General features: G+C 65.2%; 38 protein-coding genes. 15 read left to right on the top strand and 23 right to left on the bottom strand.

Going from position 1 to position 47348, the window contains the following annotated elements; all coding sequences use genetic code 11:
• Window positions 1–2599: ligand-binding sensor domain-containing protein (locus tag IE071_RS14210; RefSeq protein ID WP_229792919.1), on the bottom strand; the 2599-nt coding region annotated here is incomplete at its 3' end.
• Between the two features lie 140 nt (window positions 2600–2739).
• On the opposite strand from IE071_RS14210, the gene IE071_RS14205 reads away from it, so the two are divergent.
• Window positions 2740–4206 (top strand): GTPase, encoded by a 1467-nt coding sequence (locus IE071_RS14205; RefSeq protein ID WP_189442087.1) that lies wholly within the window; start codon window positions 2740–2742, stop codon window positions 4204–4206.
• Between the two features lie 196 nt (window positions 4207–4402).
• Here IE071_RS14205 and mgtA read toward each other — a convergent pair whose 3' ends face one another.
• From mgtA to IE071_RS14175, 6 genes are all read right to left on the bottom strand, one after another.
• Window positions 4403–7060, bottom strand: a complete 2658-nt coding sequence (mgtA, locus tag IE071_RS14200) for a magnesium-translocating P-type ATPase (RefSeq protein WP_229792918.1) — start codon at window positions 7058–7060, stop codon at window positions 4403–4405.
• A gap of 156 nt (window positions 7061–7216) precedes the next feature.
• Complete coding sequence (locus tag IE071_RS14195) at window positions 7217–7459, bottom strand: hypothetical protein (protein WP_189442084.1); 243 nt, start codon at window positions 7457–7459, stop codon at window positions 7217–7219.
• Window positions 7460–7796: 337 nt separating this feature from the next.
• Entirely contained in the window at window positions 7797–8711 is a 915-nt protein-coding gene (locus IE071_RS14190) for a heme o synthase (protein ID WP_189442082.1), read from the bottom strand.
• Between the two features lie 2 nt (window positions 8712–8713).
• On the bottom strand, window positions 8714–9889 hold the full coding sequence (locus tag IE071_RS14185; RefSeq protein ID WP_189442080.1) for a COX15/CtaA family protein: 1176 nt from the start codon (window positions 9887–9889) through the stop codon (window positions 8714–8716).
• A complete protein-coding gene (locus IE071_RS14180) occupies window positions 9889–10461 on the bottom strand; it encodes a hypothetical protein (RefSeq protein WP_189442078.1) in 573 nt (190 codons plus the stop codon). Before IE071_RS14180 ends, IE071_RS14185 begins: the two co-directional genes overlap by 1 nt.
• A 23-nt stretch (window positions 10462–10484) precedes the next feature.
• Window positions 10485–11216: an SURF1 family protein gene (locus IE071_RS14175; protein WP_189442076.1), complete on the bottom strand. Its 732-nt coding sequence runs from the start codon at window positions 11214–11216 to the stop codon at window positions 10485–10487.
• Window positions 11217–11275: 59 nt separating this feature from the next.
• Between IE071_RS14175 and IE071_RS14170 the strand changes: the two genes are divergently transcribed.
• Window positions 11276–11491 (top strand): twin transmembrane helix small protein, encoded by a 216-nt coding sequence (locus IE071_RS14170; RefSeq protein ID WP_189442074.1) that lies wholly within the window; start codon window positions 11276–11278, stop codon window positions 11489–11491.
• Window positions 11492–11665: 174 nt separating this feature from the next.
• On the opposite strand, the gene IE071_RS14165 is transcribed toward IE071_RS14170, so the two are convergent.
• The 5 genes from IE071_RS14165 to IE071_RS14150 all read right to left on the bottom strand — a co-directional run bounded on the left by IE071_RS14165 (window position 11666) and on the right by IE071_RS14150 (window position 15978).
• Window positions 11666–12553: a cytochrome c oxidase subunit 3 gene (locus IE071_RS14165; RefSeq protein ID WP_189442073.1), complete on the bottom strand. Its 888-nt coding sequence runs from the start codon at window positions 12551–12553 to the stop codon at window positions 11666–11668.
• Window positions 12554–12683: 130 nt separating this feature from the next.
• Window positions 12684–12815, bottom strand: coding sequence for a hypothetical protein (locus tag IE071_RS15950; RefSeq protein ID WP_268244967.1), 132 nt, complete (start codon window positions 12813–12815; stop codon window positions 12684–12686).
• 58 nt (window positions 12816–12873) lie between these two features.
• On the bottom strand, window positions 12874–14490 hold the full coding sequence (ctaD, locus tag IE071_RS14160; RefSeq protein WP_189442071.1) for a cytochrome c oxidase subunit I: 1617 nt from the start codon (window positions 14488–14490) through the stop codon (window positions 12874–12876).
• A 79-nt stretch (window positions 14491–14569) separates the two neighbouring features.
• On the bottom strand, window positions 14570–15517 hold the full coding sequence (coxB, locus tag IE071_RS14155; protein WP_189442069.1) for a cytochrome c oxidase subunit II: 948 nt from the start codon (window positions 15515–15517) through the stop codon (window positions 14570–14572).
• Between the two features lie 20 nt (window positions 15518–15537).
• On the bottom strand, window positions 15538–15978 hold the full coding sequence (locus tag IE071_RS14150) for a DUF2244 domain-containing protein (protein WP_189442100.1): 441 nt from the start codon (window positions 15976–15978) through the stop codon (window positions 15538–15540).
• A 291-nt stretch (window positions 15979–16269) separates the two neighbouring features.
• Here IE071_RS14150 and putA point away from each other — a divergent pair, with 291 nt between their 5' ends.
• The 3 genes from putA to IE071_RS14135 all read left to right on the top strand — a co-directional run bounded on the left by putA (window position 16270) and on the right by IE071_RS14135 (window position 21813).
• Entirely contained in the window at window positions 16270–19425 is a 3156-nt protein-coding gene (putA, locus tag IE071_RS14145) for a bifunctional proline dehydrogenase/L-glutamate gamma-semialdehyde dehydrogenase PutA (protein WP_189442067.1), read from the top strand.
• Between the two features lie 81 nt (window positions 19426–19506).
• Complete coding sequence (locus IE071_RS14140; protein ID WP_189442066.1) at window positions 19507–20385, top strand: restriction endonuclease; 879 nt, start codon at window positions 19507–19509, stop codon at window positions 20383–20385.
• A 12-nt stretch (window positions 20386–20397) separates the two neighbouring features.
• Window positions 20398–21813, top strand: coding sequence for a coniferyl aldehyde dehydrogenase (locus IE071_RS14135; RefSeq protein ID WP_189442064.1), 1416 nt, complete (start codon window positions 20398–20400; stop codon window positions 21811–21813).
• A gap of 96 nt (window positions 21814–21909) precedes the next feature.
• Here the strand turns inward: IE071_RS14135 and IE071_RS14130 are convergent, their stop codons facing one another.
• On the bottom strand, window positions 21910–23403 hold the full coding sequence (locus tag IE071_RS14130) for an OmpP1/FadL family transporter (protein ID WP_229792916.1): 1494 nt from the start codon (window positions 23401–23403) through the stop codon (window positions 21910–21912).
• A gap of 314 nt (window positions 23404–23717) precedes the next feature.
• Between IE071_RS14130 and IE071_RS14125 the strand changes: the two genes are divergently transcribed.
• On the top strand, window positions 23718–24011 hold the full coding sequence (locus tag IE071_RS14125) for a YcgL domain-containing protein (RefSeq protein WP_189442061.1): 294 nt from the start codon (window positions 23718–23720) through the stop codon (window positions 24009–24011).
• A 71-nt stretch (window positions 24012–24082) separates the two neighbouring features.
• Window positions 24083–27532, top strand: a complete 3450-nt coding sequence (locus tag IE071_RS14120; protein ID WP_189442060.1) for an ankyrin repeat domain-containing protein — start codon at window positions 24083–24085, stop codon at window positions 27530–27532.
• Here IE071_RS14120 and IE071_RS14115 read toward each other — a convergent pair.
• From IE071_RS14115 to IE071_RS14105, 3 genes are all read right to left on the bottom strand, one after another.
• Window positions 27508–28638, bottom strand: coding sequence for a glycosyltransferase family 9 protein (locus IE071_RS14115; RefSeq protein ID WP_189442059.1), 1131 nt, complete (start codon window positions 28636–28638; stop codon window positions 27508–27510). The two genes, IE071_RS14120 and IE071_RS14115, sit on opposite strands and share 25 nt — an antisense overlap.
• Before the next feature lie 99 nt (window positions 28639–28737).
• A complete protein-coding gene (locus tag IE071_RS14110; RefSeq protein WP_189442058.1) occupies window positions 28738–30567 on the bottom strand; it encodes a monovalent cation:proton antiporter-2 (CPA2) family protein in 1830 nt (609 codons plus the stop codon).
• A 151-nt stretch (window positions 30568–30718) separates the two neighbouring features.
• Window positions 30719–31594, bottom strand: a complete 876-nt coding sequence (locus tag IE071_RS14105) for a LysR substrate-binding domain-containing protein (RefSeq protein WP_189442057.1) — start codon at window positions 31592–31594, stop codon at window positions 30719–30721.
• Window positions 31595–31696: 102 nt separating this feature from the next.
• Between IE071_RS14105 and IE071_RS14100 the strand changes: the two genes are divergently transcribed.
• Complete coding sequence (locus IE071_RS14100) at window positions 31697–32671, top strand: alpha/beta fold hydrolase (RefSeq protein ID WP_189442056.1); 975 nt, start codon at window positions 31697–31699, stop codon at window positions 32669–32671.
• A gap of 68 nt (window positions 32672–32739) precedes the next feature.
• Here the strand turns inward: IE071_RS14100 and dcp are convergent, their stop codons facing one another.
• The 4 genes from dcp to IE071_RS14080 all read right to left on the bottom strand — a co-directional run bounded on the left by dcp (window position 32740) and on the right by IE071_RS14080 (window position 36837).
• Complete coding sequence (gene dcp, locus IE071_RS14095) at window positions 32740–34953, bottom strand: peptidyl-dipeptidase Dcp (RefSeq protein WP_189442055.1); 2214 nt, start codon at window positions 34951–34953, stop codon at window positions 32740–32742.
• A gap of 123 nt (window positions 34954–35076) precedes the next feature.
• Window positions 35077–35424 (bottom strand): hypothetical protein, encoded by a 348-nt coding sequence (locus IE071_RS14090; RefSeq protein WP_189442053.1) that lies wholly within the window; start codon window positions 35422–35424, stop codon window positions 35077–35079.
• Window positions 35425–35476: 52 nt separating this feature from the next.
• Window positions 35477–36154: a dethiobiotin synthase gene (gene bioD, locus IE071_RS14085; RefSeq protein ID WP_189442051.1), complete on the bottom strand. Its 678-nt coding sequence runs from the start codon at window positions 36152–36154 to the stop codon at window positions 35477–35479.
• Entirely contained in the window at window positions 36151–36837 is a 687-nt protein-coding gene (locus IE071_RS14080) for a TMEM175 family protein (RefSeq protein WP_189442049.1), read from the bottom strand. The genes bioD and IE071_RS14080 overlap by 4 nt, the downstream gene beginning before the upstream one ends.
• Window positions 36838–36897: 60 nt before the next feature.
• On the opposite strand from IE071_RS14080, the gene IE071_RS14075 reads away from it, so the two are divergent.
• A complete protein-coding gene (locus tag IE071_RS14075) occupies window positions 36898–37389 on the top strand; it encodes a GAF domain-containing protein (protein WP_189442048.1) in 492 nt (163 codons plus the stop codon).
• Between the two features lie 58 nt (window positions 37390–37447).
• Here the strand turns inward: IE071_RS14075 and yihA are convergent, their stop codons facing one another.
• Window positions 37448–38107 carry a ribosome biogenesis GTP-binding protein YihA/YsxC gene (yihA, locus tag IE071_RS14070; RefSeq protein WP_189442046.1) on the bottom strand — a complete coding sequence of 220 codons (660 nt, stop codon included), beginning with the start codon at window positions 38105–38107 and terminating at the stop codon, window positions 37448–37450.
• A gap of 116 nt (window positions 38108–38223) precedes the next feature.
• Here yihA and IE071_RS14065 point away from each other — a divergent pair, with 116 nt between their 5' ends.
• The 5 genes from IE071_RS14065 to IE071_RS14045 all read left to right on the top strand — a co-directional run bounded on the left by IE071_RS14065 (window position 38224) and on the right by IE071_RS14045 (window position 42034).
• Complete coding sequence (locus IE071_RS14065) at window positions 38224–38997, top strand: c-type cytochrome (RefSeq protein ID WP_189442045.1); 774 nt, start codon at window positions 38224–38226, stop codon at window positions 38995–38997.
• 92 nt (window positions 38998–39089) lie between these two features.
• Entirely contained in the window at window positions 39090–39971 is an 882-nt protein-coding gene (locus IE071_RS14060) for a thiol:disulfide interchange protein DsbA/DsbL (RefSeq protein ID WP_189442043.1), read from the top strand.
• A 61-nt stretch (window positions 39972–40032) separates the two neighbouring features.
• Window positions 40033–40683, top strand: a complete 651-nt coding sequence (locus IE071_RS14055) for a thiol:disulfide interchange protein DsbA/DsbL (RefSeq protein WP_189442041.1) — start codon at window positions 40033–40035, stop codon at window positions 40681–40683.
• Between the two features lie 131 nt (window positions 40684–40814).
• Entirely contained in the window at window positions 40815–41627 is an 813-nt protein-coding gene (locus IE071_RS14050) for an endonuclease/exonuclease/phosphatase family protein (protein ID WP_189442039.1), read from the top strand.
• A complete protein-coding gene (locus IE071_RS14045) occupies window positions 41624–42034 on the top strand; it encodes a hypothetical protein (RefSeq protein WP_229792915.1) in 411 nt (136 codons plus the stop codon). The genes IE071_RS14050 and IE071_RS14045 overlap by 4 nt, the downstream gene beginning before the upstream one ends.
• On the opposite strand, the gene IE071_RS14040 is transcribed toward IE071_RS14045, so the two are convergent.
• Window positions 41951–43543: a glycoside hydrolase family 17 protein gene (locus IE071_RS14040; protein ID WP_189442037.1), complete on the bottom strand. Its 1593-nt coding sequence runs from the start codon at window positions 43541–43543 to the stop codon at window positions 41951–41953. The two genes, IE071_RS14045 and IE071_RS14040, sit on opposite strands and share 84 nt — an antisense overlap.
• 132 nt (window positions 43544–43675) lie before the next feature.
• On the opposite strand from IE071_RS14040, the gene IE071_RS14035 reads away from it, so the two are divergent.
• The gene (locus IE071_RS14035; RefSeq protein ID WP_189442035.1) at window positions 43676–45721 is read left to right on the top strand and encodes a transglycosylase SLT domain-containing protein; all 2046 of its coding nucleotides are present in this window, start codon (window positions 43676–43678) and stop codon (window positions 45719–45721) included.
• Between the two features lie 73 nt (window positions 45722–45794).
• Here IE071_RS14035 and IE071_RS14030 read toward each other — a convergent pair whose 3' ends face one another.
• Complete coding sequence (locus IE071_RS14030) at window positions 45795–47336, bottom strand: tetratricopeptide repeat-containing sulfotransferase family protein (protein ID WP_189442033.1); 1542 nt, start codon at window positions 47334–47336, stop codon at window positions 45795–45797.
• Between the last annotated feature and the right edge of the window lie 12 nt (window positions 47337–47348).

Here is a 47348-nt window from a genome sequence, read left to right as displayed (position 1 = left end):
TGCTCAGCAACAGCTCGGCCATGCCCATCACGCCGGTCATCGGCGTGCGGATCTCGTGACTGAGCGTGGCCAGGAACTGGGTCTTCGCCGCGCTGGCCGCTTCGGCCATCTGGCGTTGCTGTTCGACCAATTGCATGTGGTGACGCTGGGCCAGGCGGCGGCGCCAGCCATGCAGGATCAGGCCGACCATGGCGGCAAACAGCAGCACATAGATGACCCATGCCCACCAGCGCAGCCATGGCGGTGCCTGCACATGAATCCTGATCGGCGCGGCCAGCGTGACCCACTGATGATCTGCAGCGGCGGCCTGTACGTCCAACGCATAGTCACCCGCCGCCAGCCCTGCAAAATCACGCTCGCCGCGATTGCCCGCATCGACCCAACCACTGTCAAACCCCTTCAAGCGGTAACGATAATGATTGGCGGCAGGGTTGATGAATGAGGCCAGTCGCACGCCCACGCGCAGGTCACGATCGCGCCAACCCAGTTGCACCACCTTGCTGTCGAGGGCGATGGCGCGCACTTCACCGGCGCGCTGCACGTTGAGATACGCCAACGTCAATGTCGGCGACGTGCCGATCTTTTCTGACTGAAGCAATCGCTCGGGCTGGAATGCCACGACACCGTCGTCGCTGATGGCAAACATCATTCCCCCGGGAGCCATGGCGGTCGCACTTCCGTCGAAATTGGCGTTCAACAGACCCTGTGCCGGACCAAACGATCTGAAACGGCGCGTTTGCCGATCGAACTGCCACAAACCCGGGTTGGCAAACACCCATAACCGGCCTTGCTTGTCCACCCGCAAGTCGCGCAGATCAGACTTGAGCCCCTCATGATTGAGATCGATGCTGTCATCGCGCACCGCATGCCCGTCGGCATACCGGTAATGTTCAAGCACCGACCCGGTGGCCAGCCAGAAGCCCGTCGCATCGAAGGCGAAAGCAACGATGCTCTGTCGCGGCACGCCAGGCACGAAAAGCAGCTTGCCGTCCTTGTCGTCCCGGCGCAGCAAGCCACCCTCACTGGCATACCAGAGGCTGCTGGCATGAAAGGTGAGTTGTTCGGGACGAAGAATATCGTCGCTGCCCTGCTCCATCGCCACCGGCGCAACAACCAGGCTGTCGGGGTCGACGACGAAGACGCCTTCATTCCACGAAGCGACATACATCCGTCCATCGTCACCGGCACAGAGCAGCACCGGCCGTGTCACCCGCGCATGATCGAGATCGATCGGAGTGAGCTTGCCGTGGTCGAGCAGGTTGAGCTGGGGTGAGTTGTCGATCCACAGGCGGCCACGCGTATCCTCTGCGAGTGATACGACCTGCCCCTGCATGCTTTGCACGACATGCTGCACCCGACCGGTGCTCGCATCCAGCTTGTCGATCCAGCCATTGTTGCCACCCAGCCACAACTGGCCATCGCGACTCATGCGGATCGTCGACGCCACAATGCCGGTCAGGCTGCCGGGATCGTCCGGAATGTGGGTGAAGCGGGCAAACCCGTTCCAGCCCGGCGGCAGGTAGGCAAGGCTGGACTGCTCGAAGGTGATCCACAGTCCACCTTCAGCGTCGAGCGTGGTCTGCCATGTCTTGTTGCTCGGAAGCCCGCCCGGCAACAGCGGTTGGCCGGTGATTCGCTGCAGATGCCCATCACCATGATCCAGCAGGACACCATTGGCTGTGCCGAGCCACAGCCGCCCCGATGAGTCACGGGTGCTGCTCATGATCCGCTGCGATGACAACTGCTGGCTCGCCAGCGGTCGCGCAACCCCATCGCTACCGATGATCAGCAGGCCGCCGGTCAGCGACACCCTGACTTCGCCATCGCCGCCGTCGATGCGCCAGGCCTTGCCGACATCGCCATGAAAGGATGAATCCACCGGCACCTGGCGCATCGTCCCATCGGGCTCGCGCAGATACAGGCCACTTTCCGCACCGATCCACAGACGGCCATTGGTGTCGGCAAGCAGCGCGCGTGTCTGGCCGAACGAGGCGACATGTTTCCCGCCGACATCCAGCGGCACATGCTCGAAGCCACTTCCATCCGCTCGCATGCGATCGAGGCCGTTTTCCGTGGCCACCCACAAACTGCCGTCGGCCGTCTGCGCGATGCTCCAGACTTCGTCGCCGGCGAGACTGGCGGGCTGCTGGTCGTCATGCGTCCAATGCCGGAAGCGCCCGCTGTTCTGGTCATAGGCAATCAGCCCGGTCGAAATGCCACCCGTCCAGACCCGATTGTCGCGATCGATCAGTAGCGAATAGGTCGAATTCGCGGGCAAGGAATTCGGATCATCCGCCTCATTCCGGAACACCTTGAAACTGACACCGTCGAAGCGCACTAGGCCACCGGCCGAGCCAAACCACATCAGGCCGTTGCGATCCTGTGCCACCGCGTAGATCGGCTCGCTCGGCAAACCATCCGTCGTCCCATAGCGCCGGAATTGCGGCGTCGGCAGCAGGTCCGTCGTCTGCGCGCTGGACGTCACCGGCGAAGCCCGGGTGACGGGCACGGGCATGACGACCAAGGCCATGCCCAGCAGCCACATCGACAACCTGAAACCGCTCCCCATCGCTTCCCCACGAACGCTATCGCGAAACATGCGCAGCTCCGATCAAAGCTGCGTCACCCCAATGCACGATAGTGCCAAAACCGCGGCACCGACGCGAGCGGAGCACGTTCGCCAGTCATGGCCGACCAAGCACACGGAGTCGGCTGGAAGAAGCTCGCTAGAATGCGTGCATGTCCCGACGCCTGCGACTGCTGTTCTCCGCGCTAGCCATGGCCGCGTTGTTGTGGCTGCTGTTCGCGGCCGCCGAGCGTGCGCTGGCCTTGGCGCAACGCTTCCTCGCCTTGCCGACGTGGCTGCAATGGACGCTTGGCGGCATCCTGCTGATTTTTGCGGCGGCCGGCTTGAGCCTGCTGTGGTGGCTGCTGCGTCCGCGGCGCAAACGTCGACCGCTGCCGGTACCCGACCGCGGCAGTCTGGAGCAGCGCATCGGCCAGCTGCGCGAACGCGGTGCCGATACCGGCACGTTGACGGCCGAACTCGGCGAACTCGATCGCCGCCGCGCCAGTGCGCGCGTCTACGTCGTGCTGTTCGGCGAAATCTCCACCGGCAAATCGAGCCTGATCCGTGCACTGGCACCGCATGCGCAAGTCGCCAGCGACGCGCGCGGCGGCACCACCCGCGACGTCGGCCATTACGACGGCCGGCTTGCCGATGGCCGCACGCTGGTGCTCGCTGACGTACCCGGCAGCCGCGAAGCCGGTGGCGAAGCACACGAAACCCTGGCGCGCGAAGAAGCGTTGCGGGCGCATGCCGTGATCTATCTGTGCGCCGGCGATCTCAATCGCAGCCAAGGTGATGAGCTGCACTGGCTCGCCGATTTCGGCAAGCCGCTGCTGCTGGTCTTGAACAAGGCCGATCAGTGGACCTCGGTGGAACGCGAACAATTGCTGACCCGCCTGCGCCAGCAGTCACGCGGCATCGCCAGTGCGGTACTCGCGATCAGCGCCGGCGGCAGCGAGCGTTATCAACGACAGCTCGCCGATGGCAGCACCGAATCGGTCGAACGCCAGCGCAAGCCCGCGATCGAACCGCTGCTGCAGGCACTCGACCGACTTACCGCGCCCGGCGCCGAGGGCCTGGAAAACCTGCGCGAGAACGCCGTGCTGGCCGGCCTGCATCAACGCACCGGCACGCTGGAAGCGCGGACCCGCGCCGAGGAGGCCGAACGCATCGTGCGCAAGTACGCACGCCGCGCGATCGTCGGCGCGCTCGCCGCGGTGGCGCCAGGCAGCGACCTGGTGATCCAGGGCGTGCTCGCCACCGGCCTCACCCGCGCACTGGCAGAACTCTACGGCGTGAAAGTCAGCGACGTGCAGATTGAGGACTTCGTGCAACAGGCCAGGCTGACCCTGCGCACCGGCACCTCGATCGTGCTGGCTGTCGCCGGCAATGCACTGAAGGCGTTTCCCGGCCTCGGCACGCTCGGCGGCGGCGTGCTGCACGCGTTCGCCTACGCGCTGATCTTCGACAGCATGGGACGCGCTCTCGCCGCTTCGCTGGCCGAACGCCACACGCTGGATCAGGACGACGCCAGTGCACGCTTGAAAGAGCTGCTTACCGACGCCGGCGGCACCCGGTTGCGCCAGCTGGCCACACTGACTATGGACGCGATGCGCGAGCGCAGCAGCACGGATTGAATTTATCGAACTTGCGGGTCGGCACCCGAACACCGTTGACGGCGAAGTGACCTCAACCGCGATGCTCCGAGTTTGATTTGCTGTTACGCATAAAGCATTCGTCTTTCATCAAATGGCGAGCCGTTCTTCACCGTGCCGTCCTCGTATTACCTCGCCAATTGAATGGCTGCTGCAAAGCACAGAGCACGTCAGAAAATCACAGCCAACGTCCGTAACGGCGGATGTAGATCACCTTGACCAGCTGGGTCAGCGCGCAATACGCCACCACGGTCAATGCCAGCCACGCGAAATACACCGGCGGCATTTCCATCATGCCGATCTTCGCGCCGATCGCGGTGTACGGCAGCAGCATGCCGATCACGATGATCGCCGTGGTCAGGCCGAGCACCGGTGCCGCGGCGCTGCTCTGCAGGAACGGGATCTTGCGCGTGCGGATCATGTGCACCACCAGCGTCTGCGTCAGCAGGCTCTCGATGAACCAGCCGGACTGGAACAGCGACTGGTGCGCCGGCGCATTCGCGCCAAACACGTACCACAGCAGCAGGAAGGTGGTGATGTCGAATACCGAGCTGGCCGGCCCCACCCACACCATGAAACGACCGATGTCGCCGGCATCCCATTTGCGCGGCTTGCGCAGGTAATCCTCGTCCATGCGGTCGAACGGGATCGACAGCTGCGAAATGTCGTACAGCAGGTTCAGCACCAGAATCTGCAGCGGCAGCATCGGCATGAACGGCAGGAACGCGCTGGCGATCAGGATGCTGAGCACGTTGCCGAAGTTCGAGCTGGCCGTCATCTTGATGTACTTCATGATATTGCCGAAGGTGACGCGCCCTTCCAACACGCCCTCCTCCAGCACCATCAGGTTTTTTTCAAGCAGGATGATGTCGGCCGATTCCTTCGCGATGTCGGTCGCGGTATCCACCGAGATGCCGACATCGGCGTCGTGCAACGCCGGCGCATCGTTGATGCCATCACCGAGGAAACCCACCGTATGACCCAGACGTTGCAGCGAACGCACCACGCGCGCCTTCTGCAGCGGCGACATCTTGGCGAACACCGTGACGCGCGCCACCAACGCATCCAGCGCGGCATCGTCGAGCGACTCGATTTCCTTGCCCTGTATTGAATGGGTGACATCCAGCCCGACTTCACGGCAAATCTTGCGGGTCACCGCCTCGTTGTCACCGGTGATCACCTTCACTTCGACACCGTGCTGGTGCAGCGCGCGGATCGCGGTAGCGGCCGAGTCCTTCGGCGGATCCAGGAAGGCCAGGCAGCCGACCGCGATCAGGTCGCTTTCGTCGGCCACGCTGTACGGCCGATCGTGGCTCGGCTCACGCTGCACCGCGACCACCAGCACGCGCAGGCCGTCCTCGTTGAGCTTGTGCGTCATCTCCTTGATGTCACGCCGGCGCTCGTCGGTCATCGGCTCGGTGACGTCGCCGACCTTGGCATAGGCGCAGATCGACAACATCTCTTCGACCGCGCCCTTGCAGATCAGCAGATGCTCGCCATCGTCCTTGGCCACCACCACCGACATGCGCCGGCGCTGGAAGTCGAACGGGATCTCGTCGATCACCCGGTAGCGCGTCGCCGCGGCCTCCAGATCGCGATGCTCCAGCACCGCCTTGTCCATCAGGTTTTTCAGGCCGGTCTGGAAGCGGCTGTTGAGGTAGCCGAATTCCAGCGCCTCATCGGACTCTTCGCCGTCCAGATCGAGATGGCGCTCCAGCACGATCTTGTCCAGCGTCAGCGTGCCGGTCTTGTCGGTGCACAACACATCCATCGCACCGAAGTTCTGGATCGCGTTGAGCCGCTTCACCACCACCTTGCGCCGCGACATCGCCAGCGCGCCCTTGGAAAGGTTGGCGGTGACGATCAGCGGCAGCATCTCCGGAGTCAGGCCGACTGCCACGGAGAGCGCGAACAGGAAAGCTTCGGTCCAATCATGCTTGTCGAAGCCGTTGATCAGGAAGACCACCGGCACCATCACCGCCATGAAGCGGATCAGCAGCCAGCTGACGCTTTTCACGCCGCGATCGAAACTGGTCTGCACGCGTTGACCGGACATGCTGTGCGCCAGCGAGCCGAGGTAGGTCCGCGCGCCCGTCGACACCACCACCGCCGTGGCGGTACCGCTGATCACGTTGGTGCCCATGTAGCAGACCGTGGGCAGGTCGAGCGGGCTGTCGTACTTCTGCGGGCTGCTGCCATCACTCACGCGCGCCGGCGCGGACTTCTCCACCGGCAGCGATTCGCCGGTGAGGATCGCCTGGCTGATGAACAGGTCCTTCGCGCTGAGCAGGCGCAGGTCGCCAGGCACCATGTCGCCGGCGCCCAGGTGCACGATGTCACCGGCGACCAGCTCGACCACCGGCACCTCGATCTGCTCGCTGTGGCCATCGGAGGCCTTGCGCGTCACCGTGGCCGTGTTGCGCACCATCGCCTTGAGGTTCTCGGCCGCGCGCGACGAACGGAATTCCTGGGTGAAGTTCAGCAACACGCTGATCGTCACCATCACCGCAATGATGATCGGCCCGGACATGTCGTCCGGCGTGGCAAACACCTGCACCACCGCCAGCACCAGCAAGACGATGATGAACGGGTTCTTGAACGCACGCAGCAATTGCCGCGACCAGTGCGGCGGCTTCTCGTGCGAGACCTCGTTGATGCCGTCGCGATGCAGCCGCGCCTCGATCTGTTCCTCGTCGAGGCCCGCCGGGGTGGTCTCCAGCGCTGCCAGCAGCTCGTCGTTCGCGCGGAAGGCCTCCTGCGCAACTGCCGCATGCACTGCTGCCGCAGCCTTGCCCGCCGTCTTGGCCGCGACGGCCTGATTGGATTGCTTGTTCATGACTCGCTTCCGTGAATTCGCTGATGCCTGCCGCCGGTGCGAGTCTGCGGAATCAATCCGCCAGCTGCGCCACGGTCGGTGCGCATGGCCGCGCATGCGGCCGGAACGGCGCCGCCGCTGGCGGGGGCCATCCCTTGCATGTCGTCTTCGCGACCATCAGCGACTGGATACCAGCGCGAGATGTACGGACGATGGCAGTACATCGGCCTGAGCAGGCGCGGATACGCGGCTGACCGCCGACGGGGTGCGGCGGTGCAGTTCTATCACATTGTTGCCGGCGGCCGCGCGTTCGAGCGGCGCGGGCACGGTGACGGTGTACGGACGGCGCACGGTATGACGACGGCCAGCCAGCAGCCGGCGCAGTGCGCGCAACAGAAGGGAATCGCGAAGGAGCTTCATGGGCCCATCTCCTCGTAACGACGCCTATGGCGTCGTCAGGGGTGGGCCGGACTTTCCCTAGTCGAGGAAAGCACCAGCCGACCGCAGGCGGTCGCCGCAGGCGTTCAACTTGTTGTTATGCGTCGCCGACATCCGATGCTCGCGGATGACGACGTTGCGACTAGGGTAAACGTCCATATGCCTTGGTTTGTCAGGACTGGGAGCCGACCGACGCGGTGCGCCGGGAGGCGCGCGCATTGTCGTGCTGCGCTGCGGAAGTGTCAACCCACCAGGGTCGAATGGATCAATGTCATTGCCTGAAATCAGCGATGCCCGGCGCGGGCAAGCCCGCTGGGGTTCAGCTCAGATGCTGCAGTACCAGTCCCTGCTGCACGATCGGCTCGACCAGCCAGTGGTCGGCCAGCAGAAACGCGAACAACGCCATCAGGTACACGATCGAGTACTTGAACACCTTCATCGGGAACAGCTCGTCCGGCGGGTTCAGCAAGCGCACGGCGTAATACAGGAAGCCCACATCCAGCACGACGGCGCCGCCGAGGTAGATCAGCCCACTCATTCCGGTCAGCGCCGGTAGCAAAGTCACCAGCACCAGCAGCACTGTGTAGAACAGCACATGCCAGCGGGTGTAGGCCACGCCGTGAGTGACCGGCAGCATCGGCACCTGCGCGCGCGCGTAATCGTCGCGGCGGAAGATCGCCAGCGCCCAGAAATGCGGCGGCGTCCACACGAAGATGATCAGGCACAACTGCAGGGCGAACGCGTGCAGGTGACCGGTGACTGCCGTCCACCCCAGCACCGGCGGAATCGCACCGGCGAGACCGCCGATCACGATGTTCTGCGGGGTGGCACGCTTGAGATACGCGGTGTACACCAACGCGTATCCAATCAGGCCGCCGAAGGTGAGCAGTGCGGTGAGCAGATTGACCAGCAACGCCAGCACCAGCATCGAGGCGATGCCAAGCAGCACCGCAAACACCAGTACCTGTCGTGGCGTCAGCGAGCCGGTGGCCAGCGGACGCCGCGCGGTGCGCGCCATCAGCTTGTCGATACGCTCGTCGATCAGGTGGTTGAACGCGGCGGCCGAACCGGAGGCCATCCAGATGCCCAGTGTGCCGAACACCAGCGCGCGCCACGGCGGGATGCCCGGCACGGCGAGGAACATGCCGATCACCGCGCAGAACACCAGCAACGCGACGACGCGCGGCTTGGTCAGCTGCAAGTATTCGCTGATCAGATCTCTAGTCAGTTCCATTTTCAACGTGGCTCCAGCGACAGGAACATCGATTCGTCATGCTGTCGCTGCGTGCGCGCCAACGTGGCCAGCAAGGTGAACAGCAACAGTGCGGCGACGCCATTGTGCGCGGTCGCCACTGGCAACGGCAGTCCGAAGTACACATTGCTGATGCCCAGCAGCACCTGCGCCGCCAGCGCCAGCGCGATCGCGAGGCCGAGCACACGCAGGCCGCGCCTGGCGAGCTTGTGCGACAGCCAGCCGAGGTAGCAGAACACCACCAGCGCGCCGAAGCGATGCGCCAGCTGGATCGCGCTGCGCGCGGCCATGTCCAGCACGCCACCTTCGTAATTGACGCCGATACCGCGCCACAACACGAAGCCCTGCTCGAAATCCGTCGGCGGCGCCCACTGACCCAGGCATTGCGGGAACGAGCCGGGGCCGTAGCCACAGGCGAGTGCCGCATAGTTCGCCGAGGTCCAGCCGCCCAGCGCGATCTGGCAGAACAGCAGCACGATGCCGATCGTCACCAGCCGGCGCAGATCGGCCATGCGATCATCGGGTGCCGCCACGCCGGCAAAGCGCAGTGCGGCATACGCCAGCAACGCGAACGTGGTCATGCCGCCAAGCAGATGACCCATCACCACGATCGGCTTCAACAGCAGGGTCACCGTCCACATGCCCAGCATCGCCTGGAAGATGATCACCGCCAGCGCCAGCACGCAGATCTTCCAGGCGCCTGGCTGCTGCAACCGGATCGCGGCAATCATCGGCAAACCGATCGCGCACGCAGCCAGCAGCGACGACCACACGTGTTCGCCACGCATGTACAACCCCACACCGATCGCCGCGAACACCGCGCCAGCGATCACCGCCAGCAGCGCGCTGCGTTTGCGCCAGCTCGCGATCACCGCCAGCAGCAACACCATCACGCCGAGCGTACCGGCCAGGAAGCGATGCACCTGTTCGCGCCAGGCCTTGTGCGCCTCGTACGGACGATCCGGAAACGCCGCGTCGGCGTGCGCCACCGCCTGCGCATGCTGCGGCCAAGTCGCCTGGCCGTAGCAGGTCGGCCAGTCCGGACAGGACAAGCCGGCATTGGACAGCCGCACGAACGCGCCGAACATCACCAGCCCGAACGCGAACACCGCGGCGAGCAGGGACAGATTACGCAGGATTTTCAGCGAGCGCGCCGACATCACTTGACCACCTTCTGCAGATCCCGCAGCAGACCCGGACCATCGAAACCAGCCGGATACAACGACAGCGCGGTACCGTTGGACTCCACCAGCACTGCACTGACGCTGTCCGGTGTGGCCGGCGTGTACGCAGCCAGCTTGCCATCGACATCGCTGCCCATCGTCCAATAGGTTTGCATCGCAACGCGCTTACTCGCATCTGCCGGTGGCGTGCCGAGATAGAGCAGGCGCAGGCGCGTCTGGTTGCGATTGAGCATGACGCGCGCCTGCGCGATGTCGGTCAGCGTCTCGAAGCAGCGCGCGGCGCAGTCAGGACCGGCCAGCGCGATCAGGGTAAAGCGCGGCTCGCTGTCGCGCCACGGCCACACCTGACCGTTGTCCAGCTTCACCTGCAGCTTCTCGTCGACGAAATTGCGCTGTGGCAGGATCGCGTGGCCATTGCCTTTCACGCCCGGCTGCCAGCCGGAAAAACTGAGCAGGCCGGCGATGATCATCGGCGCGGCAAACACCAGCGCAATCAGCAGCAGATAGATTCGGCTTCTGCGCAACGCAACGGGATCGACTGGTTTCATCGGAGTTCGTGACCTTGGTGGTATCAGGATTTGCGCGGTTTGCGCTTGCGATGTACAGCCAGCAGGATCACCACCGCGGCGAGCGCGAAGGTGAACCACTGGAACGCATACGCGCGGTGCCGCGCCGGCGGCATCGAGGAAAAATCGAGGGTGTGTACGCGCACATAGATCGAGGCCGGATCGGCGTCCAGCGCCAGCATCCGCGGATACAACGGGCGGCCGAGATCGCGGGCGATTTCTGCCGGATCCAGGAAGATGCTGCTCTTCGGCCAGTGCGTCTGTCGCGCCAGCGCATCGCCACCCATCTCGAAACCGACCGGCGGTGGCGGCACATACAAACCCTGCAAGCTGATCTCGTTGGTCGACAACGCCGGCAGCTGCGGGAGCTTGCCGTTGCCGTTGCCCGGCAGGAAACCCAGATCCACCAGCAGCAACGACGACTGATCGTGCAGGACGAGCGGCGCGAATACCTCTACGCCGCCCATACCGTCGTGCTTCGGATTGTCCAGCAGATACAGCCGGTCGGTGAGATAGTGACCACTCACCTGCACGCGCGGAAAGCTGTCGGCCGGTGGCGTGGCGGCCACCTTGGCGAAGTCCTGCATCGGCGCGGACGCCGATGCGGCATACCGCCGCAGAAGTGCTTCCTTGAAGTCGGCGCGATGCAGCTGCCAGATGCCCAAACGTATGAACAGCAAGGCTCCGGCCGCCGTCAGCAGCAATGCCCACCAGGACGGGCGGCGAAATCCGCTCACGCGGCGAGTCCGCCGGTGGTCGCTATACTGCCCAGGTCGTAATGGATCGGATCAATCACGTGGAAACCGTCTACAAATGTGCGCTGGTGGTGGTGCTGCTGGTGGTGATCTTCAGCCTCGGCCAGGCGCTGTACTTCATGATGACCGACAAGGACGACGACAAGCGCACGGTATGGGCCTTGACCCGCCGCATCGGCCTGTCGCTGCTGCTGATCGGCATGGTCGCGCTCGGCATCTGGATGGGTTGGCTGCATCCGCACGATGTCGGCCAGTGATTGTAGCGGCTGTGTCGGCAGCGCGCTCCAGCCGCGACAAATCGCGCCCCATCGTGGCAAGCGCCCGTAACGGTTGAACCGCTCGCTGCGTCAACAACAAAAAGCCCGCCAATGGCGGGCTTTTTGTTGTGCGTGTGTCGTGGCTCTTTAGCTCTTCGCGAAACGGACGCCGCGTCAGAGGATATAAACGAACATGAACAGGCCGAGCCAGACCACGTCGACGAAGTGCCAGTACCACGCCACCGCTTCGAAGCCGAAGTGGTGATCCTTGTTGAAGTGGCCCTTCAGCACGCGGAACCAGATCACCGCCAGCATGATCGTACCCAGCGTCACGTGCAGGCCGTGGAAACCGGTCAGCAGGAAGAAGGTCGAGCCGTACACGCCGCTGTGCAGGGTCAGGTTCAGTTCCTTGTAGGCCTCGATGTACTCGTGCGCCTGGAAGTTCAGGAACAGCGCGCCGAGCAGCACGGTCAGGCCCAGAAACACCAGGATCTTGCCACGATGACCGGCACGCAATGCGTGGTGCGCAATCGTCACGGTGACGCTGGAGCTGAGCAGGATCAGCGTGTTCAGCAGCGGCAGGCCCCACGCCGGGACGGTGCTGAAGGCACCTCCGATGTGCTCCGGACCGTTGCCGGCATTGGCACCCCATGAAGCGGCGTAGTCGCTCCACAGGAACTGGTGGGTCAGCGTGCCATGGCCGGTGCCACCGAGCCACGGTACCGAGAACATGCGGATGTAGAACAGCGCACCGAAGAACGCGCCGAAGAACATCACCTCGGAGAAGATGAACCACATCATGCCCATGCGGAACGAGGTGTCCACCTGGTGGTTGTAGCTGCCGGACAGCGACTCGTTGATGACCGAACGGAACCAGCCGAAGAACATGCCCAGCACGCCGATCACGCCGACGGTCAGCACGGTCTTGCCGAAGCCGGCGTCGCCGGGCTCCGCGTTCAGCCAGTGCGCGGCACCGAACACGGTGGTGAACATGACCACTGCGGCCACGATCGGCCAATAGCTCTTGGCCGGAACAAAGTAAGCGTCGTGCTGCTGACCCATGGTGAGACCCCGTGGATTTCTCTTGATGACTTAACCCCGTCACGCCGACCGGGGAACTGCATGCCGATCGTCGAACCCGACCGGTTGAAGGAAACGTATTGAAGAAAAACGTGTAGCGACCGCGGTACCGCTATTTCATCAGCAGGATCTGCAGAAACGACACCAGGAAAAACGCCAGCGCGATCGAAACCGTCACCACCAAGGTGCGTCGTACACCCTTGCGACGTGCCGCGATTTCCGTGTTCATGGTCTGCTGTTTCATGTGGATCGGCTTCTTGCGTCGCCTCAGCCCGACAAGGCTGGGGCGACGTGGTGGTGGATCAATCGTTCACGTGACCGTGCGCCAGCTCGTCGTCGTGAATCACCGGCGGCACGTCGAAGGTGTGGTGCGGGGCCGGCGACGGCACCGTCCACTCCAGACCCTTGGCACCTTCCCAGACGCGGTCGGTGGCCTTCTTCTTCGAGAAGAACGCGCAATGGATCAGCACGCCGATGAAAATCAGCTGGGTGGCGCCGAACAGGAAGCCGCCGATCGAGCTGATCATGTTGAAGTTGGCGAACGCCACGTTGTAGTCGGGAATGCGGCGCGGCATACCGGCCAGACCCAGGAAGTGCTGCGGGAAGAACAGCACGTTGACCCAGATCACGCTGTTCCAGAAATGCATCTTGGCCCAGAACTCGCTGTACATGTTGCCGGTCCACTTCGGCAGCCAGTAGTAGGTCGCGGCAATGATCGCGAACAGCGCGCCGGTCACCAGCACGTAGTGGAAATGCGCCACCACGAAGTAGGTGTCGTGGTACTGGAAGTCGGCCGGCACCAGCGCCAGCATCAGGCCGGAGAAGCCGCCGATGGTGAACAGGATGATGAAACCGACCGCGAACAGCATCGGCGTCTCGAACGTCATCGAGCTGCCCCACATGGTGGCGACCCAGTTGAACACCTTCACACCAGTCGGCACCGCGATCAGCATCGTCGCGTACATGAAGAAAATCTCGGCGCCCAGCGGCAGGCCGACCGCGAACATGTGATGCGCCCACACGATGAACGACAGGAAGGCGATCGAGGCAATCGCGAACACCATCGCCTTGTAGCCGAAGATCGGCTTGCGCGCGAAGGTCGGCACGATCTCCGAGATGATCCCGAATGCGGGCAGGATCATGATGTACACCTCGGGATGCCCGAAGAACCAGAAGATGTGCTGGTACAAGACGGGGTCGCCGCCGCCGCCCGGGTTGAAGAAGTTGGTGCCGAAGTACTTGTCGGTCAGCAGCATGGTCACTGCGCCAGCCAGCACCGGCATCACCGCGATCAGCAGGAACGCGGTGATCAGCCAGCTCCACACGAACACCGGCATCTTCAACAGCTCCATGCCAGGCGCGCGCATGTTGAGGATGGTGGCGATGATGTTGATCGCACCCATGATCGAGCTGATGCCCATCAGATGGACCGCGAACACCACGTAGGCAAGCGAATCACTCTGCAGCGACAGCGGCGGATACATCGTCCAGCCGCCGGCCGGGCCGCCACCTGCCATGAACAGGGTGGACAGCAACAGCGTGAACGCGAACGGCAGGATCCAGAACGACAGGTTGTTCATGCGTGGCAGCGCCATGTCCGGCGCGCCGACCATCAACGGGATCATCCAGTTACCGAGGCCGACGAAGGCCGGCATGATCGCGCCGAAGATCATCACCAGCGCATGCATGGTGGTCAGCTGGTTGAAGAAGTACGGCTGCATCAACTGCAGGCCGGGCTTGAACAGCTCGGCGCGGATCAGCATGGCAAAGCTGCCGCCGATGAAGAACATCACCAGTGCGAAGACCAGATACAGCGTGCCGATGTCCTTGTGGTTGGTGGACATGCACCAACGCTGGAAGAAACCTTTCGGCGCGCCGTGGTGATCATCGTGCTGATCATGGGTGGCTGCGTAGGACATGGCCTTGCACCTCTAACCTGAAATATTGAATGCGACTGCGTGAAAAAGCGTGTACCGGGAACGGCCGAACCGGGCTGGATCAGCCCTGCTTGGCCGCATCCGCTGCCGGAGCGACCTGGCTGGTTTGCGGCGCGGCGGTGCTGGAGGCTGCCGCCGGTGCCGGTGCCGCGGCGGGCGCAGCGGACTGCGCCTGCTGCTCGGCCAGCCAGGTGGCGAAATCCGCCTTCGACTTGACCACCACCACGATCGGCATGAAGCCGTGATCCTGGCCGCACAGCTCGGCACACTGGCCACGATAGGTGCCCGGCGTCTGGAAGTTGGCCCAGGCCGCGTTGATGATTCCGGGGATCGCGTCGAGCTTCCAGCCGGTCGCCGGCACCCACCAAGAGTGGATCACGTCGCCGCTGGTGATCACGAAGCGGATCTTGGTGTCGACCGGCACCACCAGCGGCTTGTCCACATTCAGCAGGTAGGTGTTCTCGTCGCCGACCTTGACCGCATACGGGTCCATGCCCGAAGCGAGCTGGCGGGTCTGGTCGCTCTGCGTATCGAGCTTGGACATGAAGCCGACCTTGTCGATCGGCTTGCCCTGGTATTCGACATAGTCGTAGCGCCACTTCCACTGGTAGCCGGTGACCTTGACGGTCATCTGCGAACCGGTGGTGTCGGCCCACGAGGTGAGTCCGCCGGTGGCCAGGTAGGCCAGCACGACCAGGATGATCACCGGGATGGTGGTCCAGATGACTTCCACCATGGTGTTGTGTGACCACTTCTCGGCCACCGCACCGCGCGATTTGCGGAAGCGGAACATCGCGATGAACATCGCGCCGAACACCAGAATACCGATCACCGTGCACACGGCGAGCGAAATGTTGTTCAGGTGGTACGGCACTTGCGACCAGGTGCTCGCGCCGCGCTCCATGTTCAGCTGCCACGGACCGGGAGCGGCATGAACCACGCTGCCGAACGATGCAAGGGCGAGGGTCGCCGCTGCCGTGAATGATCGCCTGATGCCGCCAGATGTCATGTCTTGCACCTTTGTTGAACCTACTTGCGCGACAGGCCGTTGAGATCGGCCAGCAGCACCATGAGTTTTCTCGACAGCTCGACGCGTTCCTGTTCCGCCAGAAAAGCGCCAATCTCCAACTCGCGCCCGTGCGATGACAGCAGCAGGCGCTGACGCCCGCCGCCCGGCTCCAGCAACACACGCACCCAGTACGCCTGGAAACGCATGCGGCGCCGGCCCGGCAGCGACTGCACCTCCAGCGACACAGCGTCGAGGGTGATGCGCTCACTGCGATCGCCGGCCCGCCAGGCCACGCTCAAGGCGACAGCCACGGCGGCGGATTCGACCAAGGCAAACAGCGGAGCAAACACATTCCCCTGCCACGCACCCAGTCCTGCCGTTATCAGCACCAGCGCCACCAGAACCACGATCAATCGACGCAAACCGCGCCGGCTGAGCGTGCGATTGGGCTTGAGCCACATCGTCACGCACGGCAAGCCGGCGGTAGCTGGTCGAAGCACGATCATGGGGATCCGGCGTGCCTGGAACGCCGGAATGATAGGCCGCGGCGAGGCAGCGGGCAAGAATGTCGCACCCGCCTGATCCGGATCAGGCCTGCAAGGAAGCCCCGCGAACGGCACCGCAAGGCCCTTGGTGAAGCACCCGGACAGCAACTTATCCGGCGCCAGTGCGGTCGCCGCGCTGCCCCAATCTGCGCAGTCCGCGTACAATCGCGCGCTCCCCTTCGCAGCGGCGAATCCTTCGACCAGCCCGTGACCCAGCCCATCCTCAGCCCCGAACTCCCCCTCGACAGCACGCCGGCGCGCGTACGCATCACCGCCGCCTGGCTACGCGACGAAACCGAAGCAGTCAACGACCTGCTCGCCCAAGCCACCCTGCCGCCAGTCGAGCGCGAGAAGGTGATCGACCTCGCGGCCGAGCTGGTCAGCCGGGTGCGCCTGCGCGCCAAGGACCAGAGCGCCGTCGAATCCTTCATGCGCCAGTACGACCTCTCCTCCGAGGAAGGCGTGCTGCTGATGTGCGTCGCCGAGGCGCTGCTGCGCATTCCCGACAAGGCGACCGCGGACAAGCTGATCCGCGACAAGCTGGGCGATGCGGACTGGAAGAAGCATCTGGGCCAGAGCGAGTCGCTGTTCGTCAACGCCTCCACCTGGGGCCTGATGCTCACCGGGCATCTGGTGAACCTCGCCGAAGATACCCGCCACGATTTCACCGGCGCGCTGAAGCGGCTGGTCGGTCGCGCCGGCGAACCGGCGATCCGCCTCGCCGTGCGTCAGGCGATGCGCATCATGGGCCACCAGTTCGTGATGGGGCAGACCATCGACGAAGCGCTGGACCGCTGCGCGAAAAAGGAATACGCGGTGTACCGCTATTCCTACGACATGCTAGGCGAGTCCGCGCTGACCAGCGAGACCGCCGAGCGCTACCAGCAGGATTACCGCAACGCGATCGCCGCGATCGGCGCGCGCGGCCCGTTCGCGAACCACACCGACGCACCGTCGATCTCGGTGAAGCTGTCCGCGCTGCACCCACGCTACGAAGTGGCCAAGCGCGAACTCGCCCACCGCCAGCTCAGCGAAAAACTGCTGGAGCTGTCGCAACTGGCGATGAAGCACGGCATCGCGCTGTCGGTGGACGCCGAGGAAGCCGAGCGCCTCGAACTGTCGCTCGACATCATCGGTGACGTGTTCGCGCATCCGTCGCTGCAAGGCTGGAACGGCCTCGGCATCGTGGTGCAGGCCTATGCCAAGCGCACCCCGTTCGTGATCGACTGGCTGATCGAAACCGCCCGCGCCGCGAATCGTCGCTGGTATGTACGCCTGGTCAAGGGCGCCTACTGGGACGCCGAGATCAAGCGCGCGCAGGAAAACGGCCTGGCCGGCTACCCGGTGTATACGCGCAAGCCGAACACCGACGTGTCGTACCTGGCCTGCGCGCGGCGCCTGTTCAATGCCGGCGTCGAACTGATCTATCCGCAGTTCGCAACCCATAACGCGCACTCGATCGCTGCCGTGCATCACATCGCGCAGGGCCGCCCGTACGAGTACCAGCGCCTGCATGGCATGGGCACCGATTTGTACGCCGAAGTGATCGGTCCGCAGAACTTGAACGTGCCTTGCCGCGTGTACGCGCCGGTCGGCACGCACGAGGACCTGCTGCCATACCTGGTGCGCCGCCTGCTCGAAAACGGCGCCAACACCAGCTTCGTCAACCGCGTCGTCGACGAGAGCGTGCCGGTGCGCACCCTGGTCGCCGACCCCTGCGAAACGGTGCGTGCTTTTGCTTCGATCCCGCATCCGCGCATCCCGCTGCCGGTCAACATCTACGCAGAACTCCGGAAGAATTCCATGGGCGTCAACTTCTCCAACGACAATGAACTGAAGGCGATGGCCGACGCGGTCAACGCCCATGCCGGCCCGTGGGCCGCGGCTCCGCTGGTGCCGGGCACAACCGCCAATGGCGCGACCATCCAAGTGACCAACCCGGCCGACCGCCGCCAGAATGTGGGCAGCTACGTCAGCGCCGACAGCGCCACCGTCGACAAGGCGCTAGCAAACGCGGTCGCCGCCCAGCACAGCTGGGATCGCCTGCCCGCCGCCAGCCGCGCCGCGATACTCGAACACGCCGCCGAGCAGCTCGAAGCCAATCGCGGCGAGTTCATCGCGCTGTGCGTGCGCGAGGCTGGCAAGAGCCTGCCCGATGCGATCGCCGAGATTCGCGAGGCGGCCGACTTCCTGCGCTACTACGCCACCATGGCGCGCCGCCTGTTCGGTCAGCCCGAGCAGTTGCCGGGTCCGACCGGCGAGAGCAACCAGCTGTTCCTCAACGGCCGCGGCGTGTTCGTCTGCATCAGCCCGTGGAACTTCCCGCTGGCGATCTTCCTCGGCCAGGTCAGCGCCGCGCTGGCCGCCGGCAATGCGGTCATCGCCAAGCCGGCCGAGCAGACCTCACTGATCGGCTACGCCGCGGTGAAACTGCTGCACGACGCCGGCGTGCCGGCCGACGTGCTGCAATACCTGCCGGGCGACGGTGCCACCGTGGGCGCCGCCCTGACCCGCGATCCGCGCGTCGCCGGCGTGGCCTTCACCGGCTCCACCGAGACCGCTTGGGCAATCAATCGCGCACTGGCCGCACGCAATGCGTCGATCGCCGCGCTGATCGCCGAGACCGGTGGCCAGAACGCGATGATCGCCGACTCCTCCGCCCTGCCCGAGCAGATCGTCAAGGACGTGATCGCCTCGGCGTTCCAGTCCGCCGGCCAGCGCTGCTCCGCCGCGCGCGTGCTGTTCGTGCAGGAAGACATAGCCGACAAGGTCTGCGCGATGCTCGCCGGCGCGATGGGCGAGTTGAAGGTGGGTGACCCGGGCCAGCTGTCCACCGACGTCGGCCCGGTGATCGACGAGGACGCGAAGAAGATCCTGGTCGAGCACGCCGCACGCATGGACAAGGAAGCGAAGAAGATCGGCGAAGTGAAGCTCGATCCGGCACTCACCGCCAACGGCACCTTCTTCGCCCCGCGCGCCTACGAGATTCCCTCGCTCGCTACGTTGACCCGCGAAGTGTTCGGCCCAGTGCTGCACGTGATCCGCTGGAAGGGTAGCGAGCTGAAGCAGGTGGTCGATCAGATCAATGCCACCGGCTACGGCCTCACCCTTGGCATTCACAGCCGCATCAACGACACCGTCGACTACATCGCCAGCCACGCCCGCGTCGGCAACTGCTACGTCAACCGCAACCAGATCGGCGCGGTGGTCGGCGTGCAGCCGTTCGGCGGCGAGAACCTGTCCGGCACCGGCCCCAAGGCCGGCGGCCCACACTATCTGCTGCGCTTCGCCGGCGAGCGCACGCTCACCATCAACACCACGGCGGCCGGTGGCAACGCCTCGCTGCTGACGATCGGCGAGTAAATATCACTTCGCCGCATCGACTCCATTGCCATGGAGTCGATGCGGCGAGTACGTTGCGTGTACTCACACGGAGCGTTGCGCATGTCGAAGTTGAAAAAGGGCCAAGCCGAATTCGTCCACTGGATGGGCCCGTTGCTTGATTGCCTGCGTGCGCTGGGTGGATCGGCCAAGCCGAAAGAAGTTTCAAGTTGGATAGCACGAGAGCTTCAGCTACCTCCAGAGATCACCGAAGCCACGATCAAGTCGGGAGCCAACCGCTTCCACAACCAAGTGCAGTGGGCACGCCAGTATCTGGTCTGGGACGGTTTACTGGACGACAGCAAACGCGGCCTCTGGGTGCTGAGTCCGCTCGGCTGGAAAGCCCATCTTGATGAAGATGCAGCACGAACCATCTTTCTAGGCCGAGTAAAGATCAGCCAGTCCTTACGCAAACAGGATGCAGCAGGCGACGCCCTGCCAATTCCCGAAACCACCGATGCGGTGACTCCAGAAGAGTCTCAGGAACTGGACCTTCTAGACATCCTCAAATCTCTGCCGCCGTACGGCTTCGAACTGATCTGTGGACGCCTCTTGCGCGAACACGGGTTTGAGGATGTCGAAGTTACCCAACGCTCACGCGATGGCGGCATCGATGGTTACGGCCTGCTGCGACTGAGTCCGTTCGTCAGCTTGCGTGTGGCATTTCAGGCCAAACGCTACAAGGATGTCGTCTCGCGCAGTGCCGTGGGCGAGTTCCGTAATGCCTTGCTCGGCCGCGCCGAAAAAGGTGTGTTCATCACCACCGGACGTTTCACGAACGATGCCGAGAGCGAAGCCTCACGCGATGGTGTCGTGCCAATCGAACTGATTGATGGAGAGCAGCTAGTCGAGCTTTTTCAAGATGCAGGCATCGGCGTGAAGCCGAAGACCATCTACGAGATCGACCACGCGTTCTTTGATGAATTCCGCCGCGAACAATGAGCATCCATCAACATGTCTGAGTTAGCGATCGCAGGACTTATTCCCGCATTGCAGTGCATGCGCACGGCACAAGCAGCTGATCCGATGCCGCCATGGGATGTGCGCGCAAAGCGGTTGCGCGCGCTGGAGACGATGCTGCGCGAACAGCGCGGCGCCTTCGCCGAGGCGATCAGCGCCGACTTCGGTCAGCGTCCTGCCGAAGAAACCGATCTGCTGGAAATCTTCCCCAGCCTGTCCGGCATCCGCCACGCACTGTGCCATGGCCGGCGCTGGATGCGCCCACGGGGTTCGTTGGCGGGTCTCGCCTTTCTACCCGCCCGCAATGTACTGATGCCGCAGCCACTGGGCATCATCGGCATCATCGTGCCGTGGAATTATCCGCTGTATCTGGCGATCGGCCCGCTGGTCGACGCGCTGGTCGCCGGCAATCGCGCGATGATCAAGATGAGCGAATACACGCCACGCTTCTCGGCGTTGTTCGCCGAGCAGATGGCCCGGCATTTCCAGTCGGACGAAGTGCTGGTGGTGACCGGCGACGCCGAAGTGGCGCAGGCATTCTCCGCGCTGCCGTTCGACCACCTGCTGTTCACCGGCTCCACTGCAGTGGGTCATCACGTGATGCGCGCGGCATCCACCAGCCTGACTCCGGTGACGCTCGAACTCGGCGGCAAATCGCCGGCAATCATCGGCCCCGGTGCGCGCTTCGACAACGCGGTGGAACGCATCGTGTTCGGCAAACTGGTCAACGCCGGACAGACCTGCATCGCACCGGACTATGTGCTGCTGCCGCGCGCACGTGTGGCGGATTTCATCGCCACCGCCCGCCGCGCGGTGACGCAGATGTATCCCCAACTGGCACAAAGCACGCAATACGCCAGCGTCGCTTCCGATCGCCAGTACCAGCGTCTGGTCGGACTGCGCGATGGCGCCGTGGCTGCGGGTGCACAGGTGCATCCGCTGAGCGAGGCCACGGATGATCCGGCGCGCCGCCTGTTGCCGCCGCAACTGCTGAGCGAGGTCAACGACAGCATGGGCGTGATGCAGGAGGAGATCTTCGGCCCGCTGCTGCCACTGGTTCCCTACGATTCGCTGGACGAGGCGATCAGCTACGTCGCCGCTCATCCGCATCCGCTGGCGCTGTACCTGTTCGAGCAGGATCGGACGTTGATCGATCGTGTGCTGGCACGCACCGTGGCCGGCGGCGTCAGCCTCAACGACACGCTGTTTCACATCGCGCAGCATGGCCTGCCATTCGGCGGCGTCGGCGCCTCCGGCATGGGCGGCTATCACGGCGAAGCCGGCTTCCGCACGTTTTCGCATCTGAAGCCGGTGTTCCGCCAAGCGCGCTTCAACGGCGTCGGCCTGCTCAATCCGCCGTACGGCGCACGCTTCCGGCGCATGCTGGAACTGTTGCTCAAGCGGGGTTGAACACCGACCTCTGCGCCGGCTACTCAAGCGCATAAAAAAACCTCCCCGCTTCCGCGGGGAGGTTTTTGTTTGGACGTCTGTTTCGTGTTGCGGCAGTTAGAACTTGTACTGCGCCGAGAAGCTCAGCAGGTTGCCGTAGTCGTCGAAGCTGCCTGTCAGCACGTCGCCGGTTGCGCTCTTCGAGCCGTTCACACCCGCGTGGCTGACGAAGATGTGCGCATACGAGGCGTTGATCTCGAAATGATCGCTCACCTTGTAGCCGAGACCGACCGTGGCCATCCGGCGGGCGGCATCGGGTACGCGCGGATCGCGATTGCCCGCGGACATCGGCGCCTGGTCGATCGCGAGGCCGCCGCGCAGGGTCAGCTTGTCGCTGAGGTAATAATCGCCGCCGACGGAGACGTAAAAGGTGTTGCGCCAATTGAACGGCAGCGTGGTGGTCGGCTGCGCCGGGTTGGCGTAGTTCAGGGTGACCTGGCGCATCAAGCTCCACTGCGTCCAGGCGACGTCCATGCCAAGGCCGAACTTCTCTTCCTGGTGCCAGTAGCTCAGGCTAGCGACTGCCGGGTTGGTGAGGCGAGCCGTGCCGGCGGTGCGCTGGAACGGCGGGATGCTGCCAGCCAGCGCCGGGTTGGCCAGCAGCAGGCCGTAACCCGCCGTGGTGGTGAAGTTGGCGGTGCCGTCGATGTCATGAGTGATGCGCGAGCGGTAATTCAGCGCCAAGCGGTCGGTCGTGGTCGGCTTCCAGTACGCACCGACCTGCCAGCCCCAAGCCCAGTTGCCACCCTTGACCTGGGCGTAACCATCCCCGCCCGGCGGAGTCAGCGCGGCCACACCAGCCGCTGCGGCCTGACCCTGCTGCACGGCCGCCTGGATCATCGCGGCGGCCTGCGCCGGCGGGATCTGGCCGGCCTGCGCGGCAGCCTGGATTTGCGCCACGCCCGCCGCCGTCTGTGCGCCGATGCCCTGCTGGATACCCAGGCCCACGGCATTGAAGTTGATCGCGTTGGTCAGGTCGACATTGGTGCGCTCGGCGATCGCGCTGGCGCCCACGCTCCACTGGTCGTTGATCTTGAACGAGGCCGAGAGTGTGGAATCGAACGACTGCAGCTTGGTCTTGATCGCGTCGTAGCGGCCCATCCAGTTGCGGTCATACTCGGTCTGGAAGCCGAACGGCACGTCGAGTGCGATACCGAGGTTGACCCGGTCGCTCACCTTGGTGGCGATGGCCAGCGCCGGCACCGGCAACGTGGTGCCGCCGTCGCCGCCGTTGCCGCCGCTGATCGGGCGACCCAGAACGTCGTGACTACTGCCGGTGAATTTGGTGCTGAAGTTGATCGCGGTGATATCGGCCTGCACATAGGTGCCGTCGAGATCGCTCATCGCCGCGGGGTTGTTCGCCACCACCGAGACATCGCCACCAGCAGTAGTAGAACCGGCATAGGCACGGCCCAGACCCGTGGCGCTGTTTTCCTTGAGCTGGAAAGCGCTGGCATGGGCGGCGCCTGGCACAAGTGCGCCGAGAATGGCTACGCTCAGCGCGGCGAGCGCGAGCGGACGGGCAGCGCCCGTGAAGGAACGGAAAGACATGTGCATCGCTTGCTCCTGCTTTTTTGTCGTGATGCGGCTCGGGTAGATAGCGGGGACTGCGACAAATCAAAGATGAAATTCATACGCGCGTTTGAAGCCCCTGCGCCGCACTTTGCCCGCTCGCCCAAGGTGTTGCAAGTGCAGTCGCAACATTTAACTAACGAACGGGTACGAATGCTGCAGACGCCGTCTGGCTGCGCCTTCCTTCCACGTGAATTCTTGCAACCCCGCCATCGGCACCGCTCGGCGGGCAAGCGGCCAGCCACGCTGCTACCCTGATCAGTCCATCACATCGCCCCGAAGGAGGTCGCGTCATGCAGTGCCATGTCTATGCCAGCCGGCGCAAGGCCGACAGCTACCTGTGGCTGGCGCAGCGCGATGCGTTCGATGTGCTGCCCGAGTCGCTGGTCCTGTTGCTGGGTGAACTGCGCTTCGTGATGGAAGTGCAGTTGGACGAGCAACGCAAGCTGCCGGTCGAGGACACCGAGCAGGTGCTCACCAACCTGCGCATGCAGGGCTGGCATCTGCAGCTGCCGCCGCAGGAAACCCTGGCCACCGCCAATCATCTCGCCTATACCCACTCCCCGCGGGATGATCGGGACGACTGATCGCGCCATCATGTCGCTGGCGTTAACACTTGGTTACCGTCTGCACGTCCAACGATTTCTATACTGTCTCCATGACCCAGCCCAAATCGCGCCGCCGCCCTCCTCTCTTGCAAGCTCTCGCCTGGTTCATTCCAGGTCTGCTCGCGGTCGCCGCCGCCGGACTGGCTACCCACCCACTGACCCTGATCCCGCTGCTGCTGGCGAACGCACTGACCATGGCGGCGATCTGCCACGCGATCGGTTTCGATCCCGAACCGCGTTTCGGCCGTACCGTGTTGCGCCGCGGCGCCGCGCATCTGGTGATGTTCACCGGCTACGCGGCGCTGGTGTTCGTACTGGTCGCGTGGCCGATGCTGAAGTTGAGCCAGACGCCCAGCCTCAGCGCCGCGTTGATCCTAGCCGCGATGCTGGTACTGGCGCTGGTCGCGCTGTGGCGGCTGTGGCCTGCGTTCGGGCTGGTCTTTGTATGGGACGACGCCTATCCGCGCCAACGCGATGGTTCGTGGATTTTCACCGCGACCTTGCGCAGCATCGCGTTCGGTCGACATCTGTCGCAGGAGGAACATTTCTTCAGTCACTTCCTGCCGGCCGCACTCTCATTGCTGGTGCTGGCCTTCGGCGCGGTCGCGCTGACCGGTCTGTATGGCGTGCTGCCGCCCGAACCGCGCATCGCCGCGCTGGCGATCTACGGCGTCGTGCTGCTGCCGCTGGGTTGCCTGATCATCGCCAACCGCACGCTGCGCGCGCTGCTGTGCGAGCGGCATCAACCGCGTCGGCGCAGCGACTACGCCGCGTTGTCGACCGGAGCCGCGCCCGCCCCGCGTCCCGTGCTGAGCGAACAGGAACGCACCGCCGGCACGCCCGAGCAGGCCGAAGCGTTGCTGGCGGCGACTCGTGACGGCGATATCGAACGCGCACTGGCGCTGGTCGAGGCCGGTGCCGACCCCAACACCGCGCCGACCGCCGATGACCGCGATCAGCGCCCGGTACTGATGCTGGCCGCGTTGCTGCCGGATACGCGTCTGCTGCGCGCGCTGATCGCCAAGGGCGCCGACGTGAATCGCGCCAGCGGCGGCATTACCCCGCTACTGGCCGCTACCCGCGACAGCTGGCACGGCCGCGCCGAAGCGGTGCTGACCCTGCTCACCAATGGCGCCAGCCCGCTGGTCGCCGATGTCGAGGGCAATACCGCGCTGCACGGTGCGGTACTCAGCGCCGAGCCGGGCGTCGCGGCGATGCTGCTGGACGCGGCCGCGCCGATCAACGCGCTGAACAAGGCCGGCATCAGTCCACTGGCCACCGCTTGTCGTGCCGCCAACTGGCCGCTGGCGAAATTCCTGCTGGAACACGGCGCCAAGCCGGCGCCGACCGACGGCGAACCGGCACTGGTCGCCGCCGCCGGCATCGCCGACGACGATGTCGAAGGGGTCAAGCTGCTGCTCAAGCATCGCGCCGCGATCAATGCGGTCGATGCGCGGCATCGACATGCGCTGCTGGGCGCCGCCGCCGAAGGGCACGAACAGATCGCCCGCGTACTGTGCGCGGCCGGTGCCGATATCAACCTGACCGACCAGCGTGGCAGCACTGCACTGATGGAAGCGGCCCGCGCCGGCGCCGGCGGCATCGTGCAGCTGCTGGCCGAGGCGCAGCCCGACGCACGCGTGCGCGACCAGCACGGCCGTGATGCCTTGACCTTGGCCTGCCAGTCGCCGCATGCGCATGGCGAAACCGTGCGCGCCTTGCTGGCACTGGGCGCCGAACCGAAGGCACCCGGCAGCGATGGCCGCAGCGCGCTCGACCACGCCGCTGCCGCTGGTCGCTGGGATCTGGTTGCCCTGCTCGACCCGGATACACCGCTGCCGGCCAGCCTCAGCCAGGACCTGCTGGCCGAAGGCGCCGACACGCCGGCGCACCTGCTCGACGCGTTGCGCTTCGGTCACTGGGCGATCGTGTCGGGTTTTGCCGAACGCGTGCGCGAATGGCCGCAGGCGCAACTGGCGCAGCTGTATCTGGACCTGGTCACGCCAGGTCTCGCCGCCGGCCGTCGCTGGCTGCTCGATCACGGCCTCGACGCCGAAGCCCGCTTCGAAGCACCGCGCATCGACGATGCCGAAACCGCCGACGCCCCGATCCTGCCACCGTTGGGCCGGCGTCTGTTCGACGCCTTGCTGCAGCAATTGCCGAATTCGACCGAGGCACTGGACGACCTGCTGCAGGCCGGTGCCAGCCCGGCCGGCAGCGGCCTGCTGGCACAGGCGTTGTCGCGCCTGAGCGGCGTGGCACAAGCCGCCGCGCTGCCACTGAACCTGCTCGAACGCGGTGCCGATCCGTTCGGTCCAGATGCGCGCGAACGCACCCCGCTGCACCTGGCCGTGGTCAATGCCCAGCCCGAATTGCTGCAAGTTTTGCTGACACGAGGCTGCGATCCGAATACGCGCGACCGCGACGGCCGCACGCCGCTGTTCGCCGCGCTCGAACATGGCGCACGGGCGCTGCCGCTGGTGCGAGCCTTGATCGCTCACGGTGCGAATCCCGAAGCCGCCGATGCAAACGGCGAAACGCCGCTGGGACTGGCGCTGGAGCACCCAGCGGTGGAACGCTGGCTGGACTGGCGCGACTGGTCGCGACCGAACCGTCCACTGCGCCCAGCCGATCTGCCGGCCGCGGCTGCCGCCGGTGCGCTGGCCAGCGTGCAGCGCCTGCTGGAATTGGGTTTCGCCGTCGATACTCGCGACGAGCAGGGCGCCACCGCGCTGCTGCGCGCCTGTGGTGCCGGCCATCGCGAGATCGCCGCCTGCCTGCTGGATGCCGGTGCCGATCCGGCGCTGGCCGCGCACAGCGGCGTAACTCCGCTGGCCGCTGCGGTCGCCGCACGCCGCGAGGCACTGGTCGCGCTGCTGCTGCAGCACAAGGTCAGCGCCGATCAGCGGCTGCCGAATGAGGCCACTGCGCTGATGGTGGCCGCCGCGATGGGCTATCCGGAAATCGTCGAGCCCTTGCTCGACGCCGGTGCCGACATCAACGCCGTCGATGCCGGTGGGCGCAGCGCCTTGCATGCGGCCGCGCAGTTCGGCTTCGAACACAACGACAGCCTGCGTGCACGCCGCCTGTTCGACAGCCTGCTCAAGCGCGGCGCCGACATCAATCATGCGGACAGCGAGGGCAAGACACCGCTGCTGCTGCTGCTCGGTGCGCAGCTGCGCCCCGGCAGCGAATGCGATGCCACGCATATCGGCGCACTGGTCCCGCTGCTGTTGGAAGCCGGTGCCAAGGTCGAACATGCCGATCAGCGCGGCGTCACCGCGCTGCACGCCTGCGCCATGCATGCGTTGCTGCCGCCGGCGCGCGTACTGCTGTCGCGCGGGGCCGATCGCAATGCGGCCGATGCGTTCGGCCGCACCGCGGCGGATGTGGCGCGGCAACTCGGCTATGTCGACATCGCGCATGAACTGGCCGCTCGCGGCGGCGCGATCCCGAGCGTGCGACAAACGCTGCGTCAGCCGGCGCAGCCGGCCGAGTAGGCGATCGTTTCGACAGCGTCCTGGTGGGCGGTCTCGGCCGCCGTGCGTCCGCGCAACGCGCGCCATGCACTCACGACCTGGGCGGTTTCGATCTCGTCCACCCGTCGAACCGCCGGCAGGCCACCGAGAAGCCTCACCTCGCTGCCGGACCCGCTGCGCGGGGTCCACAACTGCGGCGAGCGGTTCCCCATCAGCACCACCAGCGGACAACCCATGGCCGCGGCAAGATGGGCTGGCCCGGTGTCTATCGAGACCATGCTGTGGGCGATCTCCAGCAGCGCCTTGAGACGACCCAACGGCAAGGCGGCAGCGGCGATCCTGGGTGACTCCGCATCGGTAACCGCCAGCAAGGTATCGAGATAGCCGGCCTCGGCGGCGGAACCACAAAACAGCACCTGTGCCTGCGGCAGGCGATAGCTGATGGCACGCGCCAGCGCGGCCCAGCGCTCGGCCGGCCAGGACTTGTCGTCATCTTCCGCCGCGCGCACTCCATTCCATCGCATGGTGCGCTTGTTGGCTGGTTGCAGCAGCACCAGCGGACGCCCGCCCATGCCTTGTTCGCGCAGCCATGCATCGCGATCGACACGCTCGGCCGCACTGACATGCAATTGCGGCGCCGCATGAACGGGAAGTGCCATCGATGCGCAACTTGCGCGAAATGCGGCCGGGGTGGTGTCGGCGAAGCGCAACAGCCAATCCACCCAGTGCTCGTCTTCGATCGACGGGATATCTTCGATGAACGTGCAATGCTCGGCCGGTACACCGGCCAGCGCCAGCATCGGGCGCACCTTCGTTCGTGTGCGGAACTCGGGTTCGCAGATGTAGAACGGCGACCCACGCAGGCGCCGCAAGGCCAGCGCCGCGCGCCAGCGTTGCGGGCGCATCCAGATCGGACCGTACTGCGAACGCAGGGGAATGCACCCGGCCACTTCCGGCTGCGCCGAATAAAGCGCCGGCGACCAGTCCCCCAGCGCCAGCAACTGGCAAGGCCGGCCATAGCGCATGTGCAGTTTGTGCAACAGCGGCTGCAGCAGGATGGTGTCGCCGAGCCGGCCGAAGCGGATCACGACGGGACCGGTCAAAGCAGGGAGCTGAGTCGTAGGCATGGTTCTAGGCAACGTCGGGATCGTCAGCCGGTTGACGCAACCTACTCCAGTCCAGCGCAAACTTGCCACCGCGCGAGCCGTGGTGACGTGGGAACCCGGTCAATCCTCGCCGGTCAGCGGCACCGCCGGATCACGTTGGCGCTGACGTTCCGCACTCGGCTCGGCGTCCGCCTCGAACAGGCGCTGCAGATCGACCAGTGCATCGCGCGTGCTTTGGATCAGCTTGGTTTCGTCGTCGTAGACGAGTGCCTGCTTCTTCAGCAGGTCCTCGTCGTGGCGGCGGAACCGCTCGACCCGATCGGCCGCCAGTTGCTGCGACAGGCCGAGCGCCTCCAGCGTCTTGCGGGTCATCTTGAGGCTGGAGTGGAACGTCTCGCGCACCGGCTCGTCCACACCCAGATCCATCAGGCGGAACACATGCTGGCGATTGCGTGCGCGCGCGACGATTTTCAGATGCGGATACTGCCGCCGCACCAGCCGCGCGGTGTGCAGGTTCGCCTCCGGGTCGTCGGTGGCCAGCACGAACACCTCGGCCTTGTCGGCCTGTGCCGCGCGCAACAGTTCCGGCCGCGCCGGATCGCCGAAGAACAAGTTGATGGTGCCAAAGCGGCGCGAGGCATCGACCTGCTCGGCCGAATGCTCCAGCGCCACGAACGGAATGCCCTGCGCGCGCAGCACGCGGGCGATGATCTGTCCGACCCGGCCGAAGCCGGCGATGATCACCCGCGGCGGCGCGGTGTCGATGGTGTCGAACTCACGCGCCGGTTTCTTCGGCATCACGTTCAGCGCCTTCGCCGCCAGCACTACCAGCAACGGCGTCAGCGCCATCGTCAGGGTGATCGTCAGCACCAGCGCGTCGCGTTGACCGACCTCGATCAGCTGCTGCTCGGCCGCCTGCCGCAGCACCACGAAGGCAAACTCGCCACCGCAGGCCAGCAGCACCAGCATGCGCAAGCTATCGGAACGGTTGAGCCCGCCCAGCAGCCGCCCCAGCGGCCACAGCAGCAGGCTCTTCAGCAGCAGCAAGGCCGCCACCAGGCCGAAGATCAGACCGGGCCGATGCAGCAGCAGCGAGATATCCATCGACATGCCGACGCTGATGAAGAACAGCCCCAGCAGCAGGCCTTTGAACGGCTCGATGTTCGACTCCATCTCGTGCCGGTATTCCGAGTCGGCCAGCAGCATGCCGGCGAGGAACGCTCCCAGCGTGGCGGAAACCCCGGCCAGCTCCATCAACAGCGCGACGCCCGTCACCACCAGCAGCGCGGTGGCAGTGAACACCTCCACCGAGTCCGCGCGTGCCACGAAACGGAACACTGGCCGCAACAGATAACGGCCACCGACCACCACCGCCAGGATCATCCCGATCGTGCGCAGCACCGCGAACACGTCGAAGTTGTGCGCGTTCGACGAAGCCAGCAGCGGCACCGCGGCAATCAGCGGGATCGCCGCCAGATCCTGGAACAACAGCACCGCGAACACCTGACGGCCGTAGGCTGCACCGGCCTCCTTGCGCTCGGCCAGGATCTGCAGGCCGAATGCGGTGGACGACAGCGCCAGACTGCCGCCGACGATCGCCGCCGCCTTGCCGCTGAGACCGAACAGGAAATACGCCGCCGCGCCGATCGCGATGCTGCTGGCCAGCACCTGCAACAGACCGGTGCCGAATACCGAGCGGCGCATCACCCACAACCGCTGTGGCGACAGCTCCAGGCCGATCACGAACAGCATCAGCACCACACCAAACTCGGAGATCGTGGCGACCCCCTCGGTGTCACTGACCAGACCCAGCAGCTGCGGCCCGATCACCACGCCAGCCAGCAGGTAGCCGAGCACCGCACCGAGTCGGAAGCGCTTGGTCAGCGGTACCGCGATCACGGTGGCGAGCAGGAACACCACCGCGGTCTGCAGGAAATGATGGCTGTCCACACGTGCACCGCTTCGGTCGGGGAGGTTCGATTATTCCACGCGACCCGTGTCTGTGCGGCCTATGCAGATCACACTGGATGTCTTCGACGGCTCGCGCGGCGATATCAGCTTCTTCAGCGCATCCAGCAGTCGCCGAAGCTGCCGACCATAGTCAGTGGCTGGCCGTTTCGCGCAACCATTCGCGGAACAAGCCGACGGCTGCACCATCCTGCCGGTCGGATGGCGCCACCAGGTAATAGCTGCCGCGCGAGCGCACCGCCCTTTTGCCGACCCGCGCCAGCGTGCCGGCCTTGATGGCGTCGGCGGCCAGCAGGCTGCGTGCGAGGACCACTCCCTGCCCCGCTTCGGCCGCCTGCAGCGAAAGTGCTGAATCGTTGAAGACCGAACCAAACGTGCAACCCGCCGTCGTGGCACCGATCTCATCCAGCCAGTCTTCCCACGAGTGGAAGTCGTCACGCAGCAGCAGGCAGCGGCGCAGATCCGCCCACCGGCGCACTTTCATGTGCGCCAGGTAAGCCGGTGAAGCCACCGGGAAGATTTCTTCGTCAAACAGCTTTTCGCTGCGCATGCCGGGCCATCGACCGCCACCGAAGCGGATACCCAGGTCGATCTCTTCTGCAGCCAGGTCGACAACCGCCGAAGTGGCACGCAGCCTGAAATCAACCGTCGGGTGTTGCTGCAGGAACACACCAAGCCGAGGCATCAGCCAGCGGCTGACCAGCGATGGTGGTGCCGTCACCGACAGACGGGCCGCATCCTGCGCGCGAATGGATTCGCTCGCTGTCGAGAGTTGCTGCAAGGCATGGCGGACCGCCACCATCAGGCGCTCGCCTGCCGGCGTCAGCGCCACGTCGTGCCGGTTGCGCACGAAAAGCCGGGCGGCATGGAACGACTCAAGCACCCTGATCTGATGACTGACCGCACTCGTCGTGAGATGCAATTCCTCGGCCGTGCGCGTGAAGTGGCGAAGCCGACCCAGCGCCTCGAACGTGCGCAGGGTATGCATCGGCGGCAGCAGGTATTTCATCGTTGAATCGCATTCATCGCATGGTGAGGAATCATCACTTCACGGCACATAGTGCGCATTCAATACTAGCGTGCACCTTCGACGGAATACCCGGAAACCCTCATGAGCACCATGCGTCGCCTGCTGTTTCTGCTCTTTCTATCCGGCCTCGGTGCGACGGCGTTGCCCGCCAGCGCCGCGACGCTCACGCATGGCTGGCAAAACGTGAACGGCATCCATCTGTTCTATCGCGAGGGCGGCGACCCGAAGGCCCCGACCATCCTGTTCCTGCCTGGCAACCCGCTGTCGTCGATCCAGTACGTCAAGGTGATGGAGGATCTGGTGGCGACGCAGGCCGTGCATGTCGTGTCGATCGACTATCCCTCGTTCGGTTATTCCGATGCGCCCGATCGCAAGACCTATGCGTACACGTTCGATCATGTGGCCGCGACGGTGCATGATTTCCTGAAGGCACGCGGCATCACGCAGTACGGACTCTTCATGCAGGACTATGGCGTCCCGGTCGGCTTCCGGTTGATCAGCGCCGAGCCGCAGGCGGTCACCGCGCTCATCGTGCAGAACGGCGTCATCCATCTGGATGGCTTTCCCACCGCGCAGGACCCGCAAGGCGAATTGCGACAGCATTGGCGGCATCGCAATGCCGCCCTCGACGCGCGCCGCGCCAGCTATGCCAAATCACTCGGTTACCCGCGCGCCGTCGGCTGGAGCAACGACGACGACATCAGTCCGGACGTGGTGCTGCAGGCAACCACGGCCGAGCAGCGGCCCGGCGTGATCGAGGCGCGCAACGATCTGTGGTTCGACTATGGCAACAACGTCGCGCGTTATCCCGCATGGCAGGCCCAGCTCAGGAAACTGAAGACTCCCGTGCTGGTGCTGTGGGGCAGCCATGATGACTTCTTCACCACGCCCGGGGCTTTCGCCTACCTGCGCGATGCGCCGCAGGCGGAGATCCACGTTCTCGATGCGGGCCACTTCGCCACGCTGCAGATACCCGATGAAATCGCGCGGCTGGTGTCCAACTTTCTGGCACATCATCGGGTGACGCAGCCTCCGACCGGTCTGTCCGCGCCATGAAGGGTCGCCCATGAAAAACGGGCCGGCATGATGCCGGCCCGTTTCGTGTTTCATGCCGTCATGACGGCTTACTTCTTCGGGGCGTCCTTCAGTCCGCGGTTGACCAGCATCGGCTCGATGCTCGGGTCCTGACCACGCCAGTCCTTGTAAAGCTTCGCCAGCTCTTCGGTGTTGCCACGCGACAGGATCATCGCGCGGAAGCGATCACCGTTCTCGCGGGTCAGACCGCCGTGATCCTTGAAGCCCACGAAGGCATCGTCGGCCAGCATCTCGGTCCACAGATAGGCGTAGTAACCGGCCGCATAGCCGTTGCCCCAGATGTGCTGGAAGTAGCTGGAGCGGTAACGCGGCGGCACGTAGCTGAGGTCGATGTTGTCCTTCTTCAACGCGGCGGTTTCGAACTGGTCGGCATCCTGCAGCGGCGCATCGGCACCGAGCATGTGCCAGTTCATGTCGAGCAGCGCAGCGGCGACCAGCTCGGTCATGCCGTAGCCCGAGTTGAACTTGCCGGCCTTGGTCATCTTGTCGACCAGCGCCTGCGGCATCGGCTCACCGCTCTTGTAGTTCTTCGCGTAGTTCGCGAACACTTTCGGATCGGTCGCCCAGTGTTCGTTGAACTGCGACGGGAATTCGACGAAATCGCGTGCCGTATTGGTACCGGACAGGGTCGGATACTGCGAGTCGGCGAAGATGCCGTGCAGGCCATGGCCGAATTCGTGGAACATGGTGATCACGTCATCGAACGACAACAGCGCCGGCTGACCAGCGGCCGGCTTGCTGAAGTTGGTGACGTTGTAGATCACCGGCTTGGTACCGAGCAGCTTCGACTGGGCGACCAGATTGTCCATCCAGGCGCCGCCGTTCTTGTTGTCGCGCTTGAAGTAATCGCAGTAGAACAGCGCCATCGAGGTGCCGTCCTTGTCGAACACTTCGAACACGCGCACATCGGGCTGGTACACCGGAATGTCGTGGCGTTCCTTGAAGGTCAGCCCGTACAGCTGGTTGGCGACGTAGAACACGCCGTTCTGCAGCACGTTGTCGAGTTCGAAATACGGCTTGATCTGGCTTTCGTCGAGGTCGTATTTGGCCTTGCGCACTTCCTCGGCGTAACGATTCCAGTCCCACGGCGCCAGCTTGAAGCTGGGCTGCTTCAGCGCGGCCTGGTCCTTGTCGATCTGCGCCTGGATATCGGCAGCCTCGCGCTTCGCTCGTGCCACCGCGGCCGGCGCCAGCTTGTCCATGAACGACATCGCCGTCTCCGGCGTCTTCGCCATCTGGTCGTCGAGCTTCCACGCCGCGTAGTTCGGGAAACCGATCAGCTTGGCCTGCTCGGCGCGGATCTGCGCGAGCCGCTCGATCGTCTTGCGAGTGTCGTTGGCATCGCCCTTCTCGGCACGGTTCCACGAGGCGTTGAACAGTGCCTCGCGCGTGTCGCGGTCACTCAGGTCCTGCAGCTCGGGCTGCTGGGTGGTGTTCTGCAGGGTCAGCACGTACTTGCCATCGGCGAGCTTGCGATCCTTGCCGGCCTGCGTGGCCGCGGCGAGTTCGGCGTCGGACAGGCCGGCCAGCTTCGCCTTGTCGTCGAGCACCGGTGCGGCATCCTTGGTCGCCGCCAGCAGCTTGTTGGTGAACGCGGTGCTGAGCGTGGATTCTTCCTTGTTGAGATCCTTCAGCTTGGCCTTGTCTGCATCCGACAGCTTGGCACCGGCATGTACAAAGTCCTTGTAGACCACCTCGACCAGGCGCGCCGATTCCAGATCGAGCTTGAGCGTATCGCGCTGGTTGTAGATCGTCTCGACGCGCTGAAACAGCTTGCTGTCGAGGTAGATCGCATCCTGGTGCGCGGCCAGCTTCGGCGCCTCGTCTTCCTGCACCTTCTGCAGCGCATCGTCGGTATTGGCACCGGTGACCGCACCGAACACCGCCAGCACGCGCTTCAGCATGACGCCGGACTTCTCCATCGCCACGAAGGTGTTCTCGAACGTCGGCGCCTCCGGGTTGTTTGCGATCTTCTCGATCTCGGCCAGCTGCTGCTTCATGCCCTCGTCGATCGCGGGCTGGTAGTCGGCGTCCTTGATCTTGTCGAACGGCGGCGCCTGGAACGGCAGGGTGCTGGCGCTGAAGAATGGATTGCTGGTCATGGCGGTGGCGGCCGGTGCGGCACTGCTGGCGGCAGCCGTCGAGGCGGCTGTCGCGGGTGAGGTGGCGGCACCATTCGGCTGCTGCGAGCAGGCGGCCAGTGCCATCGTGGTGGCAATCACAATCAAGCGGAGACGGAACATCGGGCTTCCCCAGGTGGCGCGTCCGTGATCGGACACAGTAAGTCGGAACTTCCGACTGTACCCAGTCCTGCCCGGTTTCTCCAAGCCCACAGGTCATGCCGCCTGAGCGGGCACGACGCCAGCTCAGGCAGCGCGCATGTCGCGCAGCTGCCACGCCGAGCCGATCAGCAGATAAAGCCGATGGCGCACGACGCTCATCGGCAGGTCGGTGAGCAGATCGATGTCGGTGCGCAGGTCGGCGACCTGCGCCGTCACCTGCGCCGCCGGATCGGAAGCGCCCAGACTGCTGTTCACCGCATCCGGATCGGGCTGCACCGCGCGCCAGCGCTGGAACAGGCCGTCGTCGCGCAACGCTTGTTGCAGCGCTGTGGCAAAACCGTCCGGACTGGCGCCATCCCAGGCAAAACGCGGGTCGTCACCGCGCGCATGGGCCAGATCGGCGATCGAAAGATAGTAGTGATTGCGAGCCATATGGCCTCCGGTGATGGGGTAGGCGCCTATCCAAGCACGACGGATGTGAAGCTCAGTCCAAGGCCGCCACCGCCGCCGCCAATCGGCTCGCCGCCTGGGCCGGTGCCATGCCATGCGGCAGCACGCCCAGACACGGCGCGGGCAGCAACTCGCGCAGCGTAGTCAGGTTTTCATCCAACGCGCCCATCGCCGGATCGATGCAGTTGCCGATCCAGCCGAGCAGGCGGCAGCCATCGGCTTCGATCATCCGCGCACTGAGCAAGGCGTGATTGAGACAGCCCAGCCGCAAACCGACCACCAGGATCACCGGCAACCGCCACTGCTTGGCGATGTCCGCCGCCAGCAACCCCGGCGCCAGCGGCACCAGCCAGCCGCCCACGCCCTCGACCACCACCTTCTGATAGTTACCACTCAATTGATCGAAGGCCGCACGCAGCGGCGCCAGCGAAATTTCCACACCGTCATGCGCGGCAGCCAAGTGCGGCGACAGCGGATCGCGCAACGCAATCGGGTTGATCAACGCATATAACGGTGTCGCGTTGCTCGCCGCCTGCAGCGCCAGCGCATCGTCATTGCGCAGGCCATCGGGTGTTTCCAAACATCCGCTGGCGACCGGCTTCATGCCGCAGGCGCTATGTCCCGCCGCGCGCAACGCGTGCAGCAAAGTGCACGCCGCATGCGTCTTGCCGATGCCGGTGTCGGTGCCGGCGATGAAGACGGCGGTCGTCACGCCGGGGCGTAACGTCGATTGAAGCGGTTCACCACCGGCCCTATCAGGAATAACAGCGAATACATGAAACCGGGGATCGACCATGCCCAACCGGGCGCCGACAGCGGCAGCAACAGTGCGGTGAGCGCCGAGGCCAGGCCGATCGTTGCCGGCACGCTCCAGATGCGCAGCTCGCGGCGCGCATCGAGATTGTTGAAGCCACGCTTCGCCGCACTCTTCGCCGCGTGCAGGAACAGCAACGTCAGCGTGCCGGCCATGCAGGCATAGGCGAAGCCAAAACAGACGAACAGCGCGCGCATGTCCGCCGGCCCGCCCGTCATCTGGAAATCGCTCGGCAACGCGCCGCCACTCAAGCTGTTGAACGCACCCGAGTACACCATGTGCAAGGGATAGACGAAGATCATCGCGAAAAACACCAGCAGCAGCGACAGCCAGCGGCCGGTGCTGTCGGCGCTGTGACAACGCTTGCGCCAGCGCACATGACCATGCCAGAAGAAGGCGATCTGGAAGAAGCACACCGCGAACGCCGGCACGCCGCCGAGCATGTACAGCAGCTTGTCGGTACTGTCGGGAATCTTGTCGCCGCCGATCAGCAGCAAGGTCAGGATGAACGCGAACGCGCCATCCACGAACATGTCCAGCCGCCCCGCCTCGATGCCCTCGCGCTGTTCGGTCAAGCTCATGCTGCATCCCCGCCATGATCGCTCGGCGCATAATACGGGCTTTGCCGCCGGACGCGTCGCATGTTCGAACTGAAATCCCACAGCTACGCCAGCAAGCGCGAGCACTACGAAGACCTTGCGCAGCAGGCCCGCGGCCTGCTCGCCGGCGAACGCGATTTGATCGCGAACGCGGCGAATTTCAGCGCACTGATCTATCACAGCCTGCCCGAAGTGAACTGGGCCGGCTTCTACCTGTACGACGGCAGCGAGCTGGTGGTCGGTCCGTTCCAGGGCAAGCCGGCGTGCATTCGCATCGCGCTCGGTCGCGGTGTCTGCGGCACTGCCGCGCAGAACCGCGAGACCCAGTTGGTGCGCGACGTCAACGCATTCGACGGACACATCGCCTGCGATGCCGCCTCACAGTCGGAAATCGTGGTGCCGCTGGTCAAGGCCGACGGCAGCCTGCTCGGCGTGTGGGATGTGGACAGCCCGGTGATCAATCGCTTCGACGAGGACGATCGCGTCGGCATGCAGGCGCTATGCGCGGTGTTCATGGAAGCCGTGCGCGGCTGATCGCCTCACGCGATTTCCTGCAGGAATCCGCTAGCGGGCTCCTGGAACAAGGCACCCTTCAGCGTTCGTGGCCTTGATGGGCGCCGTCGCGCGGCTGTCGCAGCAACGTCATCACCGCCTGCCGCGCCTCTTCCACGCCGGTACCGGCGGAGGACGAGAAGATCTGCGCGGTCGCATGCAGCCCTTCAGCGGCGAACTGCTTGCGCAAGGTGGCCAGCGCCTGCGTGGCCTGACCGCGCGAGAGTTTGTCGGCCTTAGTCAGCAAGAGGTGGCAGGGCAGCTGGGTGGCGAAGCAGAACTCCAGCATCAGCCGGTCGAACTCCTTCAGCGGATGGCGGATGTCGACGATCAGCACCAGCCCGCGCAGGCTGCGGCGCTGATGCAGGTAGGCGTCGATCTCCAGCTTCCAGTGCTCGCGCATTTCCAGCGGCACCTTGGCGTAGCCGTAGCCCGGCAAGTCGATCAGGCGCACATCCGCCGGTGGCTGGCCATCGACCTGGGTCGGCGGCGGCAGGCTGAACGCGACCATCTGCTGCGTGCGGCCAGGCGTCTTGGACGTACGCGCCAGTCCCTTGTGATTGGTCAACGCATTCAGCGCGCTGGACTTGCCGGCATTGGAGCGGCCGGCAAACGCCACCTCGGCGCCCTGGTCGGCGGGAAGCTGGCTGATGCGGTGGGCGGCGAGCACGAATTGCGCGCCCTGAAGGGGATTCGACATGGGAATGGTTTGACCAAGCTATGGTGGCACAGGGATAATTCTGCGGTTTCTGCCTGTTGCGGGCCGCATGGCCGCAATCTCTGGCAGTGTTTGCAAGTCTCTCGGGAGTCAAGTGTATGAGTTTTCGGTCCGCTGGTTTTCGGCCCGCTGTTCTCGGGTCCGCCATTGCCCTTGTGTTCGCCCTGTCTGCCAGTGTGGTGACGGCACAAGACGCCCAGCCGAAAACTGCTGCGCCAGCCGCTGCCACCACTGCGGCGACGCCGGCCAGCACAGCACCTGCTGCTGCCGCGGGTGCCGAAGTCGCCGTGAAGCCGGGTGATGCCACCGCCGGCCAGGCCAAGGCCGCCGTCTGCGGTGCCTGCCACGGCATGGACGGCAACTCCAGCGACGCGCAATACCCGAAGCTGGCTGGCCAAAGCGAGCAGTACATCGTGCGCCAGCTGACCGACTTCAAGGCGAGCAAGCGACAGAACCCGATCATGCTGGGCATGGCCACACCGCTGTCCACCCAGGACATGCACGACGTCGGTGCCTACTTCGCCAGCAAGACCCCGCTGCCCGGCGTGGCCGATCAGGCGCTGGTGGAAAAAGGCGAGACGCTGTTCCGCCAAGGCGACAGCACGCGTGGCATCCCGGCCTGCATGGCCTGCCACAGCATCGACGGCCGCGGCAATCCGGGCGCGATGTATCCGCAGCTGACCAGTCAGCACGCGCAGTACATCCAGGCCACGCTGAAGGCCTGGCATGACGGCACCACCTGGGGCGACGACGCCCACGCGCAGATCATGCCGACGATCGCGAAGAAGCTCGACGCCGACGACATCGCCGCACTGTCCAGTTACATCGAGGGCTTGCACAGCGCCGATACCCAGCCGGCCGCCACGCCCTGATCGACCACGCGCCGACCGAAAGGTCGGCGCTGTCGGTTTTAGCCCCACTCGATCAGCCCCATCGATTCGGGCCCCATCTTTCGAGGTTTGCCATGTTGAAGCGTCTGCCGTTCCTGTGTGCCGCCCTGCTCGCGCTTGCCGCCTGCAGCCATGACAACAGCGGCAGCGCTCAGCCGACCGCGCCCGTGGTCAGCAGCACCGCGGCCACGCCAGCCGCAGCCAGCAGCACGGCACCGGCCAGCGCCACGACAACTGCGGCCCCGCCAGCCAGCAGCAGTGCAGCGCCGGCTGCCGCCGACACCGCCGTCGCACCAGCCGAAGCCGCGCCAGCTGCCGCGGCCGCACCGTTCGTCGACAACGGCAAATGGGTCGAGGGCAAGAACTACTTCGTGATCGAGCCGGCACAGCCGACCAGCCATCCGGGCAAGATCGAGGTGACCGAGGTGTTCTCGTATGCCTGCCCGGCCTGCAACGGTTTCCATTCCACCGTCGACCAGATCGCCAAGAGCCTGCCGCCGAACGCGGTGATGAACTATCTGGCGGCCTCGTTCCGTCCGGACGAGAACTGGCCGGTGTTCCAGCGCGCGTTCTACGCGGCGCAGGCGCTCGGCGTGGTCGACAAGACCCACGATGCGATGTTCGATGCCTCCTGGAAAACCGGCGAACTGGCCACCTACGACCTCAAGGCCGGCAAGCCCAAGCCGAAGGATGCGTGGCCCACGATCGACGACATCGCGAAGTTCTACGCCAAGTACGGCGTCGACCCGAAAGAGTTCCTCGGCGTCGCCAACTCGTTCTCGATCAATACCCAGATGAAGCGCGCCGACGACCTGATGAAGGCCTATGGTGTAGACAGCACCCCGACCATGATCATCGACGGCAAGTACCGCTTCACGCCGAACTCCGCGGGTGGCTTCGCGCAGTCGATCGAGCTGACCCAGTGGCTGGTGGCCAAGGAAGCGGCCGGCAAGTAAGCCGGTTCATTTGATTCTGACTCATCCACGGCCCATGGCCGCCCTGCGAAGAGAACACCCCATGCTCAAGCGAATGACCCGATTGCGTGCCATCTTCCTGATCGGCGGCCTGCTGCTGGCCAGCGCCTGCAGCGCGCAGCCCGGTGCCGCCGCGCCGTATACCGACGGCAACGAATACGTGACCCTGCCCGCCCCGCAACAGCGTTACAGCAGCACCGGCAAGGTGGAAGTGGTCGAGGTATTTTCGTACGGCTGCATTCACTGCGCGCAGTTCGCGCCGGTCGCCGAAGAGTTGCGCAAACAGCTGCCGGCAGGTGCCGAGTTCAAGCTGATGCCGGCGCCGTTCAGCGCCGAATGGCTGCCGTTCGCACGCGCCTATTACGCGGCGGACCAGCTGAAGGTGGTCGACCGCACCCATCTGGCGCTGTTCGCCGCCAAGTTCGGCCAGAACTATCCGATCAATTCGATGGACGAGCTGGCTGACTTCTACGCACGCGAGGGCGTCGACCGGGCCGCGTTCATGCGCATCGCCACATCCCCCGAAGCGACCGCGAAGCTGAAGAGCGACCTGGCCCTGATCCAGAAGTGGCAGGTGGATGGCACGCCGACCATCGTGGTCAACGGCAAGTATCGCGTGGCCACCGTCCACTCGTATGACGAAATGGTTGCCGTGACACTGTGGCTGGTCAAACGCGAGCTGGCCGGCAAATAAGCCACCCGCACCGCGTCACCTTTGGTGGCGCGGCTGGCATCTCGTTCACATGCGGTGGATCATGCTTCGCTGCTCTTGCCCGGCGCACGTCCGTGAGTGTGGGCATCCCCTTCCCCGTGTAGTGTGTTGCGATGACCCGCGCCGCGATTCTCCAAGCCGCCCCTGCCGAGCGCCGTCTGCGCCTGCTGAGCTGCAACATCCTGGCCGGCGCCAGCGTGCAGCGTTACAGCGAATACGTCACCCGCAGCTTCACGGCGGTACTGCCGGGACGCAACAAGATGGACAACCTCGACCGGCTCGCCGAGGTACTGCCGCAGTTCGACGTGATCGGCCTGCAGGAGGCCGATGCCGGCAGCCTGCGCTCGGGCTTTCTCAACCAGACCCGCTACCTCGCCGAAACCGCCGGCATGCCGTACTGGAGCCACCAGCCGAATCGGGCGATGGCCAAGTTGGCGCATTCGGCGAACGGACTGATCAGCCGGCTTGAACCACATTCGGTGACGGACTATCCGCTGCCCAGCCGGATCCCTGGCCGCGGCGCGCTGCTGGCGCAGTTCGGCGAAGGCGACAACGCACTGGCGGTGATGATCGCGCATCTGTCCTTGAGCGCACCTGCGCGTGCGCGCCAGCTCGGCTTCATCGCCGAGTTGCTGCATGATTTCCCGCACGCGGTGTTGATGGGCGACCTGAATACGGAGCCGCACAGCGTCGAGATGGCGCACCTGTTCGCCAAGTGCAATCTGCAGCCGCCGACGCAGTCGACCCCGACCTTCCCCAGCTGGAAACCACGCCGGGCACTGGATCACATCCTGACCACCTCCGCGATCCAGCTGGACAAGACCTGGGCGCTGCCGCAGGCGTTCTCCGATCACCTGCCGCTGGCAGCGGAAATCCGTCTGCCGGCACATGTCGGCGGCAAGGCATCGCGGGGGCGGCGCCCGTGAAGTCGACGTGGCGCTTTGCACTCCCATGGGTGTTGCTGCTGATCGTGGCGCTGGCTACAGCATGGCTGCGCTACGGCCTGATCGAATCCAGTGCGATCGGACAGCTGTGCAGCACCAGCCACGCGCCCTCGTGGTGCAGCGGACGACAGTGGCTGGTGCTGGGCTTCCTGCACAACGTCTACGGTGTCGTGGCATTGATTACTGCCGTACTGGCGCTGCTGTGGCAACGCCCGTGGCTGGCATGGCTGGCTGCCGCGCTGGGCGTGTTCGCGCTGGAGCTGTACTGCTTCGAGGCCGGCGCGCTGGCGCTGCTGCTCGGCTGCCTACGCCTGCTGCGACTGCAGTCGCGCGCTGCGCCAGTCGAACAGCACCGGCAACGCCAGCAGCAGATTCAATCCCAGCCATAACCACGCCACCGGCGTGAGGCCGCCTTCCTGCACCAGCACGATCGCCGCCAGCAGCGGCAGCCAGGCGGCGAGGAAACGTTCCTCCAGCAGCGGCATCGCCACCTCGCCTCGATCGGACAGCCAGCCGATCAGCGCGAAGCCGGCGCAGGGCAGCAGGAACAGTCCCAGCGGAAAATCCCGATAGCGCCCGTCGAATACCAGCAGCAATTCATAGAACGCCAGCGCGAACAGCCAGCCGAGGCGCAGCCAATGCGGCAACGAAAGCGAGACGCCTCCGGCCATCCGCGCAGCGATCCAGCGCGCCAGCCATAGCGCACTGAGCAACGCCAGCGCGCAGGCGATCAGCGACTCCGTCCATTCCCACGTATCGCGACAGGCGAACAGCATCTGGCGAAACTGCCACGCCAGTGCGCAACCACTGGCAAAGCCGCCCAGCTTCAAGGCCAGCCAACCGCGCCAGCCGCTCCAGCGTCGACGCCATACGCCGACCAGCACGAACAGCCACGCACCGGCCACACCCGCGAGCCAGCCGGCCCACCAGCGCGGCTCCTCGGTCACCGGGCCGACCATCGCGAACTTCGGCCGCGCCTGCGCATCGAAGATGCCCCAGTAACCGCCGGCGGTGCCTTCCTGCGCGCGCTTCCACGGCTGGTCGAACGCCTCGATCACGTTGTACGGCATCTGCACGGTGGCCGCGTAGAGCAGGAATTCGCGCAGATAGCGCGCCTCGTTGACCACGCTGGCGCTGGCTGCCTGGCGCGGCCGCCCGGCGCTGGGCCAGCCAGTTTCGCCGATCATCACGCGCCGGCCAGGAAACGCCTGCTGCACTTGCGCGTACACCGTCGCCACATGTTGTACCGCGCGCTCCGGCGACACCGGCGTGTCCTCCCAGTACGGCAGGATGTGGATGGTGAGGTAGTCGACCGAGCCGGCCAGTTCGGGATGACGCAGCCAGAACTCCCACACGTCCGCATACGTCACCGGCACGCTGACCGCGGCGCGCACTTCGCGCAGATAGCCGTCCAATTGCTTCGCCGACAGATCGCCGCGCAACAGCACCTCATTGCCGACGATGACCCCGCGCAATACCTGCGGATATTTGCGCGCAGTGGCGATGCCCAGCTCGACCTGCTGCGCATTCGCCTTCTTGTCGCTGCCCAGCCAGATGCCCAGCAGCACCTTCATGCCGTAACGTTCGGCGATCTGCGGCACCGCGCTCAGACCCTGTCCCTGCGAGTAGGTGCGCACGCAATCGAAGCGTTGCGACAGCGCACGCAGATCCTCGTCGATGCGCTCGGAACTGATGAAGGCCTGCGCATCCAGCGGTGTTTCGCCGGCGTTGCGGAACGGCGCATACGACACACAGGCGATCCGCGCCGACGGCGCATCCGGCAGCGCCACCGGCCGGCCGATCGCCCACCACCAGTACGCGCCGGCCAGCGCCAGCAAGACCAGCGCCAGCCAGGCGAATCCTTGCCGGCGATTGAGGGGCGAAAAGGCAGACGACATGCCGGGTCCGTAGATGCTGACGACGAAGCGCGTCAGCTTAACAGGCACATCCAAGTGCGCCGATGGCCCGTGTTCACCTGGCGCCGAGGGAGCATGAACTAGACTGCCGACGGATCGATTGCAGGAGCTCCCATGGTTTCCCGTCTACCCTCGCGGCGCACCGCACTTACCTGTCTGGTGTTGACGGCCGGCTGGCTGCTGGCCACCACGTCCGTACAGGCCGGCGAGCCCACGGCCACCCAGCGCGCCGCCTTCAAGCAGGCCTACGCTGTTGCGCAGCAGGGCGGTGACGGCTGGCGCAGCATCGCCGCCGGCCTGCGCGACTATCCGCTGTATCCGTATCTGCAAGAGGCCGCGCTGGAGCACGACATCCAGCAGATCGACCGCGCCACCGTGGAGTCGTATCTCAAGCAATATCCCGACTGGATTCCCGCGGCCGACCTGCGCCGTGCGTTCCTGCTGGAGCTGGCGCGTCGACAGGACTGGAACAATTTCCTCGCGCTGTATCAGCCCGGCCTCGGCGACACGCTCAGCTGCGATGCATTGCAAGCACGACTGGCCAGCAGCAGCGCGCTGGATTTCGACAAGGACCTGGCCACGTTGTGGGCCAAGCCGAATCTGCCCGATGCCTGCGACCCGGTGCTCAACGCCGCGCACGACCAGGGCCTGCTGACCAGTGCACGGCTGTGGACGCGCATCGACCGCGCTGCCGATGCCGGCCAGCCCGGCACCATCGCCAGCCTGGCCAACTGGCTGCCGACGGACGATCGCGCCACCGCGCAACGACTCGCCCAGGCGCTGCGCGATCCGGCCGGTGCGCTGACGACGGCGGCCGACTGGCCCGATACCTCGCGCAACCGACAGGCCGCCACACTGGCACTGACCCGGCTGGCGCGCCGCCAGTCCGCCAATGCGGACACGGCATGGCAGCAGCTGCAGACGCACTTCAGCTTCAGCGAACAGCAGCGCGGCCAGATCCTGTATGCGCTGGCGCTGTTCCATGCCACCGATTTCGACGACGGCGCGCTGGCCCGGCTGATCGCGTTGCCCGCCGCCATGCAGACCGACACCAGCCGCGAATGGCGCGCGCGCGTCGCGCTGGCGCAACAGAACTGGAGCGCCGTGCTGGCGGCCATCGACGCGATGCCCGCCGACCAGCAGCAGGATGGCGAGTGGCAATACTTCCACGCCCGCGCCTTGATCGCGCTGGGCCGCAACAACGAGGCGCAGCAGCAGCTCAGTGCGCAAGCTGGCAAGACGACGTTCTTCGGTTTTCTCGCCGCCGACAAGCTCGACCTGCCGTATGCGATCTGTCCGCTGACCGTCGCCGCCGATCCGCAACGCGAACAGGCCCTGCTGGCCAACCCCGGCCTGCTGCGCGCGTTCGAGCTGTACGCGGTCGACCTGCCCAAACTGGCGCGGCGCGAATGGACACGCGCGCTGCAGGACGCCGATCAGGCCACCCTGCAGGTCGCCTCCGATCTGGCCAACCGGCGCGGCTGGTATGACCGCGCGGTGTTCACCCTCAGCAGTGGCGACGCGCTGCGGCTGTACAACCTGCGCTTCCCGCTGGCCAGCCAGGATGGTGTGGTGCCGCAGGCCGAACAGGCCGGCATCGAGCCGGTCTGGGCCTACGGCATCCTGCGCGCCGAAAGCGCGTGGATGAGCGACGCCCGCTCCGGCGCCGACGCCCGCGGCCTGATGCAGCTGCTGCCGGCTACGGCCGAACTGGTCGCTAAGCGCAACGGCCTGAACTGGGGCGGTGGCGACACGCTGTACGACCCGGCCACCAATATCGTGCTGGGCACCCGCTATCTCGCGCAGATGGCCGAACGCTTCAACGGTTCGCCGTGGCTGGCCAGCGCCGCCTACAACGCCGGCCCGAACCGGGTCGACCAGTGGCTGACCGCGCGCGGCACGCTGACGCCGGAGCTGTTCGTGGCAACCATCCCGTTCAAGGAAACCCGCGAATACGTGGCGCGGGTGATGGCGTTCAGCGTGATCTACGACTGGCGCCTGCATGGCACCGCCGTACCGCTGAGCACGCGCCTGAGTGCAATCGGCCAGCCGTATGGACTGCCAAACGCATCGACGGTGCGTCGCGCGGTCGGCTGTCCTGCCGTCGAACCGGTCAGCGCACCGGCGGCGCCATCCAGCGCATCAAACGCGTCGCCTTGATACCGCGTCGTATCCAGGATCGGCGCATGGCCCGGCGTGTTGCTCATGGCGGCACGAACCGACCGTGCCCCGATCAAGCGGCGCCCAGCAACACCTTCAATCGATCCAGATCGCGGCCATACAGCGCACTGCGTGCGCTGGGCAGTTCGTGATGGAACGCCAGGCAGGCCGGATCGTAGTCAAGACCGCAGAACGCCAGCAAGCGTCGAACCTGGACTGCAGGATCGGCTGACAAGGACTCGAGGGCATACTCGAGGAATCGCTGGGGAAACAGTCGCTGCCAGTGTCGGCTGAGCCGGTCGTAGTCGCGCCAGTAGCTGGCGATGTGGTCGAGGTCGTAACTGAACTCGTGGCCGTTGGCGAACAGCTGGCGGTAACAGGCGAAGCAGGTTTCCAGCGCATCGCCGCGGCTGTTCACCACGCGCGCCCCGGGCAGCATCGCCAGCGCCGCACCCACCAGTCGCCAGTTGAGCGGATTGGCATCGACGAAACGCGGCTTGCCAGCGCGTGCCGATGCCGTGCGCGCCAGATAGTCCTGCCCCAGCCGCGCCCAGTCCGTCGCCGTGGCTGTCCGTGCCCATTGCGCGAACGGTTGTCCGCAGCGTGCCGACTCGGCGCTGATGACCTGCTGCAGGTCGGGCAACGCATCGACCGCGCCGACCTGCGGATGTCTGGCGAGAATCTGCGTGGTCACGTCGGCGCCGGACTGCGGCAATGACACCAGAAAGATCACCTCCTCGCCCAGCGCGGCATCCGGCGCGTCGGGCATCGGCGCGGCGAACATGTCGAGCATCGTGCTGACCTTGGCCCGCGCGGCCGCGGCATCCCAACCCATCAGGCGACGCATCTGTGCGTTGGCCTTGTACAGTGCGCGGAAAGCCGCGCGGTAGTCGGCCTGGTCCTCCAGCGCCCGGGTCAGCGCGAAGCCCAGTGATACGCGCGCCTGCGGCGTCTGCGGCATCTGCAAGGCCTGCCGCAGGCACACGACATCGTCCTTGTCGAAACGCACCGCCGGCAGATTGGCCAAGCCGATCCACGCATCCGCATGACCGGGTTGGCGCCGCAACACTTCGCGGTAATTCGTGCTCGCCAGATCCAGCGCGCCGAGCCGGGTCTGTACCTCCGCCAACACGACCCGCGCCGCCACATGATCCGGATCGATATCCAGCGTGCGATGCAGCGCGGTCACTGCGCCGACCGGACGGCCCTGCATGCTCAGCACCCGACCCAGGTTGAACCAGGCCGGGGCGAAATCGGCCGCCAGTTTGCTGGCTCGCTGCAGGGACACCAGCGCCGCATCAACCTCGCCGCAAGCGTGCTGCGAAATGCCCAGATTCATGTGAATCAGCGCGTGCTCCGGACTCAGCGCCAGCGCCTGTCGCAGCAGCAGCACGGCCTGCGCGTAATCGCCGCGCAAATGCATCAACAGCCCCCGCAGACGCTGCGCCTCCACGCAATCCGGCACCTGCGTCAGCACCTCGAGCAAGTTCGTCTCGGCGGCATTCAGTTCGTTGCGGGTCAGCGCGGTGGCCGCTTCGTCCAACAGCTGCGCCACCGCCGGCGACAAACCGGCAGCGCGATCCTGCATCAGCCGATGAACCAGCTTTACCGCCATGATGAGATTCCC

The organism is Rhodanobacter panaciterrae (assembly GCF_014651895.1).
Taxonomy (GTDB): domain Bacteria; phylum Pseudomonadota; class Gammaproteobacteria; order Xanthomonadales; family Rhodanobacteraceae; genus Rhodanobacter; species Rhodanobacter panaciterrae.
This window is presented reverse-complemented; position numbering and strand designations above follow the sequence as displayed.

Excerpts from the sequence above, each read along its gene's own strand:
- IE071_RS15950 (WP_268244967.1), bottom strand. The coding sequence starts at position 12,815 with ATGAAACAGCAGACCATGAACACGGAAATCGCGGCACGTCGCAAGGGT.
- IE071_RS14130 (WP_229792916.1), bottom strand. The coding sequence starts at position 23,403 with ATGTCTTTCCGTTCCTTCACGGGCGCTGCCCGTCCGCTCGCGCTCGCC.
- IE071_RS14165 (WP_189442073.1), bottom strand. The coding sequence starts at position 12,553 with ATGGGTCAGCAGCACGACGCTTACTTTGTTCCGGCCAAGAGCTATTGG.
- IE071_RS14055 (WP_189442041.1), top strand. The coding sequence starts at position 40,033 with ATGCTCAAGCGAATGACCCGATTGCGTGCCATCTTCCTGATCGGCGGC.
- IE071_RS14185 (WP_189442080.1), bottom strand. The coding sequence starts at position 9,889 with ATGTCGGCGCGCTCGCTGAAAATCCTGCGTAATCTGTCCCTGCTCGCC.
- IE071_RS14180 (WP_189442078.1), bottom strand. The coding sequence starts at position 10,461 with ATGAAACCAGTCGATCCCGTTGCGTTGCGCAGAAGCCGAATCTATCTG.
- IE071_RS14125 (WP_189442061.1), top strand. The coding sequence starts at position 23,718 with ATGCAGTGCCATGTCTATGCCAGCCGGCGCAAGGCCGACAGCTACCTG.
- yihA (WP_189442046.1), bottom strand. The coding sequence starts at position 38,107 with ATGTCGAATCCCCTTCAGGGCGCGCAATTCGTGCTCGCCGCCCACCGC.
- IE071_RS14100 (WP_189442056.1), top strand. The coding sequence starts at position 31,697 with ATGAGCACCATGCGTCGCCTGCTGTTTCTGCTCTTTCTATCCGGCCTC.
- coxB (WP_189442069.1), bottom strand. The coding sequence starts at position 15,517 with ATGACATCTGGCGGCATCAGGCGATCATTCACGGCAGCGGCGACCCTC.
- IE071_RS14205 (WP_189442087.1), top strand. The coding sequence starts at position 2,740 with ATGTCCCGACGCCTGCGACTGCTGTTCTCCGCGCTAGCCATGGCCGCG.
- IE071_RS14140 (WP_189442066.1), top strand. The coding sequence starts at position 19,507 with ATGTCGAAGTTGAAAAAGGGCCAAGCCGAATTCGTCCACTGGATGGGC.
- IE071_RS14050 (WP_189442039.1), top strand. The coding sequence starts at position 40,815 with ATGACCCGCGCCGCGATTCTCCAAGCCGCCCCTGCCGAGCGCCGTCTG.
- IE071_RS14065 (WP_189442045.1), top strand. The coding sequence starts at position 38,224 with ATGAGTTTTCGGTCCGCTGGTTTTCGGCCCGCTGTTCTCGGGTCCGCC.
- IE071_RS14105 (WP_189442057.1), bottom strand. The coding sequence starts at position 31,594 with ATGAAATACCTGCTGCCGCCGATGCATACCCTGCGCACGTTCGAGGCG.
- IE071_RS14090 (WP_189442053.1), bottom strand. The coding sequence starts at position 35,424 with ATGGCTCGCAATCACTACTATCTTTCGATCGCCGATCTGGCCCATGCG.
- dcp (WP_189442055.1), bottom strand. The coding sequence starts at position 34,953 with ATGTTCCGTCTCCGCTTGATTGTGATTGCCACCACGATGGCACTGGCC.
- IE071_RS14190 (WP_189442082.1), bottom strand. The coding sequence starts at position 8,711 with ATGGAACTGACTAGAGATCTGATCAGCGAATACTTGCAGCTGACCAAG.
- IE071_RS14040 (WP_189442037.1), bottom strand. The coding sequence starts at position 43,543 with ATGTCGTCTGCCTTTTCGCCCCTCAATCGCCGGCAAGGATTCGCCTGG.
- IE071_RS14030 (WP_189442033.1), bottom strand. The coding sequence starts at position 47,336 with ATGGCGGTAAAGCTGGTTCATCGGCTGATGCAGGATCGCGCTGCCGGT.
- IE071_RS14115 (WP_189442059.1), bottom strand. The coding sequence starts at position 28,638 with ATGCCTACGACTCAGCTCCCTGCTTTGACCGGTCCCGTCGTGATCCGC.
- IE071_RS14035 (WP_189442035.1), top strand. The coding sequence starts at position 43,676 with ATGGTTTCCCGTCTACCCTCGCGGCGCACCGCACTTACCTGTCTGGTG.
- IE071_RS14150 (WP_189442100.1), bottom strand. The coding sequence starts at position 15,978 with ATGTGGCTCAAGCCCAATCGCACGCTCAGCCGGCGCGGTTTGCGTCGA.
- IE071_RS14135 (WP_189442064.1), top strand. The coding sequence starts at position 20,398 with ATGTCTGAGTTAGCGATCGCAGGACTTATTCCCGCATTGCAGTGCATG.
- ctaD (WP_189442071.1), bottom strand. The coding sequence starts at position 14,490 with ATGTCCTACGCAGCCACCCATGATCAGCACGATGATCACCACGGCGCG.
- IE071_RS14080 (WP_189442049.1), bottom strand. The coding sequence starts at position 36,837 with ATGAGCTTGACCGAACAGCGCGAGGGCATCGAGGCGGGGCGGCTGGAC.
- IE071_RS14060 (WP_189442043.1), top strand. The coding sequence starts at position 39,090 with ATGTTGAAGCGTCTGCCGTTCCTGTGTGCCGCCCTGCTCGCGCTTGCC.
- mgtA (WP_229792918.1), bottom strand. The coding sequence starts at position 7,060 with ATGAACAAGCAATCCAATCAGGCCGTCGCGGCCAAGACGGCGGGCAAG.
- IE071_RS14195 (WP_189442084.1), bottom strand. The coding sequence starts at position 7,459 with ATGAAGCTCCTTCGCGATTCCCTTCTGTTGCGCGCACTGCGCCGGCTG.
- IE071_RS14120 (WP_189442060.1), top strand. The coding sequence starts at position 24,083 with ATGACCCAGCCCAAATCGCGCCGCCGCCCTCCTCTCTTGCAAGCTCTC.
- IE071_RS14075 (WP_189442048.1), top strand. The coding sequence starts at position 36,898 with ATGTTCGAACTGAAATCCCACAGCTACGCCAGCAAGCGCGAGCACTAC.